This is a genomic window from Achromobacter sp. Marseille-Q4962 (genome assembly GCF_943737005.1).
Taxonomy (GTDB): domain Bacteria; phylum Pseudomonadota; class Gammaproteobacteria; order Burkholderiales; family Burkholderiaceae_B; genus Achromobacter.
In genome coordinates this window covers 1-57,172 of the sequence record NZ_CALSFU010000019.1, presented here as the reverse complement: position 1 = coordinate 57,172, position 57,172 = coordinate 1, and the positions used below count along the sequence as shown (strand labels likewise).

Sequence of the window (57,172 nt, the reverse complement as noted above, 5' to 3'; positions counted from 1 at the left end):
CCCAGGCCGCTCCGAAACCGGGAAACTTGCTGTGCACGTAGCGCGCGTAGGCCATGCCCCGGCCATGCAGCAGGCCGTCCGGCGCGGGCCGGCCCCGGCTGCCGGCCGCGTGGCGGCGCCAGCCGGCGCGCGCGGCCGTGGCCTCGATGAGTTCGATGGCGCGCCTGTCGTCCAGGTGGCGCAGGCGGTAGTCCACCGGATCGGCGAGCGCCGCGTGCGCCAGCTCGTCGATCATGCAATCGTGGGCAAAGGAATTGGGCAGGGCCGAGACGCCGCGCAGCCACGAGGAGCGCACCAGCGGCGCCATGTCGTGGCACACGATGCGCCGGTTCGGGCAGCGGTACGGCGGCACGGCGGTGCGGTCGCCCATTTCGAGCGTGCGCGGGCTGGCGGGAATGCTGCCGGTCAGCAACAGCGCCAGGAGCGGCGCGTCGTTGGACGGATAGCGCACGGCGAAGTCGTAGGCCAGCAGGCCGCCGTCCGCGCCAATGGCGGCTTCCACGTCCATCAGCTGGCCCGTGCCCTTGGGCTCCCACTGGTGTTCCTGCTCGCGCGTGAGCTGCACCCGAACCGGCCCGCCCACGGCCATGGACAGCAGGGCGGCGTCCGCGCAGACATCGTCGGCGCAATTGCGGCCATAACAGCCCGAGGCTTCCATGCGCACGATGTCGATCCGGTCTTCGCCCAGTTTCAGCAGGCGGTCCAGGTCGATGCGCAGCATGTGCGGGTTCTGGCTGCCGGACCAGACCGTCAGCCGGCCGTCGCGGAATTCGGCCACCGCGCACGACGGGCCGATGGAAGCGTGCATCTGGTACGGCCACACATAGCTGCGCCGGACGCGGGCGGCGCCGCGGCCGCAGGCGGCCTCCACGTCTCCTTCCTCGAGCAGCAGCCGGCGGCTCGCGGGGTTGGCGCGGATAGCGGCGGCCAGGTCCCGCAGGTCCGGCGCGGGCGGCACCGGTTTCCACCGCAGCTTGAGCGCGCGCATGGCCGCAACCGCCTGCTCCTCGCGGTCGGCCACCACGCCGACGAAGTCGCCCCGCACCACCACCTGCACGCGGCCCGGCAGGTGGGCCACCGACTGGCGGTCGACGCCGATCAGGCAGCGGCCGATGAAATCGCCCGCGTCGCGCCCGGGATGCGGCGGCCGGATGACGCGGCCGTGGCGCATCCCCGGCAAGCGCACGTCGTGCACGAAGGCGAGTTCGCCGGCGGCCTTGGCCGGAATGTCCACGCGCGCGACGCCGCGCCCCACGATGGTGTAGTCGCGCGCGGGCTTGAGCCGGACTTCCTGTTCGGACGGGGCCAGGGCCAGCCGGACATGCCGCCCCCGGACCAGCCGGCCGTAGTCGAGCCGGCGCGGGTCGTCGCCGTGGGCGAACCGCACCGCCCCGTCGCGCGCGCACAGCGCCTGCGGCGCGACGCCCCATTGCCGGGCCGCGAGCATCAGCAGATGCTCGCGCGCCTGGGCCGCGGCCCGGCGCAGCGGCACCGCCGATATCTGGATGCTCGCGCTGGCGATGGTCGGACCCTGGTTCGGCGCGGCGCCGGTATGGCCGAGCACCATTTCCAGCCGAGACATCGGCACGTCCAGCTCTTCGGCCACGATCTGCGCCAGGGCGGTGCGTATGCCCGTGCCCAGGTCCACGTGGCCGTTGAAGGCCATGACGCGCCATCCGCCCTGCCCGCCCGGCGGGACGTCGTGGGCGAGCACGGCCACGAAAATCTCGGGCGTAGCCTGCACGTAGTCCGACGCCGCGCCCGGCTGGCCCGGGGCCGGACGCGGCGGAGCCGAAGGCTCGCGCACGACGAGCAGCGCGCCGGGATGGGCGAGCAGCGCATCGTGCAGGGCTTGGGGCTGGGGCAGGTTCATGGGGCGAGGATTGCCGGACAGACGCCGATTATGCCGGCATTCCCGGCTGGGAGCGGCCCTCAGGGCGCCAGCGCGCCGGTGTCGGCGATGGCCTGTTCCAGCGGCATGACGGCGGCGTACTTCTGCGCCATGTCGAAAAGGTTGGCCTCGTGGGGGCCCAGGGCGCGGTCGCCGCAGCAGTCGGACACGACCAGGGGCCGGAAACCCGACTGCATGGCGTCCACCACGCTGGCGCGCACGCAGCCGCTGGTCACGCAGCCGGCGACCAGCAGGGTCTGGACGCCGCGCTGGGCCAGCCAGGGCGCCAGCATGGTGCCGAAGAACGCCGACGGCGTGTTCTTGCGCACGACATACTCGCCGGGCACCGGCGCCAGCTCGGCCACGATGGCGCTGTTGTGGCTGTGCTCCTTGAGGGTCAGCATGCCGGGCACCTTCAGGCAGAAGATATTGCCGTCGGCGTCGTCGTCCGAGAAGACGATACGGCTGTGCGCCACCGGCCACGCCCGCGCGCGCGCATGGGCCAGCAGGAGGCGCGTGCGGTCGATGGCCCGGGCGATATTGCCGCCGCCGAATACCTCGGGGTCGGCAAAGCCGTTGACGAAATCGATAATGAGCAACCCGAAGGGAGGCTTGAGCGGCAGCGGCGTGCCGAAGCCCTGGCGGGCGTAGGCCGAGATGTCGCCCGCCACGCCGGCGGCCGGGACGGCCTGCCGGCCGCCGGCGCTATCGGTTGCGGTGTTCATTGCGGCCTCCATTGCCGTGTTCATACGGCCTCCTTGCGGCGCGCGGCGCGGGCCAGGCCGGGCTCGTCCTGCACCACGCCTTCGATGACGGCCGGCCGGCCGTCGAGGGCGACGCTGCAGTTGCGCATGGGAATGTCGATGTGGCAGGCGGTGGTCCGGCTGCCTCCGGCTTCGTTGTTCGGCCCCATGGACCAGAGGAAATTGCCCTCGAAGGCGCGGGCGTCCATGCCGATGTGGGCTTCCTTGTCGTAGTGGGCCAGCATGGACCAGTGGGCGCGCGGCTGCAGGCCCCAGCCTATGTGCGACACCGCATAGGCCTCGGGGTCTTCATACGAGGCCATGTATTCGCGCAGGATGTCCGCCTGCAGCCCGCCCGCGATGCGGGTGACGTATCCCTTTTCCACGGTGAGTTCGATGGGCTCGGTCACGTAGTCTTTCAGGGGCAGCAGGATGTCGCCGCGGTCCAGCACCACGCGCCCGTTGCTTTCTCCTTCGTCGGGCCAGGTCAGCACGAAACCGCTGGGCCAGTGGTCCCAGCGGCCGGGCTCGTCCACGAAACCGTACTCGCAGATCGCCGGGAAACTGCCTAGCCGGCAGCGCAGGTCGGTGCCGGCCGCCGAGGTGATGCGCATCTCGCGGGCGTCTTCGATCAGCCTGGACGCGGCCCGCACGCGGTCGCGGTCCGCCTCGGTGGGCACCAGGCGGCACAGGACTTCCGGCGGCTCGATGGCCAGCAGGATCTTGGCGCCCGTCTGCAGGATCTCGTGCTGCTCGGGCGAGAACAGCAGGGTCATGAGGTCGAGCACCAGATCGCTCGCCTTGAGCGCGGCAATGGCCGCCGGGTTACCGGTGAGCGGGGTGGCACCCAGATAGGCCAGCGCGTCGCGGCTCAGCGACTTCTCGGCATTGACGGGCGGCAGGTCGAGCCGGTTGACGCGCGCGCCCATGGCGCCGGCCGCGGCAAGGGCGCAGCGCAGCGTCTGCGGATGCGTGTCGGCGCCGGTAAGCACGGTGACCACCTGGCCGGCCTCCAGCCTGGAAAGCGAGAGCACCTGCTTCCAGGCGCGGATCAGATCGGTATCGCTGACGGACATGGCGTGTTCCTTGGAGCGGCAAGAGAAATCGAAAAGGGGAATCGACGGGCCGTCAGTCCACCCGGCAACCCAGGAAGTCGCCCAGCGCGGCGTAGAACCCCGCCTCGTTGTCCCAGGGAATCATGTGGCCGGCGTCCGGCACGCGCACGTGCAGGGTCTGCGGAGCCAGGGCCTGCCACTCCGCCGCGTCTTCGTCGCCCACCACGCCGCCGCGCCCGGCGGTGACCAGCAGTTGCGGCACGGCGATGCGCGGCAGGTCGGCATGGATGTCGTCGCGGCCGAAGTCCTCGAAGCTCCGGACGATGGCCGGCTCGTGGCACGTATGCAGCCATTGCGCGCGCAGCTGCCGCTGCTCCTCGGTCCAGGTCGGGCAGAATGCCCGCATGTCTTCCGCGTTCATGCCGCGCGTGGCCTGGCGGATGGAATCCACGTACCAGGACAGCTTGGCCGGATACGGCCGGCGGCCCGGGCCCGAGACCGGGGGATCGACGAGGACGAGGCGCGCCAGCCCTTGCGGCCGGCCGGCCGCGGCGCGCACCGCGATGCGGCCGCCCATGGAATGGCCGAGCAGCGCATAGCGCGCCAGCCTCAGCGCCCCGGCGAACGCGGTGACGTCGGCCGCCTGCGCGTCGAGGCCGTAATCCAGGTCCGGCCCGGAAGACGACAGGCCGCGCCCGCGCACGTCCAGTACATAGGTGTCGAACTGGCGGCCCAGGCGTTCGGCCACGAAGCCCCAGGTCACGGCCGGGCTGGTAATGCCGGGGATGACGATGAGCGCATCGCGCCCGGCGCGCCGCCCCCCGGCGCCGCCGTAGCGCAGGTAATGCTGGCGTATGCCGTTGGCGTGCACATGGCCGCCATAAAGATAAGTGCTGGATGCAAGGCTCATTTTGCGTTCCTGGAAAGTCGGGGCGGCGGACCGTGCCGGCCGCTCACGCCCGTTGATGGGGATAGGCGCCCGACAGCAGCGCGCCGGCGCCGGGAACCACCGGGTCCAGGCCCAGCTCCCTGAGGATGGCGTAGGTGGTGGCAATGGACGCGGTGAGCACGGGCTTGCCCGTCTCGGCTTCCACCTGGGCAACGGCCGGCAGCGACGGCATCTGCACGCAGGCCGAGAGCACGATTACGTCGGCGTCGGCGTAGTTCATGCCGGACACGATGCCGGGCAGCCTGGCCGGGTCGTGACGGCCTACCTCGAGGTTGTCGGGAATCTCCAGCGCGCGCCAGTCGACGATCTCGAAGCCCTCGGCGGCGATGTAGTCCATGACCAGTTCGGTCAGCGGAATCATGTAGGGCGCCACCAGCGCGATCTTCTTCGCCCCCATGACCTTGAGCGCCTCGACCAGCGCGCCCGCGCTGGTGATGACAGGCGCGGACGCGCCGTTGGCGGCCGTGCGTTCGGTCAGGCGCTGCTGGGACACGCGGTGGTAGCCGCGTCCCATGGCCATGATGGCCACCAGGCAGGCGTAGCCCAGCACGTCGACGCGCGCGTCGCTGAGTTCCAGTGCGCAGCGGTCGCTTTCAGCGTCCATGGCCGCGAGCTCTTCCTTGCGCACCTTCTTCATCCGCATGCGGCTGGAATGGAAGGTGAAGCGGTCGTTGGGGCGCAGCAGCGAATGGGCCTGCAGCATCGCCGGCACTTCAGTCTCCATGGTGGTGTTGGAGCTGGGAACGATCTGGCCGATCCGGAAAGTCTTGGTCATGTGGGAGCCCCGAGGTAAAGGCTAGGGTTTTCGATCAATTGAAAAACAATGTATACGCTCTATTCTTGCAAACACACCAGCGAATCGCAAACATCATTCTTCTAGTGGTTTTCACCTATTTTTCCGAGAAAAATTGCGCTCTAAAGGAAATTTCCATGCAAAATTCCCGGCAGTTCGAATGCCTGCATTTCAGGAAAATTAAAGTGTGTACTTTGCAAATCGGGCGTTGCCGGAACATGTTCCACACCGCGCCGCCGGCGGCGCATCCCGCCGATCCCTTTATCGATCCATCCCCATCCCGCTAGGAGAAAACCCGTGTCCAAATCCCCTCGTATCGCAGTCGTCGGTGCCGGTCTCGGCGGTGCGGCGACCGCCTCGCTGCTGCTCCAGGAAGGCCTCGACGTCCGCGTCTACGAGCAGGCGCCGAATTTTTCACGCCTGGGCGCCGGCATCCACGTAGGCCCCAACGTCATGAAGATCCTGCGCCGCATCGGCATCGAGGACGCGCTGAACGCCCAGGGCTCCCACCCGGACTACTGGTACAGCCGTCACTGGCAGACCGGCGACGTGCTGGCGCAGATCCCGCTGGGCGACCACGCCGTCAAGACCTACGGCGCGTCCTATCTCACGGTGCACCGCGGCGACTTTCACGCCCTGCTCATCGACGCCCTGCCGGACAGCGTGATGTCCTACGGCAAGCACCTGACCGGGGTCGAAGACCGCGGCGACGGGGTGGCGCTGCGCTTTGCCGACGGCTCCACCGAAGAGGCCGACATCGTGATCGGCGCCGACGGCGTGAATTCGCGCATCCGCGAAGCGCTGCTGGGTCCGGAGCCGCCCAAGTACGCGGGCTACCTGGCGCACCGCGCGGTGTTTCCCACGCCCGAAGTCAAGGCAGGCATGCTGCCTTTCGACGCCTGCGTGAAGTGGTGGAGCGACGACCGCCACATGATGACCTACTTCGTCACCGGCAAGGCCGACGAGCTCTATTACGTGACCGGCGTGCCGGTGGATCAGTGGGACCTGAAAGACCGCTGGCTGCCCAGCAGCAAGGAAGAAATGCGCGAGGCTTTCCAGGGCTGGCATCCCACGGTGCAGGCGCTCATCGACGCCACGGTGGAAGTGACCAAATGGTCGCTGCTCGAGCGCGACCCGCTGCCCCTGTGGAGCCGGGGCCGGCTGGTGCTGCTGGGCGACGCGTGCCATCCGATGAAGCCGCACATGGCCCAGGGCGCCGCCATGGCCATCGAAGACGGCGCCATGCTGGCGCGCTGCTTCCGCGAAGTGGGCGCCCACAACCACGAACTGGCGTTCGCGCTGTATGAAGCCAACCGGGCCGAGCGCGCCAGCAAGGTGCAGCGCATTTCCCACGACAACACCTGGCTGCGCACCAATGAAGACCCCTCGTGGTGCTTCGGCTACGACGTGTTCGCCGTGCCCCTGGTCGAGCCCGGGCCCAGGAAGGCGGCGGCCTGATATTTTCTAGGTCCCGTCGAACCTCCGCCACAGGCCACGCACAGCATGGAAAGCCCGACCCGCCCCAGCCCGGACAGCCCGGTCAGCCTGCACGTCAACGGATGCCGCCGCGAAGCGGCCGTCGCCCCCGGGACGGCCCTGCTCTATGTGCTGCGCAACGACCTGGCGCTCAACAGCCCCAAATACGGCTGCGGGCTGGGGGAGTGCGGCGCCTGCACCGTGCTGATCGACGGCGTGGCGGCGCGGTCGTGCGTGATTCCCGTCAAGGCCGCGCAGGGCCGCCGCGTGACCACGCTGGAGGGCCTGGGCACGCGGCAGCGGCCCGGTCCCGTGCAGCAAGCCTTCATCGACTGCCAGGCGGCGCAGTGCGGCTACTGTCTCAACGGCATGATCATGACGGTGGAAGCCCTGCTGCGCCGCAACCCCCACCCCTCGGACCAGGAACTGCGCAACGAACTGCAGCACAACCTGTGCCGTTGCGGCACGCACGTGGAAATCATGCAGGCGGCGCGCCGCGCGGCGCGGTTGCGCGCCGGCGCCGCGCAAGGACGACTGCCATGAACGGGGCCCTGCGTTCCGCCGGAGCGGGCCTGCCCGAGGCGCTTCCGGGCGACGTGCTGCACGGCCTGGCGCTGCGCCCGCCGGAAGCGGGCTGGGACGGCCAGCGCTATCGCGGCAGCGAACTGGCCAGCGTCCGCCTGGCCGAGGCGCGGTCCATGGCCGGCGTCGTGGCGGCCGTGCGGCGCGGCCATTTCGTGGGCGTGGTCGCGGTAAGCCCGCTGTATGCCAGGCAGGCGGCAGACAGCCTGGCCCCCGTGTGGCAATCGCCCGCCGGCCATCGGGCGGCCGCGGCCTGCGGCGGCGCGGCGGGCGCAGCCGCCTACACCTGGCGCATGGCGCCGTCTCCGGCGGCGGCCGGCGTCAGGGTGGCCGCGTGGAGCCTGCCGGGCCAGACCCGCGTGTGGCTGCCGCCCTGCCCGCCGGATGCGCGGCGCATGGCGCGGCGCGAGCTGGCCGCCTTGCTGCGGCAGCCCGAAACCGCAATCAGCCTGGACAGTTGGCAAGACGCCGGGCCGGACCGCGGCCTGCCCGGCGACGGGCCCATGTTCGCGCATCCGCTCGACCTGCTGGATGCCGTGGCCGATGCCGCCCTGCTGTCGCAGGCCGTGGGCCGGCCCGTCTGCGTGGCCTGCCGGTCCGGGCCGGCCGGCGAGCTCGTGCTGCGGCCGCCCGAAGCGCCGGTGCTGCGCGCCGCGGCGCCCCCTTCCGGCGACGCGGCGCGGCCGGACGGCGCCGGGCACGGAGCTCCGCCGCTGGCGCTGCGGTCGGATACGCCCTGGGCGGTGCGTCCGAGCCTGGCGCGCCTGCTGAGCCGGCCCCGGCAGACGAATGCGTGCCTGCACCCCACCGTGCATGCCGATTTTGCTGTGCAGCCGGCGGCGCGGCCCTGCGCTGCGCCGCATGCCGGGGTGCAGGATCTGAACGCCGCGCAGGTGTTCGCCCAGGAAAGCCTCTGGTACGAGCAGGCGCTTGCCCGGGGTGTCGATCCCCTGGCGTGGCGGCTGCGGCATCTTCCCGAAGGCCGGGGCCGCGATCTCGCCCGGCAGGTGGCCGAGCAGGCTCGCGCGTTCGCCTCCGGCGACGCCGGCAACGCGCCGCGCGCCGGCGGCCTCCTGCGGGGCAGCGGATTCGCCGCGGCACAGGCGCAATGCGTGGACGAAAACGGCGACTGCCGCACGGTGTGGAGCGCTTGGGTGGCCGAAGTCGCCGTGCAGCCCCAGACCGGGCATATCGAAGTCACGCGCGTCGTCGCCGGCCACGACAGCCAGCACCTGCGCGCCGCGCAGAGCGCGCCCTTCGTCCGTGAAATCGTGCATCAGGCGCCCGAACTGCTGGCCGGCGCGCGCCGCCTGCTGGCTGGTCCGCCGGCCTTCGACGACTGGGCCGGCCTGACCGCGCCGGCCGCCAAGGCGCGCTCGACCGTGCTGGCCGCGCGGGAAGGGCCCGGGGACCTGCGCGAGCGCGCGCCGGCCGGAGACGGGGCGCTGGCGCACGGCATGCTGGCCAGCGACGGCGTCCTCACGCTGCCGGCCGCCGCCGCCATCGCCAACGCCATCCAGGACGCAACCGGCGTGCGCCTGCGGCAGGCGCCGTTCGACGCGGAACAGCTCCGGCGGGCATGCGCCGCAAGCGGCCGCGCACGCGCGCGCAACCCGCTGCGGCGCGCCTGGGGCTGGCTGGCCGCCGGGGCCGCGGGCGTCGCCGGCATGGCCGCCATGATCTGGCCGCTCAGGCCGGCCATGCCGCCCACGGCCGGCCCCGACGTTTCCCTGTACTCGCCGCAGGCAATCGAACGCGGACGCCTGGTGGCCGCGGCCGGCGACTGCGTGGCCTGCCACACCGCGCCGGGCGGCGCGGCCAACGCCGGCGGCCTCGCGCTGGAAACGCCATTCGGCACGATCTACTCCACCAACATCACCCCCGACAACGAAACCGGTATCGGCCGCTGGTCCTATGGCGCCTTCGAGCGCGCCATGCGCCAGGGCATCCACCGCGACGGACGCCGGCTCTATCCCGCGTTTCCGTATACGGCCTTCGCCAAGCTCAGCGACGCGGACCTGCAGGCCCTGTACGGCTACCTGATGTCGCAGCCGGCCGTGACGTCCAGTCCACCCGAAACGCGGCTGGCTTTTCCATTCGGCCTGCGCCCCCTCCTGGCCGGCTGGAACCTGTTGTTCCACAGCGCCGGACCGTTCTCGCCCGACCCCGCGCGCAGCGCCGAATGGAACCGCGGCGCCTATCTGGTGGAAGGCGCCGGCCACTGCGCGGCCTGCCATTCGCCGCGCAATGCCCTGGGCGCGGAAAAACGCGGCCCGCACTATCTCGCCGGTGGCCTGGCCGAGGGCTGGACCGCGCCCGCGCTGGACCGGCTCGCCTCGGGCAAGCTGCCCTGGAGCCGGGACGAGCTCTACCAGTACCTGCGCACCGGCTACTCGCCCCGCCACGGCGTGGCGGCCGGCCCCATGGCTCCGGTGATCCACGGCCTGGCCGAGCTGCCCGAGAGCGACGTGCTCGCCATCGTCGCCTATCTGATGGACCTGCCGAAACCGGCGGCGGCCGTGGCGCCCTCCGCCGCGCCGCCCGCCTCGGCGCCGGACGCGGGCCTGTCCATCGCGGGCAGGCGCGCGAACGGCGAACGCATCTACCGGAACGCCTGCGCTGCCTGTCACGAGGCCGGCAGCGGGCCGACGCTGTTTGGCGTGAAGCCCCCGCTCGGGCTCAATACCAACCTGCACGCCGCAACGCCCGACAACCTGGTCCACGTGATCCTGAACGGCATCCAGGCTCCCGCGAACGACGAGCTGGGATACATGCCTGGGTTCGGGCACAGCCTGGACGACAGGCAGATTGCGGATTTGATCGACTATTTGCGCGGACGGTTTGCGCCGGAGGAAGAAGCCTGGACAGTTGACACGACGACGATCAGCAGGCTGCGCGCGCATGCGCAGCAAGAGTAGCAAGGGGAAAACAGGGGCAACGGCCCCTGTGAGCCACCCATGAGCCGTTCCCCCCGGCCCGGCGCGCGGCTTGCATGCCCGGAAACGCGCGGAATCGGCAATTGCGGTGATGACAAAAAGGAAATCTACACATGTCAGCTTCATTCATTTCAGTGGAACAGGGCATCCAGGCGGCGGGCGTCGGCAAATTCCAGTACCGGCTCTTCGTGATTTTCGGCCTGGTGTGGCTGGCCGACGCGATGCAGGTGCTGTCCATCGGCTTCAGCGCACCGACGATCGCCAAGACCTTCGGCATCACGGTGCCCCAGGCGCTGCAGACGGGCACGTCCTTCTTCGTGGGCATGCTGATCGGCGCCTTCGTATTCGGCCGCCTGGCCGACCGCATCGGCCGCCGTCCGGTGCTCATGATGGCCGTCATCGTCGACGCCTGCGCCGGGGTGGCCTCGGCTTTCGCGCCCGAATTCGGCTGGCTCCTGCTGCTGCGCTTCCTGACGGGGATCGGCGTGGGCGGCACGCTGCCGGTGGACTACACGATGATGGCCGAGTTCCTGCCCAGCGACCGCCGCGGCCGCTGGCTGGTGCTGCTGGAATCGTTCTGGGCGGTGGGCACCATCTGCCTGGCCGTGCTGGCGCTGGCTGCCGCGTCGCGGGGAGACGATGCCTGGCGCATGATTTTCTTCGTGACCGGGCTGCCTGCCCTCATCGGCGTGGCGCTGCGCTTCTACATTCCCGAATCGCCCATGTACCTGAACCGCAGCGGCCGGCCGGGCCAGGCGCGCAAGGTGCTGGAACGGGTGGCCCGCGTCAACGGCCGTTCTCCCGAGATCCCTGAAATCAAGCCCGAACTGCTGGAGCGCAAGCCCCTGTCGGCGCTGTTCTCCTCCGGCTACCGGCGCCGCAGCGTTTCGCTCTTCCTGGCCTGGGCGCTGATCTCCATCGCCTACTACGGGGTCTTCGTCTACCTGCCCATCAAGCTCAGCAGCGCGGGCTTCGCGTTCATGCGCGGGCAGGAATTCCTGGTCGTGCTCGCTCTCGTGCAGCTGCCCGGCTTCGCCCTGTCGGCCTACGGGGTCGAGCGCTGGGGCCGCAAGCCCACGCTCATCGGCTTTCTGCTGCTGAGCGCCGCAGGCTGCATGCTCTACAGCCTGGGCACTTCGCCCGTGGTGGTGGTCGGCTCCACCCTGCTGATGAGCTTTTCGCTGCTGGGCACCTGGGGAGCCCTGTATGCCTTCACGCCCGAGGTCTACCCGACCGACCTGCGCGCCAGCGGCATGGGCATGGCCGGCGCGGTCGCCCGTTTCGGCGGGCTCTTCGCGCCGGCGATCATCGCGCCCATCATGAGCAGCCACTTCACGCTGGCGCTGGTCGTGCTGTCGAGCATGCTGGCGGCGGGCGCGCTTTCGATCTGGGCCGTGGACGTGGAATCGCGCAACCGCGCGCTGGACTGAACGGCGCCGGCAACCGGGAGCCGCGCCCCCGGGCGCGGCTCCCGGCCCACCGGCCGCTCATTCCGTCTCGTCGCTCTCCAGCATCTTCTTCAAGAGGAAATCGAGCGCCACGCGCTCGGCCGGATTGAGCTTGCCATAAGTGCTTTCCGTGATCTGCTTGGCGAACGGCTCCATCTGCTCCACCAGCCCGCGCCCGACGGGCGTGAGGTTGACGACCAGCTTGCGGCGGTCGAACGGATCGTGATCGACCTGGACCAGCTTGCGCTGCTTGAGCCGGTCCACTACGCCGCGTATGGTGGCCTGGTCTATCACCGTGGCCTTGACGATGTCGGCCAGGGAACTTCCCTCGTTGTCGCGCACGGAGCAGAGCACCACGAACTGCGCCGCGGTGAGCTGGGAGTCGGGAATGTACTGCTGGAAAAGCGCGGTATGCCGCTGGTAGGCGCGCCGGAGCAGGTGGCCGATCTGGTCGGAGAACAAATAGTCGTCTTCGTTGGAGGCGGACTTGCCTTTCGTATTTCGCATGAGCCTATCCGAGCGATGCAATGGACACTGTGATTTTTCTCAATGGATGTTTGCGCAGTGTACGAGGCCCGGCGGCGCCGCGCTGTGCAGCGGCGCCGCGCCCGCCCGGCGCGCCTTCCGGGCGCGCGCCCGGAAGGCGGATGCCTACCCCCGCTCGCGCAGCCAGGCTTCCAGCTCTTCGGCCGGCAGCGGCGGCGAGAACAGGAAGCCCTGTCCCGCGGCGCAGCCCTGCTCGATGAGAAAACGGCGCTGCTCCTCGTTTTCCACCCCTTCGGCCACCACCGGCAGGCTGAGGCTTTCGCCGATGCGGATGACGGCGCTGGTGAGCGCGCGCGCCGCGTCGTCGCTCTCCAGCCCCTGCACGAAGCTGCGGTCGAGTTTGAGCTCGTCCACGATGAGCCGGCGCAGGTGGCCCAGGCTGGAATAGCCGGTGCCGAAATCGTCCATGGACAGGCGCACGCCCAGCCGGTGCAGCTCCGCGATGGTGCGCAGCGTGCCGGCGGTGGCGTCCAGCACCACGCCTTCGGTGATCTCGAGCATGAGATCGCCCGGGGCCAGGCCGAATTCGGCGAGATTGTCCGCGATCAGGCGGGGCAGGTTGAGGTTGTGGAAGTTGGTGGCCGACAGGTTGACCGACACCGACGGCACGCGCAGACCCCGGCCGCGCCACGCCGCGAGCTGGGAGCAGGCTTCCCGCAGCGCCCAGTGGGCCAGGTCGCCGATCAGGCCGCACTCCTCCGCCAGCGGCACGAAGCGCGCCGGGGAGATGTCGCCCAGCGTGGGGTGGCGCCAGCGGGCCAGCGCCTCCACGCCGTACAGGCTGCCGTTCTTCAGGCCCACCTGCGGCTGGTAGTGCAGGCGCAGCGCCTTGGCTTCCAGCGCGTCGCGCAGGGCGGCCTCCAGCGCCAGCCGTTCCTGCGCCTGGCGGTTCATCTCGGCGCTGAAAAAGGAAATGCGGTTGCGGCCCGCCGTCTTGGCCTGGTACATGGCCATGTCGGCGTGGCGCAGCAGCGTGTCCATGTCGCGCCCGTTTTCCGGAAAGACGCTGATGCCGATGCTCACCGAGGGGTTGAGCGTGATGCCGCCGACGCCCAGCGGCTGGGCCAGCGCCACGAGGATGTGCTCGGCGGCGGCGGTCAGCCGGCCGTGCTCGAAATCCGGCATGAGCATGACGAATTCGTCGCCCGAGAGGCGGCCCACGATGTCGGTGGCGCGCGCCAGTTTGCGCAGGCGCAGGGCCACTTCGCGCAGCAGGGCGTCGCCGATGGGGTGGCCCAGCGTGTCGTTGACCTGCTTGAAGCGGTCCAGGTCCAGGAACAGCACGGCCACGCGCTTGCGGTCGGGCTCGGCCCGCGCGATGGCCTGCTCGGCCTGGGCCAGCAGCAGGTTGCGGTTGGGCAGGCCGGTGAGCTCGTCGTAGAAGGCGAGCTGCCGGATGCGGGCGCGGGCCTCTTCGCGCTCCAGCGCCAGCGCGCATAGATAGACGCAGACATCCACCAGGCGATGATGGAAGTCGTCGGGCAGGCGGCGTTCGCGGAAATAGAAGCCGAAGGTGCCGATAACGCGCCCGTCGCTGGACTTGATGGGCGAGGACCAGCAGGCCTTGATGTCCGCGGGCAGCGGCAGGTGCCGGTAGTCGCGCCACAGCGGGTCGGTGGCGATGTCGGGCACGATGACGGGCCGGCCCAGGAAGGCCGCCGTGCCGCAGGAGCCGGCCTGCGGGCCGATGGGCAGGCCGTCCAGCGCCTCGGCGTAGGCCGCGGGCATGGAGGGCGAGGCCAGCGTCCGCAGCCGCCCGCTTTCGTCCACGCGCAGCACGGTGGCCAGCACTTCGGGCGCCAGCCGCTCCACCTCGCGGCAGACCATGTTCATCACCTCGGTCACGGAGGCTTCGTTCACCATGGCCTGCAGCACGCGGCGCTGCAGCACTTCGTGCACCTTGGTGGGCGTGATGTCGGTGAGCACGTCCACGATGTTGACCAGCGTGCCGCGCTCGTCGAACACGGAGTTGGCCATGACCGAGACCCACAGAGGCTTGCCCCCGCGGTCGTAGACCAGCACGTCCTTGTGGAAACCGTCGCGGCAGGCGATGCGGCGGTCCAGCTCTTCGCGGGTGCCGCCGTCCGGCCGGCCGCCGGCCAGCAGCTCGCCCAGTTCCTGGTCCAGCGCATCCGCGCGCGAAAACCCCAGCATGCGCTGGAAGCCGTCATTCACGTACACGATGCGGCCGTCGGCGCCGGACACGGCCACCGCGTTGCCGGTTTCGTTGATGCCCAGCATCAGCAGGCGGATTTCTTCCAGGCGCTCGGCATCGGCGATGGACTTGCGCGAGATGACGGTGATGCGCCGCACTTCGCCGGCGGCATCGGCGATGGGCAGATAGGTGGCCTCGATCCAGAGGAATTCGCCGTCGGCGCGGCGATAGCGGCAGGTGCCCGAAAAATGGCCGCCGCGGCGCAGCCGCGCCCAGACCTGCTCGCTGCTGGCGCAGCCCTGCCCCTCGTCCATGCTGTCGCACAGCATGTCGTGGCGCATGGCGGTGATTTCGTCGCGGGAATAGCCCACCGCGGCGAGGAAATTGGCGTTCGCGTGCAACACGTGACCGGCGGGGTCGAAGTCGAACAGCAGCAGTGCCCGGTCCATCGACGCCAGATAATTGCCCACATGCCACATATCCCCTGGCGGGGACGCGCTCGAAACGCCGAGATGAGAATCAAGCATACAGGGCTCCATGCCGGAAGACTGCGGTTCCGGTTTCATTCAGGGCCGGGGAAACCCGAGCGCGACGCGGTCGCGCCCGTCCTGCTTGGCCAGGTAGAGCGCCTGATCCGCCCGGCTGAGCGTTTCCGAAAAGGTTTCCCCGAGCTGGTGCGACGCCATGCCGATGCTGACGGTCAGCCGCAGCACGTCGCCGTTCACCTCGACCGCCAGGCCGCGCACGGCCGCCACCAGGCGGTCCATGACGCCCTGCGCGGCCTCGGGCGGAGTGTTGGGCAGCAGCACCAGGAACTCTTCGCCGCCCCATCGCCCGCACAGGTCGTACTCGCGCAGGCTGGCGCCCAGCACGCCGGCCAGCTCCACCAGGACACGGTCGCCCGACTCGTGGCCGTAGCGATCGTTCACGGACTTGAAATGGTCCACGTCCAGCATGGCGACCACGAAAGACTGGCCGCTGCGGCCCGCCCGCGTGACTTCCTGCTTGATCATATCCATGAGCGCACGGCGGTTATACAGGCCGGTCAGCGGATCGCGGCTGGATGTTTCCTGCAGCGCGGCGTTGAGGTCGCGCATCATGCTCTGGTAGTGATCGGAGATGCGCGCAATGCGCGCGAGCCGGCGCAGCTGCCGGTCGAAGCGTTCGCACAGGCCCAGCTCGCGCTCGTGGGCCATGCTCTGGAAGGCGTCCGAAAGCTGGGTCACGCGCTCGATGCGCGTCATCTGCTCGGCGTTGTGCCGCCACAGCGATTCCAGCGCATCGCGCAGCGGATGGCCGAAATGCGCCGGATCGGCGAGCAGCGCCGCGATGCGCTGGTCCAGTTCGGAGGAGCCGGTTTTCATTGCCGCCCGACGACCGAGAAGGGGAAGGTGCAGTCTTCCTTGAACTCCTCGGCCAGCTCGCCCACGCGTTCGTTGCGCATGTCGTAGTACCAGATCACGCCCACCTCGCGGCCCTTGCCGTGGGCGGCTTCCAGCAGGTCGAAGATATCCATCATGGACTTGATGCTGCTGGTGTTCAGGTAGAGCAGTTCCAGCTCCAGGCGCAGCGGCGCCGCGGACGTCGCCAGGTACGATTCCACCCACTCGATCACGGGGCCGAACAGCTCGAAGGAATTTTCGGGATAGGAATCGCCGCGCATCGCCAGCACGCCGGTCGCGGCGTCGGTCGAAATGGCGGGCGTGGACTGGGTGCCCGGTATGTTCAGGTCGTTCATCAATGACTCCGATAACGCCCGCGCGGGCGGCACGGCGCGCGCGCCGCCGCCCGCGGCCGCCAGGGGCCGTTGCGGGTTTGCTGATTCAGGAAACGGTGACATGCGCGCCATCGCCATTCAGATGACCGCGCTCAGGCTGAAGAAGGCCAGGCCCTGCGCCTCGACCGGCTTCAGGCTGGCCTCCAGCGGCGCGCCGGCGCGCCGCTGGATGTCGATCAGGCCCAGGCCCGCGCCCGAGGCCACGCCCTGCGCCCGGGGCTTGTGCAACTGGGCCTTGTATTCCGCCTTCAGGGCGGGCTTGTCGAGCGCGGCCAGCTCGCGGATGCGCGCCACGAGCTGGTGCCCGTCCTCGAGGCGCACCAGGTTGCCGGCCGACACCACGTAGCGGCTGTCCTCGTTGCGGCCGATCACCACCGTGGCGGCGGCGTCGACCTGGCCGCGCAGGGCCGCGTACTGGCGGATGTTCTGGATCATCTCGATGTAGACCGAGAACACGTCCATGGCCTCGGCCGGGCGCACGTGCTCGGCGGTCAGGTAGTTCTTCAGCGCGTTGCCGATCTCCTCGATCAGGCTGCGGGAAATCGGCCCGTTGAAGCACAGCAGGGTGCGGCTCTGGGTGAACCGTTCGCCCAATGCGTAGAGATCGGAGGCATTCATGGGGGGTTACCGCCTTGATAACGTTTATTCGAATCGGAAAGACAGCAGGGTAATGTCGTCGCGCTGGGGCTGGCCGCCCTGGTACTCGGCCAGCGCCTGCGTGAACGCGGCCGCCTGCTCGGTTAACGGCCGCCCGGCATGCCGTTTGAGCATTTCGGCGAACCGCGTGTTGCCGAAGCCGAAGCCATGCTCGCCGCCCGCCTGGTCCAGGAAGCCGTCGGTCGCCAGGTAATAGGTCCAGCCCGGCTCCATGGGCAGTTCGATATTCCGGTACTCGCCGGCCCGCTTGTCGCCCAACGCGCGCCTGCCGCCGGGGATTTCGCGCAGGTCGTGGCCATTGCTTGCGTACAGGCTGATCTTCGCCCCTGCGTACAGCAGCCTGCCGGCCTGGCGGTCAATATATACCAGCCCCGCATCGGTATTCGTCGCCAGCGCGCGCGGCAGCTGCGCGTCGGCGAGCATGGCGCGGATGGCGTTGTCGGTGCGGGCCAGCACGCCGGCCGGATCGCGCGGCCCGGCCTCGGAAACCGCCAGGTCGATGGCCGCGCGCGCCAGCATGGTCATGAGCGCGCCCGGCACGCCGTGGCCGGCGCAGTCCATGATGCCCAGCAGGCAATTGGCGCCGTCGGAATGGAACACGTAGAAATCGCCGCCCACCACGTCGCGCGGCTTCCACAGCACGAAATGGTGCGCGCCCAGCGACTGCGTCAACTGGCGGTCGGGCAGGATGGCGCGCTGGATCAGGCTGGCATAGTCAATGGAATCGCCGATCTTCTTGTGCGCGGCCGCCATGGCGCGGTTGGCGCTCTCGAGCTCGGAGGTGCGTTCGCGCACCTTGGTTTCGAGCTCGGCCGTGTGCTGGCGCACCTTGTCGGCCATGATGCCGAAGGCGCGGCTCAGATCGCCGATCTCGTCCTGCCCGCCCGGCGGCAGGCGCACGTCGTAGCTGCCGTTGGCGATGGCCCGGGCCGATTGCTGCAGGCGGCGCAGCGGCCGCAGCATGAGGCGTTCGACCGCATAGCCGAAACACAGCAGCAGCGCCGCGAACAGCAGCACCAGCCCGGCGGCGGCGGGCCACAGCCAGCGCGTGTCCAGCACGCGCGCCGCCCCCAGGTCCACCAGCGTCAGCACGTGCCAGTGCAATTCCGGCATATAGGCCACGGAAACGAGCTGCTTCACGCCCTTGACGTCCGCCCAGCCGCTCTGCACCGACTGCGGATCGGCCTTCGCCGCCCGCATGGCCGAGCGCAGCGCGTCGCGCCCCGGCCCGTCGTCCACCAGCCGGAACACGGTGTTGGCGTCGCTCGCGCCGCCCGCGCCCGAATTGTAGGCAATGAGGGACGCGTCGGAATACGCCTGGATCGCGCCGTTTTCGTCGACGATGACGGGCGTTACTCCCGGCTGGCCGCTATTGACGAACTCGCGCAGGAACCCGCCCACGTCCAGGCCGCCGCCCGTCAGCCCCAGCACCTTGCCGCGGTCGCGGACCTGCACGTTGATCCAGACCCGCGTGGTCTTGAGCTTGAGATCGGGATTGACGTTGATGTTGTACGGCGCGGACGACTTGATGGTGTTGTAGAACCAGCCATCGTCCGGCGCCGTGGGGCTGAGCGTATAGCGCGGCGCCTCGGACAGGGGCTGGTCGTCGTTGAAGTAATAGTTGCCGGTGGCGGCGCTGGCGATGAAATAGGCGTGGCTCAGCAGATCGCGCCGGTAGCCGTCGGCTTCGACGAAAAAGAGCTCGCGGGCGGCCGGGTCGCTCTCGTTGCGCAGCCAGCGCCGCGTGACTTCGCTGTCGGCCAGGCGCTGCGACAGCGCCAGCTCGCGCGAAATCGGCGCCAGGATGCGCTGCCGGTTGAGTTGAGTGAAGTTGTCGGCAAATGCGCGCCCGAAGTGCTCGCGCACGCCGTCGAGCACTTGCCAGCCGATGATCACGGCCGGCGCCAGCGCGACCAGGCACGCCAGCAATAACGCCAGCAACGATTTCCTGCGCAAACCCCATTTCGCCATGCGAAGTCTTCCCAACCGCCAATCAAGACATCGGCCCGTCCCGAAAACCGGGTACGGACCGGCTGCATAAATCAAATCAGGGCGCGCGCGCAGCCTTGCACAGGCACGCTGGACCGGCCGGGCGCGGGGGCCGGTCTGGACCGGCCGCCTGCCGTGCGCCCACGCGCACCGCCCGCCGCGTGCCAGGCAAGGCACGGAGTGCCGGCGCGCCCGCGCGGCACGTCCGGCGCGCTAAGTGTAGAGAACAGTCAAGGGAATTGAAACAGGTGTATACGAGCGCCCCGCGGACGGCCCGCTTTCATTGCGAAGACGCAACATATATTTCAATTTATTTCTCTTTGTTTCTCCGTGCGGTCCGGACGGGCGCGCATTCTGCGGCTTTCCCGCTACACCCCCAGATACCGTTCCCACAAGCCCCGGTCGGCGTCCAGGGCGGCCGAATCGCCCGCCCACACCACCTTGCCGCGCTCCAGGATGACGTGCCGGTCGGCCAGCCGGAGCAATCTTTCCACATATTTGTCGATGACAAGAATGGTTTGTCCCGCCTCGCGCAGGCGCGCCAGGCAGTTCCATATTTCTTCCCGGATGCGCGGCGCCAGGCCCTCGGTGGCCTCGTCCAGGATCAGCAATCTCGGGTTGGTGACCAGCGCCCGGCCGATGGCGAGCATCTGCTGTTCTCCGCCCGACAACTGGTTGCCCATGTTGCGGGCGCGCTCGGCCAGGCGGGGAAAAAGCTCGAATACGCGTTCGGGCGTCCAGGGCCGCCCGATGTCGGGGTTGCGGCGGTCGGCGAACGCCGTCAGGTGTTCGCGCACCGTGAGGTTGGGAAAGCACTGCCGCCCCTCGGGCACGATGGCCATGCCCAGGCGCGCGATGCGGTCCGGGCTCCAGCCGCCGATGTCCTGGCCGGCAAAGCGCATCCTGCCGCCGCGCAGCGGCAACTGGCCGAACAGCGTGCGCAGCAGCGTGGTCTTGCCCATGCCGTTGCGCCCCAGCAGCGTCACCACCTGCCCGGCGCCGATCTCCAGGCTCACGCCGAACAGCACCTGGCTGGCGCCGTAGCCGCTTTGCACCGATTCAATGGCCAGCATCAGGCGGTCTCCTTGGCGTCGGTTTCGTCATCGCCCAGGTAGGCCTGCCGCACTTCGGGATTGGCGCGGATCTCGTCCGGCGTGCCGGTCGCGATGACGCGCCCGTACACCAGCACCGAGATCCGGTCGGCGAGCCGGAACACGGCCTGCATATCGTGTTCCACCAGCAGCATGGCGGCCTGGCCGCGCTGGGTTTCGATGAGTTCGGTCAGGCGCAGGGTTTCGTCCGGCCCCATGCCCGCCATGGGCTCGTCCAGCAGCAGCACGCTGGGCCGGGCCGCCTGCGCCAGCGCGAACTCCACCTTGCGCTGCTCGCCGTGCGGCAGGGTGCCCGCCGGCCTGCCCAGCAGGGCCGGGTCGATGGCGCATTCGCGCGCCAGCTCGCGCGCCTGGTCGTACAGCGCGGTGTCGGCCGCGCGCGGCCTCCAGAAGCGGAAGCTGCTGCCCGAATGCGCCTGCACCGCCAGCGCCAGGTTGTCCAGCACGCTGGACTGCTTGAAGATATGGGTGATCTGGAACGAACGCGACAGGCCCGCCGCCACCCGCTGGTGGGCGTTCAGAGCGGTGATGTCCCGCCCGCCCAGCATCAGCCGGCCCTCGTCGGCCGCCAGGGTGCCCGACAGCAGGTGGATGAGCGTGGACTTGCCCGCGCCGTTGGGGCCGATGAGCGCATGGATCTCGCCCGGGTTCAGCGTGAGCGAGACATGGTCGGTGGCCACCAGCGCGCCGAAGCGGCGCACCAGGCCGCTGGCCTGCAGGGCGGGCGCGGAGGAAACGGCGGCGTTCATGGGCCCGCCTTTCCGGATCGCGGCGCCGCGCGCCCGGCGAACAGCGGGCCGAACAGCCCGGCCAGCCCGCGCGGCGCGCCGAACAGCACGCACAGCAGCAGAATGCCCAGCGGCAGATGCCAGTATTCGGTCCAGAGCCTCAGGGCTTCCTCCAGCACGAGCATGACCACCGCCCCCGCCACGCCGCCGTAGCGCAGGCCGATGCCGCCCACCAGCACCATGATCAGCAGGTTGGCCGACTGCGTCCAGTGCATGATGCTGGGCGAGATGAAAAGGTTATGGTTGGCCAGCAGCGCGCCCGCCAGGCCGGCCGCCGCGCCGCTGATCGTGAAGGCGGTGAGCTTGATGCGGTAAACGGGATAGCCCATGGACTCCATGCGCGACTCGTTTTCGCGCACGCCCTGCAGCGCCATGCCGAAGCGCGAGGCCGTCACGTGGCCGAAGGCCCACATGGCCAGCGCGAAAATCGCCAGCACGAGATAGTAGAAGGACACGTCATTGGCCAGGTCCAGCCCCGGCAGCGTGGAATAGCCGGGCAGGTTCAGGCCGTCTTCGCCGCCGTACTGGCGCAGCGAAATGAATATGTAGAACAGCATCTGCGCGAACGCCAGCGTAATCATGATGAAGTACACGCCCCGCGTGCGCAGCGAGACGGCCCCGGTGACGAAGGCCAGCAGCGCGGCCAGCGCCACCGCCGCCGGCCAGCTCACCAGCGCCGAATCCACCCCCAGGGTGCCCAGGATGCCCACCGCGTAGGCGCCGGCGCCCACGAAGGCGGCGTGGCCCAGCGCCACCATGCCGCCATAGCCCAGGATGAGGTTCAGGCTGGTGGCGGCCAGCGCGTAGATCAGCACGCGCCGCACGAAGGAAACGTAGAAATCCAGACCGAGCATGGGCGCGACCAACGGAAACGCCGCCAGCAGCGCCAGCAGGGCCAGGGACCAGACTGTGGTTCTGCTCATGGTCAGCCGCGCGCCGGAAACAGGCCGGAAGGCCGGAACACCAGCACGACCGCCATCAATACGTAGATCGCGATGGCGGCCAGCGTCGGGCCGACGCTGGAGGCCACCGCGGGAGAAAACACCTGGCGCAGCAGCATGGGCAGGAAGGCCCGGCCCGCCGTGTCCACCATGCCCACCAGCAACGCCCCCACGAACGCGCCGCGGATCGACCCGATGCCGCCGATCACAATGCATACCAGCACGAGGATGAGGATTTCCTCGCCCATGCCGATCTGCACCGAGGTCAGCGGCCCCAGCAGCGCGCCCGCCACGGCGGCCAGCATGGCGCCCAGCACGAACACGCCCAGGAACAGCAGGGGCACGCGCACGCCCATGAGCGTGGCCATCTGCCGGTTGGAGGCGCCCGCCCGCACCAGCACGCCGGCCCGGGTGCGCGTCACGAACCAGTACAATCCCGCCGCCGCGAGCACCCCGAACACGATGATCATCAGGCGATAGGCCGGGTACAACAGGTCGGGCAACAGCCGCACCGGCCCCGACAGGGCGGCGGGCATGTTGAGCATGACGGGGGCCGGCCCCCAGATCATCTTGACCAGGTCGTTGGCGATGAGAATGACGGCGTAGGTTCCCAGCACCTGCGCCAGGTGGTCGCGCAGCGCCAGCCGCCGCACGAGCGCCAGCTCCAGCGCCAGGCCCACCGCGCCGGTGGCCAGCGCGGCCACCAGCACCGCGGCGGTGAAAGAACCCGTGCGCTGCATGGTTTCGGCCGCGACGTAGGCACCCGCCATGTAGAGCGAGCCGTGCGCCAGATTCATGATGTCCATGATGCCGAACACCAGGGTGAGGCCGGCCGCGATCAAAAACAGCATCAATCCGAATTGCAGACCGTTCAGCAGTTGCTCGAGGATGAGCGTGAACGTCATGAAGCTTCCCCTTGCCGCGGGCCTGTTTGCGGCCCGCGTGCCTTCGATGCCTGGTCCGCGCGGAAGCAGGCGGGCGCGAGCCCGCCGGCGGCGCCCGGTCAGAGCTTGCAGTCGCCCACGTAGACGTCCTGGTACTGGTCGAACACCTTGCCCACCAGCTTGTTGGTGATGCGACCGTCGGCGTCCTTGTCGACCACGCGCAGGTAGTAGGCCTGGATGGGATAGTGGTTCTTGCCGTAGGTGAAGCTGCCGCGCACCGAGGGGTAGTCGGCCTTTTCGAGCGCCTTCACGATGGCCTGGCGGTCGGCGGCCTTGCCGCCGGCCTGCTTGACGGCCGCATCCATGGCCATGATGACGTCATAAGCCTGGGCGGCGTACACCGACGGATAGCGGCCGTTGTATTCCTTGCGGAAGGCCGCGACGAAAGCCTTGTTCTGCGGCACGTCCAGGTCGTGCGCCCACTGCGCCGTGTTGTACATGCCCAGCATGGGCTCGCCCACCGCCTGGATGACGTCCTCGTCGGCCGAGAAGCCCGGGCCGATGAGCTTGATGCTCTGCGACAGGCCGGCCGACACGAACTGCTTGACGAAATTGATGCCCATGCCGCCGGGCAGGAAGATGTAGACCGCATCGGGCTTGGCGGCGCGGATCTGCGCCAGCTCGGCCGCGTAGTCGATCTGCCCGAGCTTGGTGTACACCTCGTCGGCCGGCGGCGTCTTGTAGCCGCGCTTGAAGCCCGTGAGGGCATCCTTGCCCGCCGGGTAGTCCGGCGCCATGATGAACATCTTCTTGTAGCCGCGGTCGGCCGCCACCTTGCCCGCCGCCTCGTGAAAGGCGTCGTTCTGGTACGACGTGCCGAACCAGTAGGGGTTGCACTGCGCGCCGGCGAGCTGGCTGGGGCCGGGATTGTTGGACAGGTACGGCACCTTGGCCGCGAACAGCGCCGGGCCCACGGCCAGCGCCACGTTGGAGCCGATGGGGCCCGTGAAGAAATCGATCTTCTCGCGCTGGATGTAGCGGGTGACGAGCTGGCGGGCCTGGTCGGGGTTGCCGCCCATGTCGGTCTGCAGGAATTCGGCGGGCTGGCCGCCCAGCTTGCCGCCCAGCTGCTTGATGGCGAGGTTGAAACCGTCGCGGGCCTCGGCGCCCAGCGCCGAGAAGGGGCCGGAGATGTCGTTGGCGATGCCGACCTTGATGGCGTCCGCCTGCGCGAGGGCCGGAACCAGCGCGGCGGCGGCGAGGAAGGAAGTGATGAAACGCATGGTGGTTTTCTCCGTGCGCGAGCCGCGCAGAGGGGTGTTCTTGTAAATTGCGGTTCGAAAGACTTCTGCCGGCCCGGCGGGGCCTGCAAGACCCTGGCAAGACCGGCGCCTGCAACACCGCTCCCGCATTGCGGCATGGGGAAAAGTGGCGCGCAGCATAGTTTAGGTTTAAAGTATCAGGCAAAACAAGTCTAGGGTTTTTACCAATAAACTACCGTCATGGTTACCCTTTTCGCCTTCGCTGTCTCCGCCTTGCGCCATGGCGCTGGTCGGACAGTACCCGACATCCCGCCCGCGCTCAAGCTTCGCGATCCGCGCGCGCCCTTCCGCTCCCACGGTACGGACCCACGCCATGATTGACGCTCCCGATCTCGAATCCCGCGCAGCGCCCGACGATCATCATGCGCTGCGGCTGTGGCTGCGCATGCTCACCTGCTGCAATCTCATCGAAAGCGAGATCCGCAGCCGGCTGCGCAACGAGTTCGACACCACGCTGCCGCGCTTCGACCTCATGGCGCAACTGCAGCGCGCGCCCAAGGGCATGAAGATGGGCGAGCTGTCGCGCCACATGATGGTCACCAACGGCAACATCACGGGCATCACCGACCAGCTCGAGAAAGAAGGGCTGGTGGTGCGCACCAAGGTCGAGTCCGACCGCCGCAGCTCGCTCATCAAGCTCACGCCGCAGGGCAAGAAGATCTTCGCCCGCATGGCGCGCGCCCACGAGTCCTGGGTGAAAGGCATGCTGGGCGACATGCCCGAGGCCAGCCGCAACGCGCTCTACCAGGCGCTGGGCGAGCTGAAGCTGCAGGTGGTGGCCACGCGCTCCGAATCGTCACGCTCCTGAGCGCCGCGCCTCCTGGGGTTTGGCGCATAATTGCCGCCATGATCCCGGTTTCACTTCCTGGCGGCAATTTCTACGTACTGATGGCGGCCTCCCTGGCCTGCCTCAGCACGCTGCTGACCTGGCTGGCCGTGCTGGCCACCAGCCGCAGCGCCCGGCTCTGGCTGGGCGGGCACCGCCGCGCCGGCGGGCTGCTCATGGCGCTGCTGGCCCTGGTGGGCCTGGTCTTTCCCTATCAGCAATTCAGCCTGTGGCTCGCGGCGCAACGCGACGCCGAAGCCGACGCCGGGCGCAGCGCCCAGCTCGCGCAGGCCACCCGCCTGGCCGGCGTGGACATGCCGGCCGGCAGCACGCTGCGGCTGGCCCGGCCGGGCGACCTCTCCTCTTTCGACCTCGCCGCCTTTCCCGCCGGCCAGCCCGCGCGCATCGGCGGGCTGGAAGCCACCCGCCTCTTCCATTACCCGCCCAGCGGCAAGCGGCCCGAGATGCTGTCGGCCGAGATCGAGCGCGACCAGGCCCAGGAGGGCTGGCTCTGCGCGCACGGCCATCGCGTCGAATTCGTGATGCGCGGCGGCGAGCCGCGCTTCGAAAGCTGCCACCTGGCCATCGGCAACACCCTGGACGGGCAGCCCGTGCCCGCCGGCGCCTGGCTGAAGCTGCGCGACGACGCCATCGGCGGCGCGCCCGACCCCGCCTCGGGCGCGCCGCGCTGGCTGCTGCGCACCGAGGGCAGCGAAGCGCTGGACATCGGCGGCATGCCGCTGCTGAAGGTCGACCTCGAACTCGACGCCAGCCGCCGCAGAACCCGCTTCGAGGGCCTGCTGGCCCGCGAAACCACGCTGGGCGACCTCACCTATCCCACCGGCACCCGGGTGCTGTCGGCCGCGCCCGGCCTGGCCGGCGCGCAGGCCGGCGACCTGCTTTTCTCGCCGTCGCGCGGACGCGCCGCGCGCCAGGCGGGCGGCGGCGACGTGGCGGCCGGGAAGTCGGTGCTGCAGTCGCCCGACGGCACGCTGCGGGCGGTGCTCACCAACCGCGAGGCCGGCGTGCTGGACGTGGCCACGGTGCGGCTCGCGCCCTGACCCGCCGCCGCCGGCCCCCCGCGCCCGGCGGTGGGATAATACGAAGCTTTCCCCCGCGCGCCGCCCCTGGTCCGGCGGCGTATCCGTCCTGCTCATTCATGAGACGAAGTCATGGCCGTTAACCTGCAGATCCCCTCCGAGTCCGAAATCTTTCCAGTCGCCGGCGTCGAAATCGGCGTAGCCGAGGCGGGCATCCGCAAGGCCAACCGGCGCGACCTGACCGTCTTCCGCCTGGCCGAAGGCGCCAGCGTGGCGGGCGTGTTCACGCGCAACCGCTTCTGCGCCGCGCCGGTGCAGGTCTGCCAGGCCCATCTGGCCAAGAACGGCCCGATCCGCGCGCTGGTCATCAACACCGGCAACGCCAACGCCGGCACCGGCGCCGAGGGCCTGAAAAAGGCGCAGGACACCTGCGCCGAGCTGGGCAGGCTGCTGGGCGTGCCGGCCGATCAGGTGCTGCCCTTCTCCACCGGCGTCATCCTCGAACCGCTGCCGCTGGACCGCCTGGTGGCCGGCCTGCCCGCCGCCATCGCCGACCTGGGCCCCGACCACTGGTTCGCCGCGGCCCACGGCATCATGACCACCGACACCCTGCCCAAGATCGCCTCGCGCAAGGCGGCCATCGGCGGCAAGACCGTCACCTTTACCGGCATCAGCAAGGGCGCGGGCATGATCCGCCCCAACATGGCCACCATGCTGAGCTTTCTGGCCACCGACGCCGGCATCGCCCAGCCGCTGCTGCGCAAGATGGCCGGCGAGATCGCCGACGCCTCGTTCAACCGCATCACGGTGGACGGCGACACCTCCACCAACGACTCCTTCATTCTCATCGCCACGGGCAAGTCGGGCCTGAACATCGACGCCGAAACCGACCCCGGCTATGCCGAGGTGCGCGAGGCGCTGGCCGCCGCCGCGCTGGAACTGGCTCAGAAGATCGTGCGCGACGCCGAAGGCGCCACCAAGTTCATGACCATCCGCGTCGAGGAGGCCGGCAACGTCGAGGAGGCCCTCAAGGTGGCCTACGCCGTGGCGCATTCGCCGCTCGTCAAGACCGCCTTCTACGCCTCCGACCCCAACCTGGGCCGCATCCTGGCCGCCATCGGCTACGCCGGCATCGACGACCTGGACGTCTCGCGCATCCGGCTGTGGCTGGACGACGTGCTGGTGGCCAAGGACGGCGGCCGCAACCCCGACTACCAGGAAGCCGACGGCCAGCGCGTCATGAAGCAGCCCGAGATCCGGGTGCGCATCGCGCTGGGCCGCGGCCAGGCCAGCGACACCGTCTACACCTGCGACTTCTCGCACGACTACGTGTCCATCAACGCCGACTACCGCTCCTGACCGCGCCGGCGGCGGCCCGCCGCCGCCGCTCCATTGGAAGACACCGTGACCGCAACCGACTATTCCTCGCTCCTGCAGCGCGCCGAACGCGTGCTGGCCCAACTGGAAGCCTGGCTGCCGCCGGCTCCCCCCGACATCGACTGGACCGCCCACGCCTTCCGCTGGCGCAAGCGCGGCTCGCGCGGCTGGCTGGACGCCGTGCGCCACGTCGCGCGCATCGAGCTCGACGACCTGCAGCACATCGAGCGGCAGAAATCCATCATCGACCGCAACACGCAGCAGTTCATCGAGAAGAAGCCCGCCAACAACGTGCTCATGACCGGAGCCCGCGGCACCGGCAAGAGCTCGCTGGTCAAGGCCATGCTGGCAGCCTACGCCGGGCGCGGGCTGCGCCTGATCGAAGTGGACAAATCCGACCTGGGCGACCTGGCCGACATCGTCGAGCTGGTCGCCTCCCGCCCCGAGCGCTTCATCGTGTTCTGCGACGACCTGTCCTTCGAGGAAGGCGAAGCCGGCTACAAGGCGCTGAAATCGGTGCTGGACGGCTCGGTGGCCGCCTCGGGCGACAACGTGCTCATCTACGCCACCTCCAATCGCCGCCACCTCATGCCCGAATACATGAGCGAGAACCTGCAGGCCAGGCACCAGGCCGACGGCGAGATCCACCCCGGCGAAACCGTCGAGGAAAAGATTTCCCTGTCCGAGCGCTTCGGGCTCTGGCTGTCGTTCTATCCCTTCAAGCAGGACGACTACCTGGACATCGTCTACCACTGGCTGCGCGAGCTGGGCTGCCCCGAGGAGCACGTGGAGGCCTCGCGCACCGAAGCCCTGCAATGGACGCTGGAGCGCGGCTCGCGCTCGGGCCGCGTGGCCTACCAATTCGCGCGCGACTGGGCGGCCCGCCATGTCTGAGAAGATCGTCGACGTAGCCGCCGGCCTGATCCTGCGCAGCGACGGCAAGCTGCTGCTGGGCCAGCGCCCCGAGGGCAAGCCCTGGGCCGGCTGGTGGGAGCTGCCGGGCGGCAAGCTCGAGCCCGGCGAAACGGTGCTGGAGGCGCTGGCGCGCGAGCTGCAGGAAGAAATCGGCATCCGCGTGACGCAGTCGCGGCGCTGGGTCACCTACGTGCATGCCTACCCGCACACCACGGTGCGCCTGGCTTTCTGCCACGTCACGGGCTGGGAAGGCGAACCCAAGGGCCTGGAGAACCAGCGCCTCGAATGGGTGGACCCCGCGCGCGCGGCCGAGGTCGGCGACCTGCTGCCCGCCGCCCTGCCGCCGCTGCGCTGGCTGCAATTGCCCACCGCCTACAGCATCAGCTCGGCCGGCTCGCGCGCGGGCGCGGCGGCCTACCTGGGCCGGCTGGACGCCGCCCTGGCGCGCGGCGTGAGGCTCTTCCAGTTCCGCGAGCCCGCATGGCCGGACGGCCCGGCCGCCACTTCGCTGCATGAATTGCTCCAGCAAGTGCTCAGGCGCTGCAAGGCGCAGGGCGCGCGGGTGCTGGTCAACAGCGCGCACCCCGCCGCCTGGTGGCGCGAAGCCGACGGCGTGCACCTGCGCGCGGCCGACGCGGCCGGGCTCTCCGCCCGCCCCGCCCTGCCCGATGGCGCGCTGGTGGGCGTGTCCGCGCATGACAACGCCGAGGTCCTGCACGCCCGCGACCTGGACGCGGACTTCGCCGTGCTCGGCCCCGTGCTCGACACCGCCTCGCATCCCGGCGCTCCCACCTTGGGCTGGGAGGGGTTCGAGGCCGGCATCCGCGATGCGGGCCTTCCCGTTTTCGCGCTGGGCGGCCAGTCGGCCGCCACCCTGTCCCAGGCGCTACGCCATGGCGGGCATGGGATTGCGGGGATACGGGGGGTTTAGGGGAGCCCACCCCCGAAGCGCCTGCGGCGCTTCCCCCTCAAAGGGGGCGCGCCGGCGGACCGGCAAAGCCGGATCCGCGCTGGTGGGAAAGGCGCCGTTGTTCGGTGACGGGGGATTTGCGGTGGGGCGCTGCATTCTCCCCGGTCGTTGGGACGGGGTTCTTCTGAAAAAGGGGCAAGGAGCCGGCCGCTGCTGAGGCGGCGTGGCGGTTACTCGGGCGCGCAGGCGCCGGCCATCAGTTCTTCCAGCCAGCCGGCGAATACCTGCACGCGGCGCGAGGGCGGGTGGCGGTGGGTGTAGAGCAGGGTCATGGGCATGGGCGCGGCGCGGTGGGCGGGCATGACTTCCACCAGGTCGCCGGCGCGCAGCGCGTCGCGCACGTCGTAGGCCGGGATCTGGATCAGGCCCAGGCCCGCCAGACAGCAGGCGATGTAGGCTTCGGCGTTGTCCACGATGACGCGGCCGGGCAGCGGCCGGGTGCGCAACGCGCCGTCTTCCATCCATTCCCAGGGCGCGGGCCGCCCGCTTGCCGGCGGCGCATAGTGCACCGCCCAGTGCGCGTCCAGCTCGGCCGGGTGCGCCGGCACGCCGTGCCGCGCCAGATAGGCGGGGCTGGCCACGTTGATGAGCGCGAGTTCGCCCAGCGGCCGCGCATACAGGCCGGAGTCGCCCAGCCGGCCCACGCGCAGCGCGCAGTCCACGCCCTCGCCCACCAGGTCCACGGGGCGGTCGCTCATGCCCAGGGCCAGTTGCAGCCTGGGATGGCGTTCGAGAAAGTCCGGCAGGGCCGGCGCCACGATGAGCCTGCCGATGCGGCCGGGCACGTCCACCCTGAGCAGGCCCGCCGGGCCCGCGTCGCGGCGGAACAGGCTTTCGGTTTCTTCCATGTCGGCCACCAGCCGCAGGCAGCGTTCGTAGAACAGCTCTCCTTCGCGCGTGGGCGCGACCTGGCGCGTCGTGCGGTTGAGCAGGCGCGCGCCCACCCGGCCTTCCAGCTCCTGCACGGCGGCGGAAACCGTCGAACGCGGCAGGCCGAGCGTGTCGGCGGCGCGCGTGAAATTGGCGCACTCCACCACGCGGGCGAAGACGCGAAAAAGATCGATGCGGTCCACAGCGGGCTGTTTTGTTCGTAATTTCTGTATAGAGCAACCAGAAATACATGATTTATGCCATTTTTCTGGAATATATCATCGAAGCCATGCGGGCACCGCGCAAGGCGGCCCGCCTCTCTCCTGAACCGAAGCGGAGCCCGACATGGCAGACCACAGCATTCAAGGCAAGACCGTCCTCATTGCGGGCGGCGCGAAAAACCTGGGCGGCCTCATCGCCCGCGACCTGGCCGCGCACGGCGCGCGCGCCATCGCCATCCACTACAACAGCGATGCCGCCCGCGCGGACGCCGAGGCCACGGTGGCCGCAGTGCAAAAGGCCGGCGCGCAGGCGGCCGCCTTCCAGGGCGACCTGCGTTCGGCCGCCGCGATGACGCGGCTGTACGACGAGGCGCAGGCCGCGCTGGGCCAGTTCGACATCGCCATCAATACGGTGGGCAAGGTGCTGAAGAAGCCCATTGCCGAAGTCACCGAGGCCGAGTACGACGAGATGTCCGACGTGAACGCCAAGACGGCGTTCTTTTTCCTGCAGGAAGCCGGGCGCCGGCTGCGCGACAACGGCAAGATCTGCACCCTGGTGACTTCGCTGCTGGGCGCGTTCACGCCCTGCTATGCCGCCTACGCCGGCACCAAGGCGCCGGTGGAGCACTACACCCGCGCGGCCGCCAAGGAATTCGGCGCGCGCGGCATTTCGGTCACGGCGGTCGGGCCGGGCCCGATGGACACACCCTTCTTCTATCCGGCCGAAGGCGCGGACGCCGTGGCGTATCACAAGACCGCGGCGGCGCTGTCGGCCTTTTCTCGCACCGGCCTCACGGACATCGAGGACGTGGCGCCCTTCATCCGTTTCCTGGTGTCCGAAGGCTGGTGGATCACCGGGCAGACCCTGCTCATCAACGGCGGCTACACCACCAGGTAGGCCGCCGCGGCGCGTCCGCCCTCAACCGGCGGGCGAAGCGGGCGGCGGGGCCGCGTCCGCCGGCGCGGCGGAAGCGGCGGGCGGGGCGGCCGACGCCGCGGAGGCCGCAGCTTCCAGCCCCTCCCAGCCGCCGCCCAGGGCCACGATGAGATTCACGCTGGCCACCAGCCGGTTGCTCAGCAGGCTGAGCGCGTTGCGCTCGCTGCTCAGCGCGGCCGCCTCCACGGTGGCCACGCTCAGGTAGTCCACCATGCCGGCCTGATACTGGTTCTGGATCAGGCGCAGCGATTCGCGCGCCGCCTCCAGCGCGCGGCGCTGCACCGTCTGCTCATCGGCCAGCACGCGCAGCTGGATGAGATAGTCTTCCACCTCGCGCAGGCCGGTGAGCGCGGCCTGCCGGTAGGCGGCGGCCTGCGCGTCGTAGGCCGCCCGCGCCTGCTCGATCTGCGACTGGCGCGCGCCGCCGTCGAAGATCGTCATCGCCAGCGCCGGGCCGAGCGACCAGAAGCGCGCCGGCGCGGTCAGCAGCTCGGCGAACTGCCCGTTGCGAAAGCCGCCGTCGGCCGACAGCGTCAGGCTGGGAAACCAGGCCGACTGCGCCACGCCGATCTGCGCGTTGGCCGCCGCGGCGCGCCGCTCGGCCGCCGCCACGTCGGGCCGCCGCTCCAGCAGTTCCGACGGCAGGCTGAGCGGAATCTCGGGCAATTGCAGCGTAAACGGCCTGGCCGCCAGCGAAAAACGCGAAGGCGCCTGCCCCATCAGCACCGCGATGGCGTGCTCGTACTGGCCGCGCTGCCAGTCCAGGTCCAGCGACTGCGCGCGGGTGCTTTCGAGCTGGGTGCGCGCCACGGCCACGTCCGACAGGCCGGCCACCCCGGCCGCGTAGCGGTTCTGCGTGAGCTGCAGCGAACGCTCGTAAGCGGCCACCGTGTCTTCGAGCAGGCGCTTCTGTTCGTCGAGCACGCGCAACTGCAGATAGGCCGTCACCAGCGCCGCCTGAGCGCTCAGGCGCGTGGCGGCAAGGTCCGCCAGGCTGGCCGAGGCGCTGGCCTGGGATGCCTCCACCGAGCGCCGCACCTTGCCCCAGACATCCAGCTCCCAGCTCACGCTGCCGGCCAGGGTGTACTGGTTGGACACCTGGCTGCCCGACACCGACGAGGAGCCGCTCTGCCCTCCGCCGCTGCCGGAGCGGGTCACGCCCGCCGACGCGCCCACCGTGGGGAAGAATCCGGCGCGCGCGTTGCGCACCAGGGCGATGGCCTCGCGGTAGTTGGCTTCGGCCTGCGCGATGGTCTGGTTCGAGGCGTTGAGCCGGTCCACCAGGCTGTCGAGCACCGGGTCGTCGTACACCCGCCACCACTGGCCGCGCTCGGCCTGGTCGCGCGGCTCGGCGCGCTTCCAGCCCGGCACCGCGTCCTGACCCTCCTTGTAGGCGGCGCCCACGTCCAGCACGGGCCGCTGGTAGTCCGGCCCCACGGCGCAGGCGCCCAGCGCCGCGCACAGCGCCGCGGCCAGGACGGCCCGCGTCAGCGCGGTCCGGGCAGCGCCGGCCGAAGCGGCCCGGACGGAAGGAGTTCGAGGTTGCGGCTTGGCGTGGTCGATCATGGTTGTTCTGGTGTTGCGGCCGCGCCGTCCTGGCGGGCGCGCCCGCGCGCGGCCCACAGGCGGAAACGGTCCAGGTAGAGATAAACCACCGGCGTGGTGTAAAGCGTGAGGATCTGGCTGAGCACCAGGCCGCCCACAATGGTAATGCCCAGCGGCTGGCGCATCTCCACGCCCGCCCCGGTGGCCAGCACCAGGGGCAGCGCGCCGAAGATGGCGGCCATGGTGGTCATCATGATGGGACGGAAGCGCGTCAGGCAGGCCTGGAAGATGGCCTCGCGCGGCGCCATGCCCTGCCCGCGCTCGGCCTCCAGCGCAAAATCCACCATCATGATGGCGTTCTTCTTGACGATGCCGATGAGCAGGAACACCCCGATCAGCGCGATCAGCGTGAAATCGTAGCGCAGCACCTGCAGCGCCAGCAGCGCCCCCAGGCCCGCCGAAGGCAGCGTGGAGAGAATCGTGAGCGGATGCACGAAACTCTCATACAGAATGCCCAGCACGATGTACATGGTGACCAGCGCGGCCAGGATCAGCCAGGGCTGCTGCGACAGCGTCTGCTGCAGGGCGGCGGCCGTGCCCTGGAAGCCGGCCTGGATCTGGTCGGATGGCAGGCCCAGGCGCGCCACGGCGGCGTCGATGGCGGCCGTGGCCTGGCCCAGCGACACGCCGGGCGCCAGGCTGAAGGACACCGTATCGGCCACGAACAGCCCCTGGTGCTGCACGCTCAGCGGCGCGTTGGCGTACTCGAAGCGCGTGAAGGCGGACAGCGGCACGCGCGCGCCCTCCGAGGTGATCACCTCGACCTGCTTGAGCGAATCGATGTCCTGCGCAAAGCGCGGCTCCACGCCCATCACCACGTGGTACTGGTTGAGCGGCCCGTACATCACCGAAACCTGCCGCTGGCTGAACGAGTTGTTCAGCACGGCCGAGATGGTGGCCATGCTCACGCCCAGCCGGGTGGCCGCTTCGCGGTCGATGACGAGGTTGATCTCGCGGCCCTTGTCTTCCACGTCGGTGTCCACGTCCGTGATCTCGGGCAGCCGCGCCATGGCCTGCTGCACCTTGGGCATCCAGGCGCGCAGGAGCTGCAGGTCGCCCGACATGAGCGTGTAGGAGTACGAACCCTGGCTCTGGCGCCCGCCGATGCGGATGTCCTGCTGCGACACCAGGAACATGCGCGCGCCCGGCATGTTCTGCAGCCGGCCGCGCAGGCGGTTGATGACCACGTCGGCCGACACCTTGCGCTCCTCCAGCGGCTTGAGCTGAATCTGCATGAAGCTGCTGTTGCTGCCGCCGCGCCCGCCGGCATAGCCGGTCATGCTCTGCACGGCGGGGTCGGCCAGCACAACCTGGCGCAGCGCGTCGAGCTTGGGCACGGTGGCCTGGAACGAGGTGCCCTGGTCCACCCGGAAGAAGCCCAGGATCTGGCCCGTGTCCTGCTGCGGAAAGAACCCCTTGGGCACCACGGCGTACAGGTAGACATTGAGCCCGATGGCGCAGGCCAGCGAGAGCATCATCAGGCGGCCGTGCGCCAGCGCCCAGGCCAGGCTGCGCCGGTAGCCGTCCTGCATGGCGGCGAAGCCGCGCTCGGCCCAGCGCGCCAGCGGGCCGGGCGGCCGGTGCTGTTCCGGCTCGGGGCGCAGCAGGCGCGCGCACATCATGGGCGTGAGGGTGAGCGACACCACGAGCGACACCATGATGGCCGCCGACAGCGTGACCGCGAACTCCCGGAACAGGCGCCCCACCACCCCGCCCATCAGCAGGATGGGGATGAACACCGCCACCAGCGACAGGCTCATGGAAAGCACGGTGAAGCCCACTTCGCGCGAGCCCCGCAGCGCCGCCCGCATGGGCGACATGCCGTTCTCCACGTGGCGCATGATGTTCTCGAGCACCACGATGGCGTCGTCCACCACGAAGCCCGTGGCCACGATGAGCGCCATCAGCGAAATGGTGTTCAGCGTGAAGCCGCACAGGTACATGATGCAGAACGTGCCGATCAGCGACACCGGCACCGCGATGCTGGGAATCAGCGCGGCGCGCCAGCGCCGCAGGAACAGCAGCACCACCAGCACCACCAGGCCCACGGCGATCACCAGCGTCAGTTCGGCCTCGTGCAGCGAGGCGCGGATGCTGGGCGTGCGGTCCTGCGCCACGCTGAGCGTCACGTCGGCCGGCATCAGCGCCAGCAGCGTGGGCAACTGCGCGCGCACCGCGTCCACGGTTTCGATGATATTGGCGTCGGCCTGCCGGCGCACGATCATGAGAATGGCCTTGCGGTCGTTGTAGAAGCCGGTCTGATACAGGTCTTCGACCGAGTCCTCGACCTTGGCCACGTCCGACAGCCGCACCGGCGCGCCGTCGCGCCAGGCCACGATGAGCGGCCGGTACTGCTCGGCGCGGCTGAGCTGGTCGCTGGCCATGATCTGCCAGTGGTAGCGGTCGTTCTCCAGCACGCCCTTGGGCCGGTTGGCGTTGGCGTTGGACAGCGCTGTACGCACTTCGTCGAGCGAGACGCCGCGGTTGGCCAGCGCCCCCGGCAGCACGGTGACGCGCACGGCGGGCAGCGAGCTGCCGCCCACCGTCACCTCGCCTACGCCGTCCACCTGCGACAGCTTCTGCGCCACGATGGTCGAGGCCACGTCGTAAAGCTGGCCCAGCGACAGCGTGTCGGAGGTCATGGCCAGCGTCATGATGGGCGCATCCGACGGATTGGCCTTGTGGTAGGTCGGATTGCTGCGCAGGCTGGTCGGCAGCAGCGAGCGAGCCGCGTTGATGGCGGCCTGCACGTCGCGGGCCGCGCCGTCGATGTCGCGGCTCAGGTCGAACTGCAGGGTGATGCGGGTGGACCCCTGCGAGCTGCTCGACGTCATTTCCGTCACGCCCGCGATGCTGCCCAGCGAGCGCTCCAGCGGCGTGGCCACGCTGGACGCCATGGTTTCCGGGCTGGCGCCCGGCAGGCTGGCCGACACCGAGATCGTGGGGATGTCCACCTGCGGCAAGGGCGCGACCGGCAGCAGGAAAAACGCCAGCATGCCGGCCAGCACGACCGCCAGGCTCAGCAGCGTGGTCGCGACCGGCCGGGCGATGAACGGCGCCGACAGGATCATGAAACCTCTCCGGCGCGACCGGCCGCCGCCGCGCCGCTACGCCGCGCGAAGCGGTCGAACATCAGGTAGATGACCGGCGTGGTGAAGAGCGTGAGCACCTGCGACACCAGCAGGCCGCCCACCATCACCAGGCCCAGGGGCTGGCGCAGCTCCGCGCCGGTGCCGGTGGACAGCATCAGCGGCAGCGCGCCGAACAGGGCGGCCAGCGTGGTCATGAGAATCGGGCGAAAGCGCAGCAGCGCAGCCTCGTGGATGGCTTCGCGCGGCGGCAGGCCGCGCTTGCGCTCGGCGTCCAGCGCGAAGTCGATCATCATGATGGCGTTCTTCTTCACGATGCCGATCAGCAGGATGATGCCAATGATGCCGATCATGTCGAGCTCGGTGCCGCTGATGAGCAGCGCCAGGAGCGCGCCCACGCCGGCCGAGGGCAGCGTCGAGAGAATGGTGATGGGGTGGATGTAGCTTTCGTACAGCACGCCCAGCACGATGTACATGGTGACGACGGCGGCCAGGATCAGCAGCAGCGTGCTGGACAGCGAATTCTGAAACGCCAGCGCCGCGCCCTGGAAGCGCGTCTCCACGCTGGCGGGCAGGCCGATTTCCGTCTCGGCCGCCTTGATGGCCTCCACCGCGTCCGACAGCGAGGCGCCGGGCGCCAGGTTGAACGACACCGTCACCATGGGGAACTGGTCCAGCCGGTTCACGGCCAGCACGGTCTTGCCCTCGGTGATGCGCGCCACCGACGACAGCGGCACCTGTCCGCCCGAGGAAGTGGGCACGTGCAGCTGGCCCAGCGCGGAGGGCGTCATCTGGAACTGCGGCTGCACTTCCAGCACCACGCGGTACTGGTTGGACTGGGTGAAGATGGTGCTGATGAGGCGCTGGCCGAAGGCGTTGTACAGCGCCTCGTCGATCACGGAGGCGGTGATGCCCAGGCGCGAGGCGGCGTCCCGGTCTATTTCCACCCAGGTCTGCAGGCCCTCGTCCTGGAGGTCGTCGGTCACGTCCTTCAGGCCGGGCAGCTGGCTCAGGCGCTCCACCAGCCTGGGCGTCCACAGGCTCAGCACCGACAGGTCGGGGTTGGAAAGCGTCATCTGGTACTGCGTGCGGCTGACGCGGTCTTCGATGGTGAGATCCTGCACCGGCTGCATGTACACCGTGAGGCCGTTCTGGCGCGAGAGCGACTGGCGCAGGCGCTCCATGACTTCCGCAAGGTTGCCCTGCCGCTCGGCCTGTGGCTTGAGCGCGATCTGCATGCGGCCCGCGCTCAGCGTGGGGTTGCTGCCGTCCACGCCGATGAACGACGACACCGCCTCGACGTCCGGGTCTTCCAGCACCAGGCGCGCCGCCTCGCGCTGCCGCTCGGACATCGCGGTAAACGAGATCGACTGCGGCGCCTGGGTAATGGCCTGGATGAGGCCGGTGTCCTGCTGCGGGAAGAACCCCTTGGGAATGAGGATGTACAGCAGCACGGTCAGGGCGAACGTGGCCAGCGCCACCAGCAGGGTCAGCGGCTGGTGGCGCAGCACGACCTGCAGCATGCGGTCGTAGCCCGCGATGACGCGGTCGATGAAGGCCCCCGTCATCTGGTGGAAGCGCCCGTGCTTCTGCTCCGACTCGGCGCGCAGCAGCCGCGCGCACATCATCGGCGTGAGCGACAGCGACACCACCAGCGAGATCAGGATGGCCACGGCCAGGGTGACGGCGAACTCGCGGAACAGCCGGCCCACCACTTCCTGCATGAAGAGCAGCGGGATCAGCACCGCGATCAGCGAGAAGGTGAGCGAGATCAGCGTGAACCCGATCTGCGAAGCGCCCTTGAGCGCGGCCTGCAATGGCGTCTCGCCCTCTTCGATGTGGCGCGCGATGTTCTCGATCATCACGATGGCGTCGTCCACCACGAAGCCCGTGGCGATGGTGAGCGCCATGAGGGTGAGGTTGTTGATGGAGAACCCCGCCAGGTACATGATGCCGAAGGTGCCCACCAGCGACAGCGGCACCACCACGCTGGGAATCAGCGTGGCCGTCAGGCTGCGCAGGAAGACGAAGGTCACCATCACCACCAGCGCGATGGCCAGCAGCATCTCGAACTGCACGTCGTCCACCGAGTCGCGGATGGTCTGGGTGCGGTCGGACACCACGGTGAGGTCGAGCGTGGCCGGCAGCGCGGCCCGCAGCTGCGGCAGCAGCGCCCGCACGCGGTCCACCACCTCGATCACGTTGGCGCCGGGCTGGCGCTGGATGTTGAGCAGGATGGCCGGCTTGTCGCCCACCCATGCCGCCTGGCGCACGTCCTCCGCGCCTTCCACGGCGCGCGCCACGTCCGACAGGCGCAGCGGCGCATTGTTCTTGTACGCGATGATGAGATCGTTGTAGTCGGTGGGCGTCTTGAGCTGGTCGTTGGCGTTGATGGTGGTGGAACGCAGCGGCCCGTCCAGATTGCCCTTGGGCTGATTGACGTTGGCGCCCACCACGGCGGTGCGCAGGTCGGACAGCGACAGCCCGTTGGCGGCCAGCGCCTGCGGATTCACCTGCACGCGCACGGCGGGACGCTGGCCGCCCGCCACGCTCACCAGCCCCACGCCGGGAATCTGCGACAGCTTCTGTGCCGCGCGCGTATCCACCAGGTCGCGCACCTGGGGCAGCGGCATGGTGGGCGAGGTCACGGCCAGCGTCAGCACCGCCGCGTCGGCCGGGTTCACCTTGTTGTACGTGGGCGGCACCGGCAGATCGCCGGGCAGCAGGTTGGACGCCGCATTGATGGCCGCCTGCACCTGCTGTTCGGCCACGTCCAGCGACAGCGAGAGGTTGAACTGCAGGGTGATGACCGACGCGCCGCCCGAGCTGGTCGACGACATCTGGTTCAGGCCGGGCATCTGCCCGAACTGCCGCTCCAGGGGCGAAGTGACCAGCGAGGTCATCACGTCCGGGCTGGCGCCCGGGTACAAGGTGACGACCTGGATGGTGGGGTAGTCCACCTCCGGCAGCGCCGACACGGGCAACAGGCGGTAGGCGATGAACCCCGCGATCAGGATGGCCACCATGGAAAGCGTGGTGGCCACCGGCCGCAGGATGAACAGGCGCGACGGACTCACGGCGGCTTACCTGGAAGCGGGCGCGTTGGTGTTGGCCGGCGCGTTGCCGGCGGCCGGTGCATTGCCGCTGGCCGGCGCGTTGCCGCCCGGGCCGGCGCCTCCCTGGCCGCCCTGGGGCCGTTCGCCCGCCCCATGGCGCGAGCGCGGCCGCGTGGCCGGCGTGGTGCCCGCCGGCGCCCCGGCGCCCAGGTTCTGGTCGGAGGACGACGGGATCACGTCGGAACTGGTCACCACCTCGACCTTGGCCCCCGCGCGCAGGCGGTCGGTGCCCTCGGTCACCACGCGGTCGCCCGGCTTCAGCCCCTCGTTCACGGCCACCATGCCGCCGTTGATCGGCCCCAGCTTCACCTGGCGCACCTGCACGGTGTTGTCTTCCTGGACCAGGAACACATACGAGCCGGCCGAGCCCTGCTGCACGGCGGCCACGGGGATGGCGGTGGCGTTCTTGCGCGTGGTCACGTGCAGGCGGGCGTTGACGAACTGGTTGGGAAACAGCGCATCGTCTTCGTTGTCGAAACGCGCCTTGAGCTTGAGCGTGCCGGTGGTGACGTCGATCTGGTTGTCCAGGGTTTCCAGCGTGCCGGTGGCGATACGGTGCGTGTCGGCGCGGTCGTAGGCGTCCACCGCCAGCTTGCGGCCGGCCGCAAGCTGCTCGCGCACTTCGGGCAGCTGCGTCTCGGGCAGCGTGAACACCACCGAGATCGGCTGGGTCTGGGTAATGACCACCAGCCCGTTGGTGTCGGCGCTCGACACCAGGTTGCCCTTGTCGACCTGGCGCAGGCCCAGCCGCCCGCTGATGGGCGCGGTAATGCGCGCGTACTCGAGCTGAAGCTTGGCATTGTCCACGTTGGCCTGGTCGCTCTTGACCGAGCCTTCGTACTGGCGGACCAGCGCGGCCTGGGTATCGACCTGCTGCCGCGCAATGGAGTCCTGCTTGTAGAGGGTCTGGTAGCGCTGCAGGTCGCGGCGCGCGTTCTCGAGCTGGGCCAGGTTCTGCATCTGCTGCCCCTGCGCCTGCGCCAGCGCCACCTGGAACGCGCGCGGGTCCACCTGGGCCAGCAGGTCGCCCGCCTTCACCTTCTGGCCTTCCTGGAAAGCCACCTCGACCAGCTCGCCGCTCACCCGGCTGCGCACCGTCACGGTGTTGTAGGCCGTCACCGTGCCCAGCGACTTCAGGTAGATGTCGATGTCCTGGGTGACGGCGCTGGCCACCCGCACCGGCACCGCCATGCTGGGCATGCCCGCCATGCCGCCCCGCGGCCCGAATCCCTGCCCCCCGGAGCGGGACGAAGGCCGCAGCACCAGCCAGGCAATGCCGGCCACGACGAGCAGGACCACGAGCAGGCCGACGATGCGGCCTCGGCTCCAACGGCGGGAAGGGGTGTCAACAGAACGGCTATCGGACATCGCTTGCGTATGGGCTCGGTCGGAGAAAGCCGTATTGTCTACTACCCGATCCTGAATTGCCCCGCCGCGCTCCGTCGCTGAAATACCCCGCAACAGGAATCCGCCCCCGCAAGCGGCTGAAAACACAAGAAAATTGGGGACACTCTATCCGCCGACCCGCGCATGCCCGCTGCCGACCGGCTCCCTCAAGAATGACCGACCCGGAACTCCGCAGAGCGCCAGTGTCTTCCCGCAATTGCGCATCCCGTCCACAAGAACCGGCGCCGCCCTCGGGGGGTGGGGGGAAGCACCGAAGGCGCTACGGGGCGGGCCCCATTCACACCGCGCAAAGCGTCATCTGGAATGGAATGTCGCGCGCGACCTGCTGGGGCTTGAACTCGCCGTCCTGGGTGGAAAAGCGTATCCAGACCATGTACTTGTTGGCGCTGATCTCGGGAAAGGCGCCGGTGGCGCGGTCGACCCAGACGCGCAGGAGCTGGTACTGCTTGCCGCCCAGCATCTGCTGGTATGCGCCCGCCTCGGCCACCACGTCCGTCTTGCGGCCGGATTCGCGCAGCAGCCGCAGGGCCAGCGTCAGGCCGTCGTACAGGGGAATGAAGGGAGCGATCCAGTTCTGCAGGTCGGCGCAGCGCGCGGCCTCGGATTTGTGCTGCCAGGCATAGTAAGAAGGCATGTCGACCTGGGTGGCGGCGCCGGGCACGGTGAGCCGCCCCCGCAGGCTGGTCAGCCATTCGTTTTCACGCAGCGACTGGCCCGTCTTGCCGGGCGCGGCCAGCGCGGCGCTGACTTTTTCCATTTCGCGCAGCATGCTTTCGAGCGCGTCCTGCGCCACGCCGGGGTGCTCGCGCAGCCCGACCAGCGCCAGACGCTGGCGCTCCAGGTCCTGCAGCAGCGCGCTTTTCACGTCGGTGCGCTCGCAGGCGTCGAGCAGATCGAAAAGCGAGGCGACCGCGACCTGGTGCTGTCTGGAATCTCCCTCGCGCGCAAAGAAGAACAGCCTGTCGAACAGGTATTCCAGCCGCAGATACGCACGGATGCGCTCATTGAAGGGGTATTCGAAAACAATCACGCTTGATACAGGCCCGTCAGTAGTGAATCGGCCGGCAGCCGGAGGTCGAGATGAGAGCCCGGCCGAACCCGCGGTTCACCGGCCCGTGGCGCTCGCCAGTGTCAACCAGCGGTCATGCAGGTCTTTTGCCTGCGCGCGCAATTGCTCCGGCGTGGTGGCGCCATCGTTGACGATGATGTCGTCGGCGGCTTCCAGCCGGCTTGCCCGCGCAGCCTGTGCCGCCATGATACGCCGGATGGCAGCCTCCGTCAGCCCGCTGCGGGCCCGCACCCTCGCCACCTGCGTGTCGGGGTCGCAATCGACCACGCAGATGCGGTCCAGCCGCGGCCTCCAGCGCGGCAGCGACTCCACCAGCAGCGGCACGACGAACACCAGGTACGCGCCGCGCGCGGCCTGCGCCTGGCGCTCGGTTTCGTGGCCGATGAGCGGATGCAGAATGCCTTCGAGCCGTTGCCGCGCCTGCGGATCGGCGAATGCGCGCTCGCGCATCCAGGCCCGGTCGAGCGAGCCGTCGGCAGCCACCGCGCCGGGGCCGAACTCGCGCGCCAGGGCGGGCATGGCCGCGCCGCCCGGCAGGGTCAGCGCGCGCGCGATCTCGTCGGTATCCACGATGGATGCGCCCCATTCGCCGAGCATGTCCGCCACGCGCGTCTTGCCCGATCCGATGCCGCCCGTCAGGCCGATCTTGTACATGTGTCCTCCCGCTACGTCAGAGAATGCGCCACAGGCCGGGCTCGCCGCCCAGGAACAGCACCGCCAGCCCCGCCAGCGCCAGATACGGCCCGAACGGCAGGGCCTGCCCGCGCGCCGCGCGGCCTTGCAGCGCCAGCGCGCCGCCTCCCAGCACCCCCGCCAGCGACGCCACCAGAAGCAGCAGCGGCAGTGCCTCCAGGCCGAACCAGGCGCCCAGCGCGGCCAGCAGCTTGAAATCGCCGAATCCCATGCCTTCGCGGCCCGTGCACAGGCGAAAGACATGGAACACCAGCCACAGGAACCCATAGCCCGCGGCCGCGCCCAGCACCGCCATGCGCAGCGAGGTGAACCCGCCGTCGAGGTTGACCAGCAGTCCGCCCCAGAGCAGCGGCAGCGTCAGCGCGTCGGGCAGCAGCGAGGTTTCGATATCGATCCAGGCCAGCAGCAGCAGCGCCGCCACCAGCGCCATGGCGCACAGCGCGATGGGCGCCGGGCCGAAGCGCCACGCGCAGGCGGCGAACAGCAGGCAGGACAGCGTTTCCAGCACAGGATAACGCCAGCCTGCGCGCGCGCCGCAGCCCGGGCAGTCTTCACGGCGGCGCCAGCTCGCCAGGGGCAGGCGCGCGCCCCAGGGCCTCCAGGATTCACATTGCGGGCAAGGCGCGGGCGGCGCGCAGCGCGCAGCGGCGGCGCGCGCCGCGCCTCCCGCCGCCTCGTCGATCTGGGCCTGCCACTCGCGCTCCATGGCGCGCGGCAGCCGGCGGCTCAGGACGGCAAGGCCGTTGCCCACTGCCAGGCCGAGCAGCGCGGCGGCCGCGACAAACCAGGCAAGCGGGACGGCGGCTTCGTGCCAGAGCGTCATTGCGCCCACGCCGCGCGGGCCGCCGCGCGCGCCCGCTTCGAGCCGTTGCGCGCAACGGCGGGACCTCCCGCCGGCGCGTGTCGTAAATTGTGCATACAGGAGAATGGCGTAAGCCCGCGGACCTCGATTGCAACGGGGAAATCTCTCCGAATCTTCGCATAAATGCGTAAAATCGGAGACAGACTCAACTCACCGGACAAGCTGCCATGACCGCGCGCGCAGAATACCTTACCCGCCCCCGCAAACCAGGCATTACCGGACTGCTGCTGGTGGGCGCGGCGCTGGGCATGACAGGCTGCGCCCAGCAAAAGACCGAGGGCTATTATGACCCGCCGGTCGAAAGCACCGTGACCGATGCGCAAGCCCAGGGTTCGGGCGCCAACTACCGCAGCGTGATCCGCGCGCCCTCGCAGGTGCAGATCGCCCTGAAGCCGCCCGCCCCCAACAGGCAGCAGCAGAACGCCGCCGCCGCGGCGGGCGCGCCAACCACCGAAGACGGCACGGCCGTGCCACAAGGCGCTAACGAAACCGAGCCGGCGCCCGCGCCGGCGCCCAGCGTCAATGCGGCGGCCCAGGCGCTGGTGCCCCAGCCGCAGACCTACATGGGCACCCTGCCGTGTTTCTCGCCAGCCATGCAATGCACGGCGCAGCGGGTCACGCTGACGCTGGCGCCCAACGGCCGCTGGCGCGGCCGCGTGGCCTACCTGGACAACGACCCGAAGAAGGGGCCGCCCCTGGCCGAGCAAGGCTGCTGGGACGCCACCGCCGAACACCCGCCGCGCGTCATTCTCATGGACGGCCAGGGCAACCCCCGCGCCGAGTTCGTCGTGTCGCAGAACAACGTGCTGCGCGTGCGCTCGGTGGCCGGCCAGGTGCCCAACCTGAACTACACCCTGACCCGCCAGCCCGACCTGGACCCCATCGACGAGCTGGCGAAGGCGCCCGCGCTCAAGTGCCCCTGAACCCGCCACGCGGGCGTGGGCCGTGCTGAAAGGCGTCGGCCGCAGCCGCTGCGCCGATCGCGGCGCAGCGCCCGGCCTCATGCCCTGGCCCGCGGCCCGAACCGCGGCCCGACCCATGGTCTGCCCCACGGCCGCAATCAGGGGCGTGAGCGCGGCAACGTGCGCCATGGCGCCGCGCGCTGCGGCGCACGCGCGCCGGCCCTCGGATTCGCCTCCGCGCCGGCCTCGATATTCGTCCTGGCGTTTTTGCCGTCCGCGGAGCGGGCCCGGCCAGGCGCGGGCGCCCCATCGCCATGGGATTCAGCCGCGTCCGTGGACGTGGCTGCGCCCGGACGGCTGCAGCCTCGGGCGGCATAGCCCCGCGCCACGGGTTCGTGCAGGCGCATGGCGGAAAGCGAGGACGGATTTGCGGGCGGCGCGACACCGAACCGCATAACATCGGGCTGCGTGGCGTCGGGCTGCGCGGGGCCGGGCGGCTCCAGCATGCGGGCATGCGCGCACAGGCGGCAGGCCAGTTGCATGGCGTTGCGCACCTGCAGCTTGGCGAAGATGCGGGCGCGATGGGCTTCCGCCGTGCGCAGCGAAATGCCCAGATCGATGGCGATGACCTTGTTGGGACTGCCGGCGGCGACGTAGGCGGCAATCTGCCGTTCGCGCGGCGTGAGCCGGGCAAGGAATTCGGAAAGGTCGGGACGCGGCTGCATGGGAGGCCCTTTTGCAATGAACGATTGCAGGCAGTCTGCCGGGCCCGGTCTTTCCGCGTAAGCTGGCAATTCTGCCAGGGGGCGCCCCGCCGGCGGGGCGCCCGGGCGGCATCCGCCGCCGCAGGCCAGGGCGCGTCAGCCCTGCCCCAGTTCGAGGTTGTCGATGAGGCGCGTGGCGCCCAGCTTGGCGGCGGCCAGCGCCACCAGGGGCTCGCCGGCCTGCAGGTCGGCGGCCTGCGGGCGCTTCAGGTCGCGCTGGCGGCGCACCGCCACGTAGTCCACCTGCCAGCCCCGGCGCGCCAGCTCGGCCGCGGCATCGCGCTCCAGCGCGGCGGCATCGCGTTCGCCCGCGGCCAGGCGCTGGTCGATGCGCCGCAGCTCGGCGTACAGCGCGGGCGCCTCGGCGCGCTCGGCGTCCGACAGGTAGCGATTGCGCGACGACAGAGCCAGGCCGTCGTCCGCGCGCACGGTTTCATGCGCCAGCACGTCCACGGGAAGCTGGAACTGGCGGCACATGGCGCGCACCACCATGAGCTGCTGATAGTCTTTCTTGCCGAACACCGCCACGCGCGGCTGCACGCAGGAGAACAGCTTGAGCACCACGGTGCTCACGCCGGCGAAGAAGCCCGGACGAAACTCCCCTTCCAGGATGTCGCCCAGGTCGTCGGGCGGCTGCACGCGGAAGTTCTGCGGCTCCGGATACATTTCGCGTTCGTCGGGCGCGAACAGCACATAGACGTCGCGCGCGCGCTCCAGCTTTTCGATGTCGGCCGCCAGGGTGCGCGGATAGCGGTCGAAATCTTCGTTGGGACCGAACTGCAGGCGGTTGACGAAAATGCTGGCCACCACCGGGTCGCCGTGCTGGCGCGCGAGCTTCATGAGGGCGAGGTGCCCTTCATGCAGGTTGCCCATGGTGGGCACGAAAGCGACCCGGTTCTGCCCGCGCAGGTGGTCCCGCAATTCCTGGATGGTGTGTACGACTTTCAAGGGGTTTCTCCGGAGAGGGAAACGGCGGCCGGCCGGGTTCAGGCGGCGGCCGTCACGCTGGTGTAGGCCAGGCGCACGTAGATGGGCGCGTAGGGTTCGGCCTGGGTGATTTCCAGCAGGGATTCGCGCGCGAGCTCCAGCATGGCGATGAAATGCACCACGACGACGGCGGCCGGCGCGCCTTCGCGGATGCGCTCCATGAACAGGTCGCCGAACTCCATGAAGCGCACGTCGTTCAGGCGCCGCAGGATGTGCGTCATGTGGTCGCGCACGGACAACTGCTCGCGCGTGATGTGGTGGTGCTGGTTGAGCCGGGCCCGCTTCATGATGTCGGCCCAGGCGGCGCGCAGGTCGTCGACGCTGACCTCGGGCAGCGCGCGCTCCACGTTGAGCTCGGCCACCGCCTGGCTGCTGAGGAAATCCCGCCCCAACTGCGGCAGGGCGTCAAGCTTCTGCGCGGCGAGCTTCATCTGCTCGTATTCGAGCAGGCGGCGCACCAGCTCGGCGCGCGGGTCTTCGGGCTCTTCGCCGGTGTCGGTCTTCTTGACCGGCAGCAGCATGCGCGACTTGATCTCGATGAGCATGGCCGCCATGAGCAGGTACTCGGCGGCCAGTTCGAGGTTATGGATGCGGATCTGCTCCACATACGACAGATACTGGCGCGTGACATCCGCCATGGGGATGTCCAGCACGTTGAAGTTCTGCTTGCGGATCAGGTAGAGCAGCAGGTCCAGCGGCCCCTCGAACGCTTCCAGGAACACTTCCAGCGCGTCGGGCGGAATGTACAGGTCGGTCGGCAACTGGAACAGCGGCTCGCCGTACAGGCGAGCGAAGGCCACGCTGTCGACGGTGTCGGGCGTGCTGTCGATCTGCGGTTCCACTAGCGCGGCCAGGGCGTCGCCCGGAACGGACGAGGGCAGGGACATGGCGGCCGGCGCGTATCAGTCGGCCTGATACACATAGGGCTTCTGCGGCACGCGGGCGGCGCGGAAACCCTCCAGCAGCTCCTGGTCCTGGGGCTTGTCCCAGAGGCGGGCGCGGCCTTCGCGCTGGCGCTCTTCGGTGCCCGGGTGGGACTTCTTGTACTCGTTGAGGAACTGGGTGATCTCGGATTGGTAGTTGTTTGCCATGACACCAATTTCAGCGGGTTTCAGATGGGGGGAGTTTACTGCACGCGGGCCCCTTCCCCGGGCGTTACAATCGTCAGGCGCCCCTCTCAGATCGTTCCCGCACCGCTTCCGCCCATGCCCGCAGAATCCGCAGCAGCCCCCCGTCCCGGCCAGTCCTCTCCCCCGGACGCGGCGCGCGCGGCACGGATGATTCCATTCATCGTGGGCTGCGCGCTTTTCATGCAGATGCTGGACGCCACGGTGGTGGCCACCGCGCTGCCCGCCATGGCGCGCGCGCTGGGGTCCACGCCGGTGCGCCTGAACGTGGCCATTACCTCTTACCTGCTGTCGGTGGCCGTGTTCGTGCCGGTGAGCGGCTGGGCGGCCGACCGCTACGGCGCCCGCCGCGTCTTCGTGGCCGCCATCGGCCTTTTCACCCTGTCGTCGGTGGCCTGCGCGCTCTCGCAAGACCTGGTGCAGCTGGTGCTGGCCCGCATCGTGCAGGGCATGGCGGGCGCCATGATGGTGCCGGTGGGCCGCATCATCCTGCTGCGCACGGTGCCCAAGGAAGACCTGCTCAAGGCCATGTCTTTCCTGTCCATCCCGGCGCTGCTCGGCCCCGTGATCGGCCCGCCGCTGGGCGGGTTCATGGTCACCTATATGTCGTGGCACTGGATCTTCCTCATCAATATTCCCATCGGCGTGCTGGGCATCGCGCTGGTGATGCGCTGCGTGGCCGAGATCCGCGAGGAAGGCACCCCGCCGCTGGACTGGCCCGGCTTTCTGCTGAGCGCCATCTGCCTGGCCTCCCTGGTGAGCGGCTTCGAGGCCATCGGCCGCGACGTGATGCCGCTGCCCCTGCTGCTCGGCCTGATCGCGCTGGGCGCGGCCTGCGGTCTGCTGTATGCGCGCCACGCCCGCCGCAGCGACCGCCCCATCATCGACCTGTCCCTGATGCGGGTGCCCACTTTCGCCATCGCCACCCTGGGGGGCAACCTGTGCCGCTTCGCGGTGGGCGCCACGCCCTTCCTGCTGGCCATGCTGCTGCAGGTGGGCTTCGGGCTCACGCCGTTCTCGGCCGGCCTGATCACTTTCGCCAGCGCGGCCGGCGCCCTGCTCATGAAATTCGTCGCTACGCCCATCGTGCGCCGCTTCGGGTTCCGGCGCGTGCTGACCGTGAACGCGGTGCTTACCGGCAGCTTCATCGTCCTGTGCGCCGGCTTCACGCCGCAGACGCCGGTATGGTTGATGATCCTCATTCTTTTGGTGGGAGGCTTTTTCCGGTCGCTGCAATTCACGGGGGTAAATACGCTAACCTATGCCGACATCCCCCCGGCCATGATGAGCCGCGCCAGCAGCTTCGCCGCCATGGCGCAACAGCTCGGCATCAGCCTGGGCGTGGGGGTGGCCGCGGTTACGCTGAACATCAGCATGGCCTTGCGCGGCGCCGACAGGCTTGCCGTGGGCGACGTGGTTGCCGGATTCATCGTCATAGGCGTGCTGTGCGCAGCATCGGTCTTCTCCTTTAGACGCCTCGAGCCGCTGGCCGGGGCACACCTGAATGGCGCCAAACAAAGTGACGACGAATGAATTTGTCCTCGCCCTGGACCAGGGCACGACCAGCTCCCGCGCCATCGTCTTCGACCGCGAGGGCACGGTGCGCGGCGTCGGCCAGCGCGAATTCCGCCAGTTCTACCCGCGTCCGGGCTGGGTCGAGCACGATGCCGCCGAAATCTGGCACAGCCAGCTCGACGTGGCGCGCGAGGCCCTGCGCAACGCCGCCGTCTCGGCCGCCGACGTGGCGGCGCTGGGCATCACTAACCAGCGCGAAACCACCCTCATCTGGGAGCGCGCCACCGGACGGCCGCTGGCGCGCGCCATCGTCTGGCAAGACCGCCGCACCGCGCCGATGTGCGACCAGCTGCGCGCGGACGGCCATGCCGATTTCCTGCAGTCGCGCACGGGGCTGGTGCTGGACGCCTATTTCTCGGGCACCAAGCTTGCCTGGCTGCTCGACCACGTGCCCGGCGCGCGCCAGGCCGCCGAACGCGGCGAGCTGGCCTTCGGCACGGTCGACACCTGGCTGATCTGGCAGCTCACCGGCGGCGCCGTGCACAGCACCGACCCCAGCAACGCATCGCGCACCATGCTGTTCGACCTGCACACGCAGGACTGGAGCGACGACATCCTGGCGCTGCTGCGCATTCCCCGCAGCGTGCTGCCGACCATCGCGCCCAGCAGCGCCGTGGTGGGCCGCACCCAGCCCGAATGGCTGGGCGGCGCCATTCCCATCGCGGGCGTGGCCGGCGACCAGCAGGCCGCGACCTTCGGCCAGGCCTGCTTCGCGCCCGGCATGGCCAAGAACACCTACGGCACCGGCTGCTTCATGCTGATGAACGTGGGAGACAAACCCGTGGCATCCGGCCACAACCTGCTCTCCACCGTGGGCTGGGGCCTGCCGGACGGACAAGGAGCGGGCTGGAAACCCACCTACATGCTGGAGGGCGGCGTCTTCGTGGCGGGCGCGGCGGTGCAGTGGCTGCGCGACGGGCTGGGCATCATCCAGCGCTCCGAGGAAATCGAATCCCTGGCCGGCAGCGTGGCCGACACCGACGACGTCTTCATGGTGCCCGCCTTCGCGGGCCTGGGCGCCCCGCACTGGGACCCCTATGCGCGCGGCACCCTGGTGGGCCTCACCCGCGGCACCACGCGCGCCCACATCGCGCGCGCCACGCTGGAATCCATTGCGCTGCAAAGCGCGGAACTGCTGGCCTGCATGAACGCCGACAGCAGCATCGACTTCACCGAGCTGCGGGTCGACGGCGGCGCCGCCCGCAACGACCTGCTCATGCAAATGCAGGCCGACCTGCTGGGCGTGCCGGTGGTGCGGCCCCGCGTGCCCGAATCCACGGCGCTCGGCGCGGCCGGACTGGCCGGGCTGGCGGTGGGGTTCTGGGCCGACCAGGAAGAATTCGCTTCCAAATGGCAGGCCGAACGCCGCTTCGAGCCCACCTGGCCGGCCTCGGTGCGCGAAGCCCGCATGCGCCGCTGGCGCCAGGCGGTGGAGCTGGCGAAAGGATGGTCCCGGCCTGAATAGCAGGCCCGCCCAGGGGGGGGGGCCGCCCAAGGGGCCCGTCCAGGGGCTGCGCTGGCGGACCGGCGGAGCCGGATCCCCGGTGCCTGGCCTGGGGACGGCTCGGGTTGGAATGTTCGCTTTTCGCGGAGCAAGTGGCGCGCGTCGGCGCGGCGGGGCTATAGCCGTTCGGCCAGGAAATCCAGGAAGCAGGCGATGCGCCGGGCCAGCGGGGTGTTGCGGTAGTACACGGCGTGCATGGGCTGGAGATAGTCGGTGTAGGCGTGTTCCATGACTTTCACGAGCCGGCCCTGGGCCAGATCGTGACGCACCATGAATTCGGACAGGCAGGCCAGGCCCACGCCCTCCAGGGCGAGCAGGCGCTGGGTTTCGCCGGAAGACGTGGCCAGGGTGGGCGTGATGGGGTAGCTCGAGCCGCCCTCGTGCCTGAGCGGCCAGACGTTCAGGGTTTCGGGCTGGGTGAAGCCCAGCAGTTCATGGCCGGCCAGGTCTTCCACCCGCCGGGGTTCGCCGCGCCCGGCCAGGTAGCGGGGGCTGGCGAGCAGGAAGCGGGGCGAGGGGCGCAGCGGACGGGCGTGCAGGGAGGAATCGGTGAGCGGGCCGGCGCGCAGGGCCACGTCGGTGCGGTGCTCCAGCAGATCCACGATGCGGTCGTTGCTGGTGAGTTCCAGCAGGATGGCCGGATAGCGCTCGCGGAATTCCCGCACGTGCGGCACCACGCAATGCAGCATCACCGGCGCCGACGCGTCCACGCGCAGGCGTCCGGCGGGCTGCTGGTGGATGATGCGCATGCATTCCTCCGCTTCTTCCAGCGACTCCACAATGCGGCGCGCCTTTTGCAGAAACTGGCTGCCCTCCTCCGTCAGCTCCATGCGCCGGGTGGTGCGCGACAGCAGGGTCACGCCTAGCTGCTCCTCCAGCCGCGACAGGCCGCGGCTCACGCCCGAAGCGGTCTGGCCCAGCATTTCGGCGGCGGCGCTCATGCTGCCGCCGTCCACCACCGCCAGGAACAGCCGCAGCGCGTCGGAATTCAAGGCCATCATTGAGTCCAAGTCATAAGCATTTTTTCTTTATAGCTGTTTTTCTCACGAATCAGCCGGCGCAGAATGCGAGTCCTGGCTTGCGGGCCCGCGCCTGGCCGTCCCGCCGCGCGGACAGACCCGCCCGCCATGGGCCTACCCCGCCCGGGCTGGCCCGCCTCCTTCCCGTTCCGTTTCCGGAGGTTCACATGCCTGTCGCCTTGTGGGCGCCCGCCGTCGGCGCCTTTGGCATCGGCACCACCGAGTTCGTCATCATGGGCCTGCTGCCCGAGGTGGACGCCGACCCGGGCATCTCGCTGTCGGGCGCCGGCCTGCTCGTTACCGGCTACGCCCTGGGCGTCACGCTGGGCGCGCCGCCCGTGGCCATCCTCACCACCCGGCTGCCGCGCAAGACGCTGCCATCGCGCTGATGTTCACCGGCCTGGCGGTCGCGCTGGCGAGCTGGAAGCTCGACCGGCGGCCCGCCCGCGCGGCCGCGGCCTGCGCATAGCCCGCGCCGCTCCCCATGCATGACGGTGACGGCCTGTTACGGCATGGCCGACGGCAAGGTGCAGGACGCCGGCGCAGGCGGCCCTGCGCTGGCTGGAGCGGCAGGACAACGCGATGGCGCTCATCAGGCCCCTGCGCTGCGAGCGCCGCCGGGCCCAACGGCCGGCGGGTGGCGCCTCCCGGCCTGGAACTGAGCCGCGGGCTCAGGATCCGGCCAGCTTGCCGAAGGCGGCATCCAGCCGCTGCTGCGCGGCCTGCAGGCGGCCGCGCGCGTCCTGCGACCATTTGCGGTCGGCCTCCAGGCTGGACTGCGCCTCCTTCAGCATGCGCGCCACTTCCGCCGGCTGCGGACCGCCCAGGCCCTTGCTGGAAGCCACCATGTTCTCGGCCGTGAGCGCCTTGCGGAATGCCGCCTCGGTCAGCGGCAGCCTGGCGTTCTCGATGCCGAAGCTGCGGGCCGCCTCCGTATAGATGCGCTGCACCTCGGCAAACGGCAGCTCGGCCGGCTTCAGCCCGTTCTGCCGGCCATAGGTTACGAGGTCGGAGGCGAAATGGTGGCCGATGCGAAACGGCACATCGGCGTCGCGCTGCAGCACGTCCGCCAGCTCGGTGGTGGTGGAGTATTCGGCGTTGACCTCCTCCAGCGCGCGCCCGGAGTTGAGCACCAGCCCGTCCAGCATGGCGCTCAGACGCCGGTACATCTCGGTGGCGGAATCCACGGCCTCCTGCGCCTGCGCGCGCTTGTAGTCCGGCATGCCGGGCGTGACGTTGTGCGCCACCACCAGCGCGGTCATCGCGTCGCCGATAGCCTGGCTGGCCTGCAGGCGCAGCGTGTTGAGCGCATACGGGTTGCGCTTCTGCGGCATGATGCTGCTGGTGCCCGTCAGCTTGCCCTCCTGCAGCATGAGCCAGGGGCGCGTCTGGTGGTATTGCGTGTGCACATCCTGCACGAAAGCGCCCACGGTCAGCGCCATGGTGTTGACCAGGCCGGCCGCCTCCGCGCCCACGTCGATCTGCGCGAGCTGGTTGGCGTCGTACGAGTTCTCGGCCACGCCGTCGAAACCCAGCAGGTCGGCCAGGCGCTTGCGGTCCACCGGGAAACTGGAGGTGCCCAGCGCCGCCGAGCCCATGGGGCTCAGGTTCAGGCGCGCGTAGGCTTCGCGCAGCCGCGCCGCGTCGCGCCGCAGCACGGCGCTGTAGCCCAGCAGGTAATGGCCGTAGGTAATGGGCTGGGCCTGCACGCCATTGGTGTAGGCCGGCACGATGGTGTCCGCGTACTTCGCGGCCATGGCGTCGATCTTGCCGCGCGCCTCGTTCAGAGCGTCGTACAGGTCGAGCATGCGGTCGCGCAGCATGACGCGGCGCGTGGTCGCCAGGATGTCCTGGCGGCTGCGGCCAGAGTGCATGCGGGTGGCGTCGGGCCCGGCGATGGCGATAATGAGCGGCTCCAGCTTGAGATAGTCCTGCGGGCGCTTGCCGCCGGGCTTGTCGCCCTGAGCGATGACCTCGGCCACGGCGCGGGCGGTCTTCACGCCCAGGTCGCGCGGCATGATGCCCTGCTCCACGGTCATCACCGTGGAAGCCTTGTTGAACTCGCCCAGCCAGTAGAAGTCGTCGCGCCTGGCGGTGTCCGCGGGCGCCGCGGCGGACGCGGCGGCATACAGCGCCAGGCCCAGCAAAGCCAGGCGCGGCGGTCGGGGAATTGCCTGAATCATCTCTGTCTCCTTGAGGCGGCCGCGTTTGCGGCTCTGGAAAAAGCAGCTTAGACACTTCCCCTACCAACGTAAAATATATGGAAAATCGAAGAACCATATTTTTTACATATCCCATGGACCTGCGCCATCTGCGGTACTTCCTGGCCGTGGCCGACGCCGGCCACATCACGCGCGCGGCCGAGGCGCTGGGCATCCAGCAGCCGCCCCTGTCGCAGCAGATCCGCGCGCTCGAGGCCGAACTGGGCTGCACGCTGTTCCACCGCCTGCCGCGCGGCGTGTCGCTCACCGCGGCCGGACGCCTGCTGGCCGAAGACGCGCGCCGGCTGCTGGGCGACGCCGACGGCCTGCTCGCACGCATGCGGCGCGTGGGCGCCGGAGAAGAAGGCGAGCTTTCCGTCGCATTCACCAGCTCCGCCTCGGCCCATGGGCTGGCCCCGGCCCTGCTGCGGAGGCTGCGCCAGGACCGCCCGGGCATCCGCGTGCAGGTGCGCGAACACAATGCGGCCGAAATCATGGAGGGCGTGAAGGCGGGGCACCTGGACGCGGGCCTGCTGCGCCGCCTGGTGGCCGAACCCGAGGGGCTCAGCGTGGAGACGCTGCTGGAAGAGGAAATGGTGCTGGCGCTGCCGCAGGACCATCCGCTGGCCCGGCGCGCCCGGCCGGGCGCGCCGCTCGCGCGGCTGCCGTCGCTGCCGCTGGAGGCGCTGCGCGACGAGACATTCCTCCTGGTGCGCCGGCCGGGCGCGCCGGGCATGTACGGCGACCTGCTCGCCCTCTGCGGCCGGCTGGGCTTCGCGCCGCGCATCGGGGCCGAGGTCGAGCGCATGATGACCAACCTGAATCTCGTGGCCGCGGGCGCGGGCGTGTCTGTCGTGCCCGCCTCCATGCGCGACAAGGAAAGCGGCAACGTGGCCTATTTCCGCCTGCGGCGCGACCAGCGCCTGGCGGCGCCGCTCACGCTGGTGTATCGCGCCGGCCCGGGCAATGCGGCGCTGGACGCGCTGGTGCAGGCGGCCCGCCAGGCCGCCGCCGCGCTGCGCAAAGCGGCCGGAAACCGATAGCCGACGGGCCGCGCATTGCGCGGCCCGTCGGGCAGGGAAAAACGGAAAGAAATGCGAACCAGCCCGGGCGGGGACACCCGCCCCGGCTCAACGCTTCTGCTTGAGCTGAGAAAGATCGCGCACCGCGCCGCGGTCGGCCGAGGTGGCCAGGGCGGCGTAAGCCTGCAGGGCCTGCGAGACGACGCGCTGGCGGCCCACGGGCTGCCAGGCATCGTCGCGCGCATTCATGGCGTCGCGGCGGCGCGCCAGTTCGTCGGCGGAAACGGCGAGGTGGATCTTGCGCTGCGGGATGTCGATCTCGATCACGTCGCCATCCTCGACCAGGCCGATGGCGCCGCCTTCGGCGGCTTCCGGCGAGGCGTGGCCGATGACCAGGCCCGAAGAGCCGCCCGAAAAGCGGCCGTCGGTGAAGAGGGCGCAGACCTTGCCCAGGCCCTTGGACTTCAGGTAGGACGTGGGGTAGAGCATTTCCTGCATGCCGGGGCCGCCCTTGGGGCCTTCGTAGCGGATCACCACCACGTCGCCCGGCGCGACCTTGTCGCCCAGAATGCCTTCGACCGCGTCATCCTGGCTTTCGAACACGCGCGCGCGGCCCGTGAACACCCATTGCGATTCGTCCACGCCGGCCGTCTTGACGATGCAGCCCTTCTCGGCGAGGTTGCCGTACAGCACGGCCAGGCCGCCGTCCTGCGAATAGGCGTGCGCCTTGTCGCGGATGCAGCCGCCGGCGCGGTCCGTGTCCAGCGTGAGGAAGGTGGCGTCCTGGCTGAAGGCCTCGGTGGTGGGGATGCCGCCGGGCGCGGCGCGATAGAACGTCTGCGCCTCTTCGCCCGCGCCGCCCTTCACGTCCCATTTGCGGATGGCCTCGCCCAGGGTGCCGCTGTGCACGTTGCCGCAGGACAGGTCGAGCAGGTCGGCGCGCGCCAGCTCGCCCAGGATGCCCAGGATGCCGCCGGCGCGGTGCACGTCTTCGATGTGGTACTTGTCCGTGGCGGGCGCGGCCTTGCACAGGCAGGGCACGCGGCGCGAGATGCGGTCGATGTCGGCCATGGTGAAGTCCACGCCCGCTTCCTGGGCCGCCGCCAGCAGGTGCAGCACGGTATTGGTGGAGCCGCCCATGGCCACGTCCAGCGTCATGGCGTTTTCGAAGGCGCTCTTGGTGGCGATGCTGCGCGGCAGCACCGAGGCGTCTTCTTCCTGGTAGTAGCGGCGGCACAGGTCCACCACGAGGCGGCCGGCCTGCTCGAACAGCCCGCGGCGCCAGGCGTGCGTGGCCACGATGGTGCCGTTGCCCGGCAGCGACAGGCCGATGGCCTCGGTAAGGCAGTTCATGGAGTTGGCCGTGAACATGCCCGAGCACGAGCCGCAAGTGGGACAGGCGCTGCGCTCGACCTCGGCGACCTCCTCGTCCGAGACGTTGGGGTTGGCCGCCTGGATCATGGCGTCGATCAGGTCGATCTTGGCGATGACCTTGCCGTCGGCGGGCGACTTGACCTTGCCGGCCTCCATGGGGCCGCCCGACACGAACACCGCCGGAATGTTCAGGCGCATGGCGGCCATCAGCATGCCCGGGGTGATCTTGTCGCAGTTGGAGATACAGACCATGGCGTCGGCGCAGTGCGCGTTGACCATGTATTCCACCGAGTCGGCGATGAGTTCGCGCGAAGGCAGCGAATACAGCATGCCGCCATGCCCCATGGCGATGCCGTCGTCCACGGCGATGGTGTTGAATTCCTTGGCCACGCCGCCGGCGGCCTCGATCTCCTTGGCGACCAGGGCGCCAAGGTCGCGCAGGTGCACGTGGCCCGGCACGAATTGCGTGAAGGAGTTCACTACCGCGATGATCGGCTTGCCGAAGTCGCCGTCTTTCATTCCGGTGGCGCGCCAGAGCGCGCGGGCGCCGGCCATGTTGCGGCCATGGGTCGATGTGCGGGAGCGGTATTGCGGCATGATTTGTCTCAGACTGTTGGCGTAGGCGGCAAAACGCTAAATCATACGCCGGTTCCGGCCGGGCCAGTCGGCCGGGGCCCGGCCCCGCCGGCTTTCGGACGGCCTCGCGCCCATTCAGGCGGCCGCGCCGCCCCGCGCGGCGTAGGCGCTGGGCGTCTCGCCGGTGGCCTTGCGGAACATGGCGGCAAAGGCGCTCGGGCTCTCGTAGCCCAGCTCCAGCGCCACGTCCAGCACGCGCTCGCCGCGCGCCAGCCGCTCCATGGCCGCCAGCAGCCGCGCCTGCTGACGCCAGCGGCCGAAAGTCATGCCCGTGTGGCGCAGGAACAGGCGGTGCACGGTCTTGGGATCCACGCCCAGGCGCCGGGCCCAGTCCGCCGCGCCGGCCGGCTCGCCGGGATGGCGCGCCAGCGCCCGGCAAATGCGGGCCAGCCTGGGCTCGGCGGGCTGGGGCAGGTGCAGCGGCAGGGCCGGTTCCTGGCGCAGCTCGTCCAGCAGCAGCAGCATCAGCCGCCCGTCGCGCGTGCCGAGCCGCCAGTCCGCCGGCACGGCCGAGGCGGCCACGATCAGTTCGCGCAGCAGCGGCGTAACGGACAGCACGCAGCATTGCGCGGGCAGGCGTCCGGCCGCGCCGGCCTCGACGAAAACGGCGCGCACGCGCGCCGCCCCGCTCACGCGGATGCCATGGGGCGTCCAGGCCGGCACCCAGACGCCGCGCGTGGGCGGCGCCACCCAGATGCCGGCCGCCGTATCCACCACCAGCACTCCCGAAATCGCATAGAGAAGTTGGGCGCGCCGGTGGCGGTGCCGCCGCACGCGGTGGCCGTCCGGATAGTCCACGGCCAGCGCCGCCACCGGCCGGGGCGAGGCTTCGTAGGAAAAGAGGTCGGGATCCGCGGGCGCGGCCGGGTCCGTGTCCGGGGCTATGTCCATTTTTCGATGATACTTGCCCGATTGACGTTAGACGGGCACGCCCGGCCCGCCTAGCATGCCTGGACGGATTCCTGCCCCGATTCACCGTTCGCCTGCCCGCTCCATGCCCGCCCTGCCGCCTCCGCATTC

46 protein-coding genes and 1 pseudogene (1 of these 47 cut by a window edge) are annotated in these 57,172 nt (G+C 69.7%); 15 read left to right on the top strand and 32 right to left on the bottom strand.

Annotated elements, in window-relative coordinates; all coding sequences use genetic code 11:
• The 5 genes in view from NGJ44_RS17235 to NGJ44_RS17215 are tightly spaced (at most 59 nt apart) and all read right to left on the bottom strand, a layout consistent with a single transcriptional unit that may run on beyond the window.
• A protein-coding gene (locus NGJ44_RS17235) for a xanthine dehydrogenase family protein molybdopterin-binding subunit (protein ID WP_251864688.1) crosses the window boundary here: on the bottom strand, positions 1-1,873 show its 5' portion. 413 nt of this gene lie to the left of the window's left edge; only the first 1,873 of its 2,286 coding nucleotides appear in the window; it begins with the start codon at positions 1,871-1,873; the stop codon falls past the left edge of the window.
• A gap of 59 nt (positions 1,874-1,932) precedes the next feature.
• On the bottom strand, positions 1,933-2,616 hold the full coding sequence (locus tag NGJ44_RS17230) for an isochorismatase family protein (protein ID WP_251864687.1): 684 nt from the start codon (positions 2,614-2,616) through the stop codon (positions 1,933-1,935).
• Between the two features lie 20 nt (positions 2,617-2,636).
• Positions 2,637-3,710, bottom strand: a complete 1,074-nt coding sequence (locus tag NGJ44_RS17225; RefSeq protein ID WP_251864686.1) for a 2,5-dihydroxypyridine 5,6-dioxygenase NicX family protein — start codon at positions 3,708-3,710, stop codon at positions 2,637-2,639.
• Positions 3,711-3,762: 52 nt separating this feature from the next.
• Positions 3,763-4,599, bottom strand: a complete 837-nt coding sequence (locus tag NGJ44_RS17220; protein ID WP_251864685.1) for an alpha/beta fold hydrolase — start codon at positions 4,597-4,599, stop codon at positions 3,763-3,765.
• Positions 4,600-4,642: 43 nt separating this feature from the next.
• Positions 4,643-5,413, bottom strand: a complete 771-nt coding sequence (locus NGJ44_RS17215) for a maleate cis-trans isomerase family protein (protein WP_286012383.1) — start codon at positions 5,411-5,413, stop codon at positions 4,643-4,645.
• A 315-nt stretch (positions 5,414-5,728) separates the two neighbouring features.
• Between NGJ44_RS17215 and NGJ44_RS17210 the strand changes: the two genes are divergently transcribed.
• From NGJ44_RS17210 to NGJ44_RS17195, 4 genes are all read left to right on the top strand, one after another.
• The gene (locus tag NGJ44_RS17210) at positions 5,729-6,889 is read left to right on the top strand and encodes an FAD-dependent monooxygenase (RefSeq protein ID WP_251864684.1); all 1,161 of its coding nucleotides are present in this window, start codon (positions 5,729-5,731) and stop codon (positions 6,887-6,889) included.
• A 45-nt stretch (positions 6,890-6,934) separates the two neighbouring features.
• Positions 6,935-7,450 carry a (2Fe-2S)-binding protein gene (locus tag NGJ44_RS17205; protein WP_251864683.1) on the top strand — a complete coding sequence of 172 codons (516 nt, stop codon included), beginning with the start codon at positions 6,935-6,937 and terminating at the stop codon, positions 7,448-7,450.
• A complete protein-coding gene (locus NGJ44_RS17200; protein WP_251864682.1) occupies positions 7,447-10,407 on the top strand; it encodes a c-type cytochrome in 2,961 nt (986 codons plus the stop codon). The genes NGJ44_RS17205 and NGJ44_RS17200 overlap by 4 nt, the downstream gene beginning before the upstream one ends.
• 131 nt (positions 10,408-10,538) lie before the next feature.
• A complete protein-coding gene (locus NGJ44_RS17195) occupies positions 10,539-11,855 on the top strand; it encodes an MFS transporter (RefSeq protein WP_053245325.1) in 1,317 nt (438 codons plus the stop codon).
• 57 nt (positions 11,856-11,912) lie between these two features.
• Here NGJ44_RS17195 and NGJ44_RS17190 read toward each other — a convergent pair whose 3' ends face one another.
• The 11 genes from NGJ44_RS17190 to NGJ44_RS17140 form a co-directional block, all read right to left on the bottom strand.
• Entirely contained in the window at positions 11,913-12,380 is a 468-nt protein-coding gene (locus tag NGJ44_RS17190) for a MarR family winged helix-turn-helix transcriptional regulator (protein WP_251864681.1), read from the bottom strand.
• A 144-nt stretch (positions 12,381-12,524) separates the two neighbouring features.
• On the bottom strand, positions 12,525-15,140 hold the full coding sequence (locus NGJ44_RS17185) for a sensor domain-containing protein (RefSeq protein WP_053245324.1): 2,616 nt from the start codon (positions 15,138-15,140) through the stop codon (positions 12,525-12,527).
• Positions 15,141-15,938 carry a biofilm regulation diguanylate cyclase SiaD gene (gene siaD, locus NGJ44_RS17180; RefSeq protein WP_053245323.1) on the bottom strand — a complete coding sequence of 266 codons (798 nt, stop codon included), beginning with the start codon at positions 15,936-15,938 and terminating at the stop codon, positions 15,141-15,143. It lies immediately after the preceding gene.
• Positions 15,935-16,312 carry a biofilm regulation phosphoprotein SiaC gene (siaC, locus tag NGJ44_RS17175; protein ID WP_053245322.1) on the bottom strand — a complete coding sequence of 126 codons (378 nt, stop codon included), beginning with the start codon at positions 16,310-16,312 and terminating at the stop codon, positions 15,935-15,937. The genes siaD and siaC overlap by 4 nt, the downstream gene beginning before the upstream one ends.
• A 117-nt stretch (positions 16,313-16,429) precedes the next feature.
• Entirely contained in the window at positions 16,430-16,969 is a 540-nt protein-coding gene (gene siaB / locus NGJ44_RS17170) for a biofilm regulation protein kinase SiaB (protein ID WP_251864680.1), read from the bottom strand.
• A gap of 24 nt (positions 16,970-16,993) precedes the next feature.
• The gene (gene siaA, locus NGJ44_RS17165) at positions 16,994-18,979 is read right to left on the bottom strand and encodes a biofilm regulation protein phosphatase SiaA (protein ID WP_200908031.1); all 1,986 of its coding nucleotides are present in this window, start codon (positions 18,977-18,979) and stop codon (positions 16,994-16,996) included.
• A gap of 386 nt (positions 18,980-19,365) precedes the next feature.
• Positions 19,366-20,070 (bottom strand): ABC transporter ATP-binding protein, encoded by a 705-nt coding sequence (locus NGJ44_RS17160; RefSeq protein WP_053245321.1) that lies wholly within the window; start codon positions 20,068-20,070, stop codon positions 19,366-19,368.
• Positions 20,070-20,858: an ABC transporter ATP-binding protein gene (locus NGJ44_RS17155; RefSeq protein WP_053245320.1), complete on the bottom strand. Its 789-nt coding sequence runs from the start codon at positions 20,856-20,858 to the stop codon at positions 20,070-20,072. Before NGJ44_RS17155 ends, NGJ44_RS17160 begins: the two co-directional genes overlap by 1 nt.
• Positions 20,855-21,820 carry a branched-chain amino acid ABC transporter permease gene (locus NGJ44_RS17150; RefSeq protein WP_251864679.1) on the bottom strand — a complete coding sequence of 322 codons (966 nt, stop codon included), beginning with the start codon at positions 21,818-21,820 and terminating at the stop codon, positions 20,855-20,857. Before NGJ44_RS17150 ends, NGJ44_RS17155 begins: the two co-directional genes overlap by 4 nt.
• 2 nt (positions 21,821-21,822) lie before the next feature.
• Positions 21,823-22,743, bottom strand: coding sequence for a branched-chain amino acid ABC transporter permease (locus NGJ44_RS17145; protein ID WP_251864678.1), 921 nt, complete (start codon positions 22,741-22,743; stop codon positions 21,823-21,825).
• Between the two features lie 98 nt (positions 22,744-22,841).
• On the bottom strand, positions 22,842-24,005 hold the full coding sequence (locus NGJ44_RS17140) for an ABC transporter substrate-binding protein (RefSeq protein WP_053245318.1): 1,164 nt from the start codon (positions 24,003-24,005) through the stop codon (positions 22,842-22,844).
• A gap of 352 nt (positions 24,006-24,357) precedes the next feature.
• Here NGJ44_RS17140 and NGJ44_RS17135 point away from each other — a divergent pair, with 352 nt between their 5' ends.
• The 5 genes from NGJ44_RS17135 (at position 24,358) to NGJ44_RS17115 (ending at position 29,133) form a co-directional block, all read left to right on the top strand.
• Positions 24,358-24,852 carry a MarR family winged helix-turn-helix transcriptional regulator gene (locus NGJ44_RS17135; RefSeq protein WP_053245317.1) on the top strand — a complete coding sequence of 165 codons (495 nt, stop codon included), beginning with the start codon at positions 24,358-24,360 and terminating at the stop codon, positions 24,850-24,852.
• A 38-nt stretch (positions 24,853-24,890) separates the two neighbouring features.
• On the top strand, positions 24,891-25,931 hold the full coding sequence (locus NGJ44_RS17130; RefSeq protein WP_251864677.1) for a hypothetical protein: 1,041 nt from the start codon (positions 24,891-24,893) through the stop codon (positions 25,929-25,931).
• A 111-nt stretch (positions 25,932-26,042) separates the two neighbouring features.
• Positions 26,043-27,269 carry a bifunctional glutamate N-acetyltransferase/amino-acid acetyltransferase ArgJ gene (argJ, locus tag NGJ44_RS17125; protein ID WP_053245313.1) on the top strand — a complete coding sequence of 409 codons (1,227 nt, stop codon included), beginning with the start codon at positions 26,043-26,045 and terminating at the stop codon, positions 27,267-27,269.
• Between the two features lie 45 nt (positions 27,270-27,314).
• On the top strand, positions 27,315-28,181 hold the full coding sequence (locus tag NGJ44_RS17120) for an ATP-binding protein (protein WP_053245329.1): 867 nt from the start codon (positions 27,315-27,317) through the stop codon (positions 28,179-28,181).
• Entirely contained in the window at positions 28,174-29,133 is a 960-nt protein-coding gene (locus tag NGJ44_RS17115) for a Nudix family hydrolase (protein WP_251864676.1), read from the top strand. Before NGJ44_RS17120 ends, NGJ44_RS17115 begins: the two co-directional genes overlap by 8 nt.
• Before the next feature lie 209 nt (positions 29,134-29,342).
• Here NGJ44_RS17115 and NGJ44_RS17110 read toward each other — a convergent pair whose 3' ends face one another.
• The gene (locus tag NGJ44_RS17110) at positions 29,343-30,245 is read right to left on the bottom strand and encodes a LysR family transcriptional regulator (protein ID WP_053245314.1); all 903 of its coding nucleotides are present in this window, start codon (positions 30,243-30,245) and stop codon (positions 29,343-29,345) included.
• Between the two features lie 142 nt (positions 30,246-30,387).
• On the opposite strand from NGJ44_RS17110, the gene NGJ44_RS17105 reads away from it, so the two are divergent.
• The gene (locus NGJ44_RS17105) at positions 30,388-31,161 is read left to right on the top strand and encodes an SDR family oxidoreductase (protein WP_053245315.1); all 774 of its coding nucleotides are present in this window, start codon (positions 30,388-30,390) and stop codon (positions 31,159-31,161) included.
• Positions 31,162-31,182: 21 nt separating this feature from the next.
• On the opposite strand, the gene NGJ44_RS17100 is transcribed toward NGJ44_RS17105, so the two are convergent.
• The 7 genes from NGJ44_RS17100 to NGJ44_RS17070 form a co-directional block, all read right to left on the bottom strand.
• On the bottom strand, positions 31,183-32,766 hold the full coding sequence (locus NGJ44_RS17100) for an efflux transporter outer membrane subunit (protein ID WP_251864675.1): 1,584 nt from the start codon (positions 32,764-32,766) through the stop codon (positions 31,183-31,185).
• On the bottom strand, positions 32,763-35,876 hold the full coding sequence (locus NGJ44_RS17095) for a multidrug efflux RND transporter permease subunit (protein ID WP_251864674.1): 3,114 nt from the start codon (positions 35,874-35,876) through the stop codon (positions 32,763-32,765). Before NGJ44_RS17095 ends, NGJ44_RS17100 begins: the two co-directional genes overlap by 4 nt.
• Positions 35,873-38,971: an MdtB/MuxB family multidrug efflux RND transporter permease subunit gene (locus tag NGJ44_RS17090; protein WP_251864673.1), complete on the bottom strand. Its 3,099-nt coding sequence runs from the start codon at positions 38,969-38,971 to the stop codon at positions 35,873-35,875. The genes NGJ44_RS17095 and NGJ44_RS17090 overlap by 4 nt, the downstream gene beginning before the upstream one ends.
• Before the next feature lie 6 nt (positions 38,972-38,977).
• Positions 38,978-40,378: an MdtA/MuxA family multidrug efflux RND transporter periplasmic adaptor subunit gene (locus NGJ44_RS17085; RefSeq protein ID WP_082308378.1), complete on the bottom strand. Its 1,401-nt coding sequence runs from the start codon at positions 40,376-40,378 to the stop codon at positions 38,978-38,980.
• A gap of 316 nt (positions 40,379-40,694) precedes the next feature.
• Complete coding sequence (zapD, locus tag NGJ44_RS17080) at positions 40,695-41,447, bottom strand: cell division protein ZapD (protein WP_251864672.1); 753 nt, start codon at positions 41,445-41,447, stop codon at positions 40,695-40,697.
• Positions 41,448-41,522: 75 nt separating this feature from the next.
• Complete coding sequence (gene coaE / locus NGJ44_RS17075) at positions 41,523-42,140, bottom strand: dephospho-CoA kinase (protein WP_251864671.1); 618 nt, start codon at positions 42,138-42,140, stop codon at positions 41,523-41,525.
• Between the two features lie 16 nt (positions 42,141-42,156).
• The gene (locus tag NGJ44_RS17070) at positions 42,157-43,002 is read right to left on the bottom strand and encodes a prepilin peptidase (RefSeq protein ID WP_251864670.1); all 846 of its coding nucleotides are present in this window, start codon (positions 43,000-43,002) and stop codon (positions 42,157-42,159) included.
• A 206-nt stretch (positions 43,003-43,208) separates the two neighbouring features.
• Here NGJ44_RS17070 and NGJ44_RS17065 point away from each other — a divergent pair, with 206 nt between their 5' ends.
• Positions 43,209-43,964, top strand: a complete 756-nt coding sequence (locus tag NGJ44_RS17065) for a copper resistance protein NlpE N-terminal domain-containing protein (protein WP_251864669.1) — start codon at positions 43,209-43,211, stop codon at positions 43,962-43,964.
• Positions 43,965-44,101: 137 nt separating this feature from the next.
• Here NGJ44_RS17065 and NGJ44_RS17060 read toward each other — a convergent pair whose 3' ends face one another.
• From NGJ44_RS17060 to NGJ44_RS17045, 4 genes are all read right to left on the bottom strand, one after another.
• The gene (locus NGJ44_RS17060; RefSeq protein WP_251864668.1) at positions 44,102-44,668 is read right to left on the bottom strand and encodes a response regulator transcription factor; all 567 of its coding nucleotides are present in this window, start codon (positions 44,666-44,668) and stop codon (positions 44,102-44,104) included.
• Positions 44,669-44,803: 135 nt separating this feature from the next.
• Complete coding sequence (gene panC, locus NGJ44_RS17055; RefSeq protein WP_251864667.1) at positions 44,804-45,655, bottom strand: pantoate--beta-alanine ligase; 852 nt, start codon at positions 45,653-45,655, stop codon at positions 44,804-44,806.
• Between the two features lie 38 nt (positions 45,656-45,693).
• Complete coding sequence (locus NGJ44_RS17050) at positions 45,694-46,581, bottom strand: segregation and condensation protein A (RefSeq protein WP_251864666.1); 888 nt, start codon at positions 46,579-46,581, stop codon at positions 45,694-45,696.
• Positions 46,582-46,596: 15 nt separating this feature from the next.
• Positions 46,597-46,785, bottom strand: a complete 189-nt coding sequence (locus NGJ44_RS17045; protein ID WP_053245662.1) for a DUF3460 family protein — start codon at positions 46,783-46,785, stop codon at positions 46,597-46,599.
• A 186-nt stretch (positions 46,786-46,971) separates the two neighbouring features.
• Between NGJ44_RS17045 and NGJ44_RS17040 the strand changes: the two genes are divergently transcribed.
• Both NGJ44_RS17040 and glpK read left to right on the top strand, forming a co-directional pair.
• Complete coding sequence (locus NGJ44_RS17040) at positions 46,972-48,354, top strand: DHA2 family efflux MFS transporter permease subunit (protein ID WP_235490346.1); 1,383 nt, start codon at positions 46,972-46,974, stop codon at positions 48,352-48,354.
• Positions 48,341-49,861: a glycerol kinase GlpK gene (glpK, locus tag NGJ44_RS17035; protein WP_251864665.1), complete on the top strand. Its 1,521-nt coding sequence runs from the start codon at positions 48,341-48,343 to the stop codon at positions 49,859-49,861. The genes NGJ44_RS17040 and glpK overlap by 14 nt, the downstream gene beginning before the upstream one ends.
• Before the next feature lie 155 nt (positions 49,862-50,016).
• On the opposite strand, the gene NGJ44_RS17030 is transcribed toward glpK, so the two are convergent.
• Positions 50,017-50,898 (bottom strand): LysR substrate-binding domain-containing protein, encoded by an 882-nt coding sequence (locus tag NGJ44_RS17030; RefSeq protein ID WP_251864664.1) that lies wholly within the window; start codon positions 50,896-50,898, stop codon positions 50,017-50,019.
• Positions 50,899-51,086: 188 nt separating this feature from the next.
• Here NGJ44_RS17030 and NGJ44_RS17025 point away from each other — a divergent pair.
• A pseudogene (locus NGJ44_RS17025) lies at positions 51,087-51,296 on the top strand (MFS transporter); the annotation flags it as partial.
• A gap of 294 nt (positions 51,297-51,590) precedes the next feature.
• Here NGJ44_RS17025 and NGJ44_RS17020 read toward each other — a convergent pair.
• Positions 51,591-53,102: an argininosuccinate lyase gene (locus NGJ44_RS17020; RefSeq protein ID WP_251864663.1), complete on the bottom strand. Its 1,512-nt coding sequence runs from the start codon at positions 53,100-53,102 to the stop codon at positions 51,591-51,593.
• A 113-nt stretch (positions 53,103-53,215) separates the two neighbouring features.
• Between NGJ44_RS17020 and NGJ44_RS17015 the strand changes: the two genes are divergently transcribed.
• A complete protein-coding gene (locus NGJ44_RS17015; protein WP_251864662.1) occupies positions 53,216-54,163 on the top strand; it encodes a LysR family transcriptional regulator in 948 nt (315 codons plus the stop codon).
• An 87-nt stretch (positions 54,164-54,250) separates the two neighbouring features.
• On the opposite strand, the gene ilvD is transcribed toward NGJ44_RS17015, so the two are convergent.
• A complete protein-coding gene (gene ilvD / locus NGJ44_RS17010; RefSeq protein ID WP_251864661.1) occupies positions 54,251-56,113 on the bottom strand; it encodes a dihydroxy-acid dehydratase in 1,863 nt (620 codons plus the stop codon).
• 114 nt (positions 56,114-56,227) lie between these two features.
• The gene (locus tag NGJ44_RS17005) at positions 56,228-57,043 is read right to left on the bottom strand and encodes an AraC family transcriptional regulator (RefSeq protein WP_251864660.1); all 816 of its coding nucleotides are present in this window, start codon (positions 57,041-57,043) and stop codon (positions 56,228-56,230) included.
• Positions 57,044-57,172 lie beyond the last annotated feature (129 nt).

Bases quoted from the DNA above. Each gene is read 5' to 3' on its own strand.
- NGJ44_RS17230 (WP_251864687.1), bottom strand. From the start codon at position 2,616: ATGAACACCGCAACCGATAGCGCCGGCGGCCGGCAGGCCGTCCCGGCC.
- NGJ44_RS17225 (WP_251864686.1), bottom strand. From the start codon at position 3,710: ATGTCCGTCAGCGATACCGATCTGATCCGCGCCTGGAAGCAGGTGCTC.
- NGJ44_RS17220 (WP_251864685.1), bottom strand. From the start codon at position 4,599: ATGAGCCTTGCATCCAGCACTTATCTTTATGGCGGCCATGTGCACGCC.
- NGJ44_RS17215 (WP_286012383.1), bottom strand. From the start codon at position 5,413: ATGACCAAGACTTTCCGGATCGGCCAGATCGTTCCCAGCTCCAACACC.
- NGJ44_RS17205 (WP_251864683.1), top strand. From the start codon at position 6,935: ATGGAAAGCCCGACCCGCCCCAGCCCGGACAGCCCGGTCAGCCTGCAC.
- NGJ44_RS17200 (WP_251864682.1), top strand. From the start codon at position 7,447: ATGAACGGGGCCCTGCGTTCCGCCGGAGCGGGCCTGCCCGAGGCGCTT.
- NGJ44_RS17195 (WP_053245325.1), top strand. From the start codon at position 10,539: ATGTCAGCTTCATTCATTTCAGTGGAACAGGGCATCCAGGCGGCGGGC.
- NGJ44_RS17190 (WP_251864681.1), bottom strand. From the start codon at position 12,380: ATGCGAAATACGAAAGGCAAGTCCGCCTCCAACGAAGACGACTATTTG.
- NGJ44_RS17185 (WP_053245324.1), bottom strand. From the start codon at position 15,140: ATGAAACCGGAACCGCAGTCTTCCGGCATGGAGCCCTGTATGCTTGAT.
- siaD (WP_053245323.1), bottom strand. From the start codon at position 15,938: ATGAAAACCGGCTCCTCCGAACTGGACCAGCGCATCGCGGCGCTGCTC.
- siaC (WP_053245322.1), bottom strand. From the start codon at position 16,312: ATGAACGACCTGAACATACCGGGCACCCAGTCCACGCCCGCCATTTCG.
- siaB (WP_251864680.1), bottom strand. From the start codon at position 16,969: ATGAATGCCTCCGATCTCTACGCATTGGGCGAACGGTTCACCCAGAGC.
- siaA (WP_200908031.1), bottom strand. From the start codon at position 18,979: ATGGCGAAATGGGGTTTGCGCAGGAAATCGTTGCTGGCGTTATTGCTG.
- NGJ44_RS17160 (WP_053245321.1), bottom strand. From the start codon at position 20,070: ATGCTGGCCATTGAATCGGTGCAAAGCGGCTACGGCGCCAGCCAGGTG.
- NGJ44_RS17155 (WP_053245320.1), bottom strand. From the start codon at position 20,858: ATGAACGCCGCCGTTTCCTCCGCGCCCGCCCTGCAGGCCAGCGGCCTG.
- NGJ44_RS17150 (WP_251864679.1), bottom strand. From the start codon at position 21,820: ATGAGCAGAACCACAGTCTGGTCCCTGGCCCTGCTGGCGCTGCTGGCG.
- NGJ44_RS17145 (WP_251864678.1), bottom strand. From the start codon at position 22,743: ATGACGTTCACGCTCATCCTCGAGCAACTGCTGAACGGTCTGCAATTC.
- NGJ44_RS17140 (WP_053245318.1), bottom strand. From the start codon at position 24,005: ATGCGTTTCATCACTTCCTTCCTCGCCGCCGCCGCGCTGGTTCCGGCC.
- NGJ44_RS17135 (WP_053245317.1), top strand. From the start codon at position 24,358: ATGATTGACGCTCCCGATCTCGAATCCCGCGCAGCGCCCGACGATCAT.
- NGJ44_RS17130 (WP_251864677.1), top strand. From the start codon at position 24,891: ATGATCCCGGTTTCACTTCCTGGCGGCAATTTCTACGTACTGATGGCG.
- argJ (WP_053245313.1), top strand. From the start codon at position 26,043: ATGGCCGTTAACCTGCAGATCCCCTCCGAGTCCGAAATCTTTCCAGTC.
- NGJ44_RS17115 (WP_251864676.1), top strand. From the start codon at position 28,174: ATGTCTGAGAAGATCGTCGACGTAGCCGCCGGCCTGATCCTGCGCAGC.
- NGJ44_RS17105 (WP_053245315.1), top strand. From the start codon at position 30,388: ATGGCAGACCACAGCATTCAAGGCAAGACCGTCCTCATTGCGGGCGGC.
- NGJ44_RS17100 (WP_251864675.1), bottom strand. From the start codon at position 32,766: ATGATCGACCACGCCAAGCCGCAACCTCGAACTCCTTCCGTCCGGGCC.
- NGJ44_RS17095 (WP_251864674.1), bottom strand. From the start codon at position 35,876: ATGATCCTGTCGGCGCCGTTCATCGCCCGGCCGGTCGCGACCACGCTG.
- NGJ44_RS17085 (WP_082308378.1), bottom strand. From the start codon at position 40,378: ATGTCCGATAGCCGTTCTGTTGACACCCCTTCCCGCCGTTGGAGCCGA.
- coaE (WP_251864671.1), bottom strand. From the start codon at position 42,140: ATGTACAAGATCGGCCTGACGGGCGGCATCGGATCGGGCAAGACGCGC.
- NGJ44_RS17070 (WP_251864670.1), bottom strand. From the start codon at position 43,002: ATGACGCTCTGGCACGAAGCCGCCGTCCCGCTTGCCTGGTTTGTCGCG.
- NGJ44_RS17065 (WP_251864669.1), top strand. From the start codon at position 43,209: ATGACCGCGCGCGCAGAATACCTTACCCGCCCCCGCAAACCAGGCATT.
- NGJ44_RS17060 (WP_251864668.1), bottom strand. From the start codon at position 44,668: ATGCAGCCGCGTCCCGACCTTTCCGAATTCCTTGCCCGGCTCACGCCG.
- NGJ44_RS17050 (WP_251864666.1), bottom strand. From the start codon at position 46,581: ATGTCCCTGCCCTCGTCCGTTCCGGGCGACGCCCTGGCCGCGCTAGTG.
- NGJ44_RS17045 (WP_053245662.1), bottom strand. From the start codon at position 46,785: ATGGCAAACAACTACCAATCCGAGATCACCCAGTTCCTCAACGAGTAC.
- NGJ44_RS17040 (WP_235490346.1), top strand. From the start codon at position 46,972: ATGATTCCATTCATCGTGGGCTGCGCGCTTTTCATGCAGATGCTGGAC.
- NGJ44_RS17030 (WP_251864664.1), bottom strand. From the start codon at position 50,898: ATGGCCTTGAATTCCGACGCGCTGCGGCTGTTCCTGGCGGTGGTGGAC.
- NGJ44_RS17020 (WP_251864663.1), bottom strand. From the start codon at position 53,102: ATGATTCAGGCAATTCCCCGACCGCCGCGCCTGGCTTTGCTGGGCCTG.
- NGJ44_RS17015 (WP_251864662.1), top strand. From the start codon at position 53,216: ATGGACCTGCGCCATCTGCGGTACTTCCTGGCCGTGGCCGACGCCGGC.
- ilvD (WP_251864661.1), bottom strand. From the start codon at position 56,113: ATGCCGCAATACCGCTCCCGCACATCGACCCATGGCCGCAACATGGCC.
- NGJ44_RS17005 (WP_251864660.1), bottom strand. From the start codon at position 57,043: ATGGACATAGCCCCGGACACGGACCCGGCCGCGCCCGCGGATCCCGAC.